Genomic DNA, 57,671 nt, shown 5'->3' with positions numbered 1-57,671 from the left:
CAGCTCGGCCAGCGTCTCGGCGCCCTCTCTGCGCAGGGTCTCGCGCTCGTGCCTGGCCATGGCGACCTGGAGGGCGGCCACGGTGGCGATGTGCTGGACGACGGCCAGCCCGGCGGGCCGCGCGCCCTCCCGCTCGAAGGCCACCAGGAACCCGGCGGGGCCGCCGGGCGCCGGCACCGGCAGCGCGAAGCCGCCCGGGATCGTGGGCGGCGCGTCGGGCTCGGCGGGCAGGACGTCGAGCGCCGGCACCGGCACGCCGGGCAGCAACGGCCGGCCCTGCGGGGTGCACAGATAGACGTCGTAGCCGGACAGGCGTTCCAGGCGCTTGAACAGGGTGACGGTGTCGAGGTCTTCGGCGGCCAGCCAGCGCAACGCGCCGAACACCTGGAGCTGGGCGCCCAGCCGGTGGCTGGCGTCCTCCTGGAGCGCCGCCGCGACCTCCTGCGAGACGGCGATGAACGGCACCGCGAGCGGCACCTCCAGCACCGGCATGCCGCGCTCCTCGGCGGCCTGGAAGAACGCCTGGTGCAGCGGCGGGACGTGCAACTGGGCCGACAGGGCCAGCGCCGAGACCCCCGCGTCGTCGAGGCGTTCGAGGTAGGCGCGCTGCCGGGCGGCCGAGCGCGGCAGGCCAAGACCGGTCGTCATGATGACCTCGGCGCCGAGCAGCCAGGGCGTCGGGTCGGCCAGCTCGCTGACGTGCGCCCACGAGACCGAGCGGGACAGCCCGGCCTCGCCGGCCAGCACGCGGAGCTGGAGGGCGGGGGAGCGGAGAAGGTCTTCGACCGTCAGCTTGTGGTCAGCCACAACACACACCGTATTACTTTGTGGGAGTAACAATTGCCGCAGGTCAGAAGCGTGACGAACACTGACGAGCATGCACATCGGTCCCGTCGACTCCTCTCGGGTCCCGCGTTTCGCCGGGCCCGCCACCTTCGCCCGGCTGCCCCGGCTCGACCAGGTCGAGCGGGCGGACGTGGCCGTCGTGGGCGTGCCCTTCGACGCGGGCGTGTCCTACCGTCCGGGCGCCCGGTTCGGCCCCGCCGCCGTACGGGAGGCCAGCCGGTTGCTGCGGCCCTACCATCCGGGGCTGGACGTCTCGCCGTTCGAGCGCGTCCAGGTCGCCGACGCCGGTGACATCGCGGCGAACCCGTTCGACATCGGCCAGGCCGTCGAGGCCATCGAGGCCGCGGCCGACGAGCTGGACGCCCGGCTGGTCACCATCGGCGGCGACCACACGATCGCGCTGCCGCTGCTGCGCTCGGCGGCCAGGAAGCACGGCCCGGTGGCGCTGCTGCACTTCGACGCGCACCTCGACACCTGGGACACCTACTTCGGCGCCGAGTACACCCACGGCACCCCCTTCCGCCGGGCGGTCGAGGAGGGCCTGCTCGACACCGAGGCGCTGAGCCACGTCGGCATCCGCGGCCCCCTGTACGGCAAAAAGGACCTGGAGGACGACCGGCGGCTCGGGTTCGGCATCCTGACCGCCGCCGACGTGCTCCGCCGCGGCCTGGACGAGGTCATCGACGTGCTGCGGCAGCGCGTCGGCGACCGCCCGCTCTACGTCTCCGTCGACATCGACGTGCTCGACCCCGCCCACGCCCCCGGCACCGGCACGCCGGAGGCCGGCGGGCTCACCAGCCGGGAGCTGCTGGAGATCCTCCGCGGTCTGGCCGGCTGCCGCCTGATCGGGGCCGACGTGGTCGAGGTGGCCCCCGCCTACGACCACGCCGAGATCACCTCGGTCGCCGCCTCCCACGTGGCCTACGACCTCGTCAGCCTGCTGGCGATGCAGGAGAAGACATGAGCATCACCGAGATCGAGGCCTACGGCGTCGAGCGCATCCCCGACGCCGACCGCACCGCCGGGCCGTTCGACCTGTTCCGGGTCGCCTTCGGGGGCGCGAACACGTTCGCCACCTGCGTGCTGGGCGCCTTCCCCATCCTGTTCGGCCTGTCATTCTGGCAGGGGCTGGCGGCCACCGTGCTCGGCCTGGTGGTCGGGGCGCTGATCCTGGCCCCGCTGTCGCTGTTCGGTCCGCTCAACGGCACCAACAACGCCGTCTCCTCCTCGGCCCACCTGGGCGTGCACGGCCGGGTCGTCGGCTCGTTCCTGTCGCTGCTGACCGCCATCGCGTTCTTCTCGATCTCGGTGTGGTCGTCGGGCGACGCGCTGGTGGGCGGCGCGCACCGGCTCGTCGGTCTGCCCGACACCGACCTGTCCTACGGGGTGGCCTACGCCGTCTTCGCCCTGCTCGTCCTCGTGGTCTGCGTGTACGGCTTCCGCTTCATGCTGTTCGTCAACAAGATCGCGGTCGCGGCGGCGTCGCTGCTGTTCGTGCTCGGGCTGTTCGCCTTCGCCGGGGACTTCGACCCGTCCTACCCCGGGACGCTGGCGGCCGACGACCCGCTGTTCTGGCCGTCGTTCATCGGCGCGGCGCTGATCGTGCTGTCGAACCCCGTGTCCTTCGGCGCCTTCCTGGGCGACTGGTCCCGCTACATCCCGGCCTCGACCCCGCGCTCCCGCGTGATGGCGGCGGCCTTCCTGTCGCAGCTCGCCACCATCCTGCCGTTCTTCTTCGGGCTGGCCACCGCCTCGATCATCGCCGCCAAGGCCGCCGAGTACGTCGACCCGGCCGCGCCCAACTACGTGGGCGGGCTGCTGGCGATCTCGCCGGCCTGGTACTTCGTACCGGTCTGCCTGATCGCGCTGATCGGCGGCATGTCCACCGGCACCACCTCCCTGTACGGGACCGGGCTCGACTTCTCCAGCGTGTTCCCGCGCTTCTCCCGGGTGCAGGCCACCGTCTTCATCGGCACCCTGTCGATCGTGTTCATCTTCGTCGGGCGCTTCGCGGCCAACCTGACGGCCAGCATCTCCACGTTCGCCACGCTGATCATCACCTGCACCGCCCCCTGGATGGTGATCATGATGCTCGGCTACGTGACCCGCAGGGGCTGGTACGACCCCGACGCCCTCCAGGTCTTCAACCGGCGCCAGCGCGGCGGCCGGTACTGGTTCACCCACGGCTGGAACTGGCGCGGCCTCACCGCGTGGCTGGTCGCGGCCGCCGTGGCGCTGACGTTCGTGAACCTGCCCGGCCAGTTCGTCGGGCCGCTGGGCGCCCTGGCCGGCGGCGTGGACGTCTCGCTGCCGCTGGGCCTCGCGGTCGCGGCCGTGCTCTACCTGGCGCTGCTCGCGCTCTTCCCCGAACCGCGCGAGGTGTACGGCCCGCAGGGCCCGCGCCTGGTCCGCTCGGCCGACACGCCGATCCTGCCCATCGTGGACGCGGCAGAATCGATGGCGTGATGGAACTCGTCGACCTGTCGGTGCCCGTCGAGACCGGGATGCCCGTCTATCCGGGCGATCCCGAGGTCTCGGCCGTCCCCGCGCTCACCGTCGCCCGCGACGGCGTCAACGTGCTGGGCCTGCACCTCGGCTCGCAGTCGGGCACCCACGTCGACGCCCCCTTCCACATCGACGACGCGCTGCCGCCGCTCGGCGACCTGCCGCTGTCCCGCTTCGCCGGGCCCGCCGTGGTGGCCGACGCCCGTGGCCTGGCGCCCCGGTCGCCGATCGGGGCCGGGCTGCTCGACGGCCTGGCCTGGCCGTCCGGCGGCGACGCGCCGATCGTGCTGGTCGCGACCGGCTGGTCGGCCCACTGGGGCGGCGAGTCCTACCAGGGCCACCCCTTCCTCACCGAGGAGGCCGCCACGCTGCTGGTCGGGCGCGGCGTGCGCACGGTCGGCATCGACGCGCTGAGCGTCGACCCGACGCCGGCCGACGACTTCCCGGCCCACCGCGTCCTGTGCGGGGCGCACGCCGTGATCGCCGAGAACCTCACCGGCCTCGACCGGCTGCTGGACGCCCAGGCCCGGGGGCGGCCGATCGAGGTCTGGATGATGCCGCTGCGGCTCGACGGCGCCGACGGCGCTCCCGTGCGGGCCGTGGCGCGGATCGGTTAGCGCGTGCCCCAGGAGTACGACTGCTTGCGCAGCTTCAGGTACACGAACGACTCCGTGGCCCGGACGGCGGGAATGGCGCGGATCTTGCTGAGGATCTCCAGCAGGTGCCCGTCGCCCTCGCAGACCACCTCGACGATCACATCGAAGGAGCCCGCCGTGAGCACCACGTAGTCGATCTCCTCGATGGCCGACAGCTCGTCGGCCACCGACTCCAGGTCGCCCTCGCAGTTGACCCCGATCATCGCCTGGCGGGGGAAGCCGAGGGTGAGGGGGTCGGTGACCGCGACGATCTGCATCACCCCGGCGTCCTGCAACCGCTGGACGCGCTGACGGACCGCGGCCTCGGAGAGCCCGACGGCCTTGCCGATCGCGGCGTAGGGCATGCGCCCGTCTGACTGGAGCTGCTCGATGATCTGCTTGGAGAGATCGTCGAGCACGACGGGCCCGGAACTGGCGTTGTTTCGTCGTACGCGGGGCGGCGTCGTCATGTCAGAGGAATCCTCCTAGCGGTCCGGCGTTACGGGGGCGTTCCCGCTCGATTGCCGTCCTGGTGCGACATGTTGTCAGTTCTTGGCGGTGTGTCAAGCGAATTCGTAGCAATTTGATATCTTCACCACGAAATCCCTTGTCCAGATGCATCTGCTCTGTAAGAGTCGCGGCATCTCAGCCACCTCAACGAGGAGGTCGTGCATTGACCACCCGTCTGCAGAACTTCATCAACGGTGAGTTCGTGGACGCCCAGAGCGGCCGGTTCTCCGACATCATCGACCCTTGCACGGGACAGGCCTACCTTCAGGCCCCGGTCTCCGGCGTCGAGGACGTCGACGCGGCCTACGCCGCGGCCGCCGCCGCGTTCGAGTCGTGGGGTCGGACCACCCCCGGTGAGCGGGCGAACCTGCTGCTCAAGGTCGCCGACGCGATCGACGCCCGGGCCGACGAGATCAACGAGGCCGAGTGCCTCAACACCGGCAAGCCGCGCGCCCGCATGGCCGAGGACGAGACGCCGGTCGCCTCCGACCACTTCCGCTTCTTCGCCGGCGCCGCGCGCACCCTGGAGGGCCCCACGGCCGGGGAGTTCCTGGCCGAGCACACCAGCGTCATCAGGCACGAGCCCATCGGCGTCGTCGGCCAGGTCACCCCCTGGAACTACCCGATGATGATGGCCGTGTGGAAGATCGCCCCGGCGCTGGCCGCCGGGAACACGATCGTCCTCAAGCCGTCGGACACCACCCCGGCCTCCACGCTCAAGCTGGCCGAGATCGTCGGCTCGGTGCTGCCGCCCGGCGTCTTCAACGTCGTCACCGGCGACCGCGAGACCGGCGCGCTGGTCGTGGGCCACCCGACCGCCGCCATGGTGGCGATCACCGGCTCCGTCGGCGCGGGCATGGCGGTCGCCAAGAGCGCCGCCGACGACCTCAAGCGGGTGCACCTGGAGCTCGGCGGCAAGGCGCCGGTCGTGGTCTTCGAGGACGTCAAGGACCTCGCCAAGGCCGCCGCCGACATCGCCGGCGCCGGTCTCTACAACGCCGGCCAGGACTGCACCGCGGCCTGCCGCGTGCTCGTCCAGGAGAGCGTGCACGACGAGTTCGTGGCCGCGCTGACCGAGGCCGCCGCCGCGACCGTGACCGGCGACCTGGACAACGAGGAAGCGCTCTACGGCCCGCTCAACAACGAGAACCAGCTCGCCAGGGTCCAGGGCTTCCTGGACCGGGTCCCCGGCCACGCCAAGGTGCTCACCGGCGGTCACCGCGTCGGCGACAAGGGCTATTTCTTCGCCCCGACCGTCGTGGACGGCCTGCGCCAGGACGACGAGATGGTGCAGAACGAGGTCTTCGGCCCCGTCATCACCGTCCAGACGTTCACCGACGAGGCCGACGCGCTGGCCAAGGCCAACGACGTCAAGTACGGCCTGTCCAGCTCGGTGTGGACCTCCGACCACGGCCGCGCCATGCGCATGTCGAACCGCCTCGACTTCGGCGTGGTCTGGGTCAACACGCACATCCCGTTCGTCTCGGAGATGCCGCACGGCGGCTTCAAGCACTCCGGGTACGGCAAGGACCTGTCGGTGTTCGGTCTGCACGACTACACCAGGGTCAAGCACGTCATGCACTACATCGGCGAGTAAGGACGAGCCCTGGACATGACCGAGCTATCCGCGATTCAGCTTGAGGACGTCGTCAAGGAGTACCTCTCGCACGGCGAGGTCGTCCAGGCGGTCAAAGGTGTGTCGCTGGACATCGCCGAGGGGGAGTTCTTCTCCCTCCTCGGCCCGTCCGGATGCGGCAAGACCACGACCATGAGGATGATCGCCGGCTTCGAGGAGCCCACCAAAGGGCTCGTGAGGCTGCACGGCAAGGACGTCACCGACGTCCCGCCGAACAAGCGCGACGTCAACATGGTCTTCCAGTCCTACGCCCTGTTCCCGCACATGAGCGTGTGGGACAACGTGGCGTTCGGCCTGAAGCAGCGCAAGACGCCGCAGGAGGAGATCCGGCGGCGGGTCGGCGAGATGCTGGAGATCGTCGACCTGACCGGCCGGGAGAAGCGCCGGCCGCGCGAGATGTCCGGCGGCCAGCAGCAGCGCGTGGCGCTGGCCCGCGCGCTGGTCAACCGGCCGCGGGCGCTGCTGCTCGACGAGCCCCTGGGCGCGCTCGACCTCAAGCTGCGCCAGGCCATGCAGATCGAGCTCAAGCGCATCCAGCGCGAGGTCGGCATCACGTTCGTGTACGTGACGCACGACCAGAACGAGGCTCTGACCATGAGCGACAGGATCGCCGTGATGAACGACGGGCTGGTCGAGCAGCTCGCGAGCCCGCGGGAGATCTACGAGCGACCGGCCACCGCGTTCGTCGCGGGGTTCATCGGCACCTCCAACCTGATCACCGGGACGGTGGCCGGCGGGGTGCTGGCGATCGGCGGCGGCCGGGTGCTGGTGCCGGACCACGAGGGCGACGTGACGGTGACCGTCCGCCCCGAGAAGATCACGATCTGCGCGGACGAGCCGGGACCCGGGCTGAGCGCCGTCCCCGGGACCGTCACGGAGATGGTCTACCTGGGCACCTCCAACAGCTACGCGGTGCAGCTCGCCGACGGGGCCGAGATGACCGTGTTCGAGCAGAACGCGCATGACGCGACGGCGACCGCGGAGCGGGGCGACTCCGTGTGGCTGTCGTGGGAGGCGCAGCACTCTTACGTGATTGGAAGTTGATAGCACCCCATGAACCCCCGCCAGATCACCCCCGCCCTCCTGAGGGGCATGACCCAGCCCCGCACCCGCCGCGACTTCTTCCGCGTCACCGGCCTGTCCGCCGCCGGCCTCGCGCTCGCCGCCTGCGGCGTCCAGGGCCAGAAGGCCGCCCCTCCGAAGGCCGACGCCGTCCAGGACTACTGGTCCAAGCAGAGCAAGCACGGCAAGCTCGTCTTCGCCAACTGGCCCGAGTACATGCCCGAGGACCAGGCCCCGCTGAAGAAGTTCACCCAGACGACCGGGATCTCCGTGGAGTACAAGGAGGTCATCCAGGAGAACGCGGAGTTCTTCGGCAAGGCCGACCCCGTGCTCCGCGCCGGCCAGTCGCTCGGCTACGACATCATCGTGATGACCAACGGCGTGCAGCTCCAGCACATGGTCGAGCTCGGCTACATCGTGCCGCTCGACCACAGCCGGATGCCGAACTTCCTGGCCAACGCCGGTGACAAGTACAAGGAACGCGCCTACGACCCGGGCAACCAGTACACGATGCCCTACTCCTCGGGCGTGACCGGCATCGCGTACAACACCAAGTACGTCAAGGACGACATCACCAGCATCGAGGCCCTGTTCGACCCCAAGTACAAGGGCCGGGTCGGGATGATGGCCGACGCGCAGGAGATCGGCAACTTCGGGATGTTCGCGCTGGGCGTCGACCCGGAGAAGTCGACCGAGGCCGACTGGAAGAAGGCCGGGGAGAAGCTCAAGCAGCAGCGCGACGCAGGAATCGTCCGGAAATATTACGACCAGAGCTACATCGACGCGGTCTCCAAGGGCGACGTCTGGCTGACCATGGCCTGGTCGGGCGACATCTTCCAGCGGCAGCTCGCCGGCGAGCCGGTCAAGTTCGTGGTGCCGGCGGAGGGCGGCACGATCTGGACCGACAACATGCTCATCCCCAAGGGCGCGGCCAACCCCGTGGACGCGCTCACCCTCATGGACTACCTGTACCAGCCCGCGGTGGCCGCCGAACTGGACGAGTTCATCCAGTTCGTCACCCCGGTCCCGGCCGTGCAGGACCTCATGCGGGAGAAGGCCAAGACGGCCAAGGGCGAGGACAAGAAGGCCCTGGAGGACATGGTGGACAGCCCGCTCATGTTCCCCTCGGAGGCCGACTACGCCAAGCTGCGCACCTACACCAAGCTGACCACCCAGCAGGAGCAGGTGTTCAACTCCATCTTCCAGTCGATCACCCAGGCCTAGCCATGAAACGGCTCACCCCCTACCTGCTCGCCCTGCCGAGCTGGCTGTGGCTGGCGATCTTCCTGGTCGTGCCCATGGTGGCGATGGCGTCGGTCTCGCTCCAGACGGGCAACGCCATCGACGGCTACGCGATGACGTTCAGCTTCTCCAACTACGCCGACGCGCTCGGCAGGTACAGCGACCAGCTGCTGCGCTCGCTCCTGTACGGCGGCCTGGCCACGGTGGCCATGCTGGTGATCGGGTACCCGGTGGCGTACTGGATCGCCTTCAAGGGCGGCAGCCGCAAGTCGGTGTACCTGTTCCTGCTGCTGCTGCCGTTCTTCGTCTCGTTCGTGCTGCGGACGATCTCGTGGAACTTCCTGCTGGCCGACAACGGCATCCTGTTCGGGACGCTGAAGGGCTGGGGGCTGCTGCCGGAGGGCTTCCACGTGCTGGCCACGACCGTGGCCGTGGTGGGCGGGCTCACGTACAACTTCCTGCCGTTCATGATCCTGCCGATCTACGTGGCCCTGGAGCGGGTGGACCCGCGGGTGGTGGAGGCGGCCCAGGACCTGTACGCCACCCGCGCCGGGGCCTTCCGCCGGGTGGTGCTGCCGCTGTCGCTGCCCGGCGTCTTCGCCGGGGTGCTGATGACGTTCGTGCCCGCGACGGCCGACCCGGTCAACGCGCAGATCCTCGGCGGCACGGCCAACACCATGATCGGCAACATCATCCAGACCGAGTACCTGACCAACCTCGACTACCCGACCGCCTCGGCGCTGTCGTTCACGCTGATGGCGATCCTGCTGATGGGCATCTTCGTCTACGCCCGCGCGCTCGGCACCGAGAACGTCCTTGAGGCGGCGGCGCGATGAGCGGCGAGCGAGCGATGAGCAGGGGCGCGCGGGGCAGGTTCGGCGACCGCCTGCTGCACGTCTACACCTGGCTGATCATCCTGTGGCTGTCGTCGCCGATCGCCGTCATGATCCTGTTCGGCTTCAACGACAAGAAGAGCAAGTCGAACACGAGCTGGCAGGGCTTCACCCTCAAGTGGTACGGCGAGCTCTTCGAGATCTCCGACCTGACCACGGCGCTGCGCAACTCCATCGTGATCGCCCTGGCCAGCACCGTGATCACGGTCGTCATCGGGACGATGCTGGGCCTGGCCGTCGGCCGCCACCGCTTCCGCGGCCTCGGCGCCACGAACTTCCTGGTCTTCGCCGCCATCTCCACGCCGGAGCTGGTGATGGGGGCCTCGCTGCTGTCGCTGTTCGTCTCGGGCAACGTGCCGCGCGACGGCACGACGATCATTGTCGCGCACGTGCTGTTCTCGCTGTCCTTCGTCGTGGTGACGGTCAGGGCGCGGGTCATCACGCTCGACCCGTCGCTGGAGGAGGCGGCCAAGGACCTCGGCGCGACCGCCTGGGGCACGTTCCGGCAGGTGACGCTGCCCTCGATCATGCCGGGCGTGCTGGCGGGCGCGATGCTCTCCTTCGCGCTGTCGATCGACGACTACGTGGTGACGAGCTTCGTCAACGGCTCGACCGTCACCTTCCCCCTGTGGATCGTGGGCGCGGTCAAGACCGGCATTCCACCGCAGGTCAACGTGATGGGTACGCTCATCTTCGGGATCGGTGTGCTGATCGCCGTGGCGAACGCGGTGGCCGCCAGACGCCGCGCCTAGGATCTGCTCCAACAGTCTTTCCCCCCGCGATCCGGCGGGGGGATTGGTGTATTCCGACCAAGAACAGGGAGGCGAGATCGGATTTCGGCGGGGGGAACCCGCGCGTGATCACATCATGCTTTTGGATCCCGCAATCAACAAAGAACAACTGAGACTTTCGTAGGGAAGTGGGATTTGTGGATCCGCTGAAGGCGCTGGCTGACGCGGAGCGCAAGCCGTACTGGCTGGACAGCCCGGCCAGACCCGAGCCGCGCGCGCGGCTCATCGGAAACACCGACGCCGACCTGGTCGTCGTCGGCGGAGGCTTCTCAGGGCTATGGACGGCCCTGATGGCCAAGGAACGAGACCCTTCGCTGGACGTGGTCCTGCTCGAAGGGCGCAGGATCGGCTGGGCGGCGACCGGCCGCAACGGCGGGTTCTGCATGGCGACCCTCACCCATGGCCTGGCCAACGGCCTGGAACGGTGGCCGGAGGACATCGGCCGCCTCGAACGCATGGGCGTGGACAACCTCGACGAGATCGAGCGCACGCTGGAGCGGCACGGCATCGACTGCTCCTTCGAGCGCACCGGAGAGCTGCACGTGGCCACCGAGCCGTGGCAGCTCGACTCGCTGGGCGAACACCTGGACCTGATCTCCGAACTCGGCCTCGACTACGTGCCGATGGACGAGCGGCAGGTGCGGGCCGAGGTCAACTCGCCGACCTACCTGGGCGGCCTGTGGGAACGCAGCGGCTGCGCCATGCTGGACCCGGCGCGGCTGGCCTGGGGGTTGCGCGAGGCGTGCCTGCGGCTCGGCGTACGGGTCTTCGAGCGCAGCCCGGTGCGTTCGCTGCGCGACGACGGCACGACGATCACCCTGCGCACCCCGTACGGTTCGGTGACGGGCCGCCGGGTGGCGCTGGGCACGGGGGTCTTCCCGCCCCTGCTGCGCAGGCTCAAGCACTTCGTCGTCCCGGTGTACGACTACGCCCTGATGACCGAGCCGCTGAGCGCGGCCCAGCTCGCCGAGGTGGGCTGGCACAACCGGCAGGGCGTCGGCGACTCGGGCAACCAGTTCCACTACTACCGGCTCACCGACGACAACCGCATCCTGTGGGGCGGCTACGACGCGGTCTACTACAACGGCGGCCTGGTCAAGCCGGAGTACGAGCAGCGCGACGAGACCTTCGTCAAGCTGGCCGAGCACTTCGCCACCACGTTCCCGCAGCTCTCCCAGGTGCGCTTCACGCACCGCTGGGGCGGCGTGATCGACACCTGCAGCCGCTTCAGCGCCTTCTACGGCACGGCGCACGGCGGCCGGCTGGCCTACGCCGTGGGCTACACCGGCATGGGCGTCGGGGCCACCAGGTTCGGCGCGAACGTGATGCTGGACCTGCTGTCGGGGGAGGCCACCGAGCGGACCGAGCTGCGGATGGTCAAGGAGAAGCCGGTCCCGTTCCCGCCCGAGCCGGTCCGGTCGGGGGTGATCCAGTTCACCCGATGGTCGATCGCCCAGGCCGACCAGCATCAGGGCAGGCGCAACCTGTGGCTGCGCACGCTCGACAAGATGGGCCTCGGGTTCGACTCCTGATCCGGTGATCCGAGGGGGCGCCGGGCCCGCCCGCCGCGGGCCTGGCGCACACTTGTCACCATGAAAGTCGAGTTCGCCGCCGACGGCGTGCGCCTGACCGGTGACCTGCGCACGCCCGAGGGCACGGGCCCCTGGCCGGGGCTGGTGCTCACCGGGCCGTTCACCGGGGTGCGCGACCAGGTCACCGGCCTCTACGCCGAGCGGCTGGCCCGGCGCGGCTACGTGACGCTGTCCTTCGACCACCGCAACTGGGGCGAGTCCGGCGGCGAGCCGCGCGGGCACGAGGATCCGCAGGGCAAGCTGGCCGACCTGCGGGCGGCGGTGTCGCTGCTGCGGTCGCGGCCCGAGGTGGACGGCGACCTGATCGGCGCGGTCGGCATCTGCCTGGGCGCTGGGTACGCGCTGAGGTTCGCCGCCTTCGACCCGCGCGTACGGGCGTTCGCGGGCATCGCCGGGGCCTACAACAACCCGTACACGATGCGGTCCGGCATGGACTACCAGGCGGCGCTGGCCGGGTTCACCGGCGTGCTGGAGCGGCAGGACCGGGGCGGCCCGGTCGAGTACCTGCCCGCCGTGGCCGAGGAGGGCGAGGCCGCGATGCCGGGCGACGAGCCGTTCGCCTACTACGGCACCGAGCGCGGCGCCGCCGCCTCCTGGCGGAACGCGGTGACCCGGGCCGGGCTGCGCGAGCTGATCACCATGGACAACATGATGGGCGCCGACTTCCTGTCGCCGAAGCCCGCCCTGATCGTGCACGGAGTGATCGACAGGTTCTGCCCGCCGGAGGGGGCCGAGGAGGCGTTCAAACGGCTCGACCAGCCCAAGAGGCTCGTCTGGGTGGACGCCAAGCAGCACATCGACCTCTACGACCGCGAGCCGTACGTGTCGCAGGCCGTGGCGGCCACCGCGGACTTCCTCGCCGAGCACCTCCGGCCGGGAGGCTCCCGAGCCTGACGTCTACGCTGGGGGGTATCGCACGGAATGGGGGATTCATGCGTGCCATCCAGTTCACCCGCTTCGGCGGCCCGGAGGTGCTCGAAGTGGCCGAGGTGCCCGATCCGGTGGTGGGGCCAGGCCAGGTGCTGGTCGACGTCGAGGCCGCCGGGCTGAACTTCGCCGACGTGCGGCAGATCTCCGGCCACTACTCCGCCCCCGACCGCCTGCCGCACATCCCCGGCAGCGAGGTCGTCGGGCTCGATCCCCGGGGGCGGCGGGTGATGGGCTTCACCGCCAACGGCTACGCCTCCAGGGCCGTCCTCGATGAGGGGGACGTCGTGGTGGTGCCCGGCTCGCTGCGGGCCGGGGAGGCGCTGGCACTGCTCGTCCAGGGGCTCACCGCCTGGCACCTGCTGCGCTCGTCGGCGCGGATCAGGGAGGGCGAGAGCGTGGTCGTCCACTCCGGCGCGGGCGGCGTCGGCAGCCTGGCCGTGCAGCTCGCCAAGGTGTTCGGGGCCGGACGCGTGATCGCCACCGCCTCCAGCGAGGACAAACGCTCGCTCGCCCTCGACCTGGGCGCGGACGCCGCCGTGGACGGCGCGGCCGACGGCTACGCCGAGCGCGTCATCGAGGCCAACGGCGACCGGCCGGTGGACGTCGTGCTGGACGCCGTGGGCGGCGCGGTCTTCGACGCGGCGCTGACCGTGCTGGCCCCCTTCGGGCGGCTGGTGAGCTACGGGTCGTCCTCGGGGGAGCAGGCCGGGCCGGTCGAGGTCGGGCGGCTCACCGCGGGCAACCTCGCCGTCCTCGGGTTCTGGCTGCATCCGCTGCGGGGGCGGCGGGAGATGGTCGGGCCCCCGCTGGGCGAGCTGCTCGCGCTGACCGCGGCCGGGCGGCTGAGGCCGCTGGTGGGCGGCGAGTACCCGCTGGCGGAGGCCGGCCGAGCCGTGGCCGACCTGGCCGGACGGCGAACTGTCGGAAAGGTGGTGCTCCTGCCCTGACGCGCAGGGTGTGACCAATGCCGCTACTGGGCAGAAAGTGATCAAAACCCCCGAGACGTGACGATCACGGGGGTTCTGCGCGTGTGGTGGAGATGGCCGGTCGTCGTGACGGTCTGGGGGCTCGCGGCCGGAGGTGTGGCCGGGTGCGCGGCCGGACGGCTGCCCGAGGCGCCCGGCGTGCGGAAGGCGCCGGTGACGGTCGGCCGATGCGTCCTGAAATTTCAGGACAAGAGGGCGGGGAGGGCGGCCCGCGACCGGCTTGCGCACGACATCGAGCAGTACCTGTCCAGACGCCCCGGACGGGTCGCCTACAGCATGCTGGAGCTCGACAGCGGCATCACCCTGGGCCGCGGCGAGCACCAGCACGACATGGTCACCGCCAGCGGCGTCAAGGTGGACATCCTGACGGCGCTCGTGCTGGGTCGCGGCGGCCTGGGCGAGGAGGAGCGCGACCTGGCCGAACGCATGATCACCGAGAGCGACAACGGCGCCGCCGACGCGTTGTGGGGCCGGGTCGGCGGCGCGATGGGCGAGTTCTACCGGCGCATGGGCCTGACCGAGACCGTCCCGGGGCCCGGCGTCTTCTGGGGCGGCACCAACACCAGCCCGGCCGACCGCATCCGCCTGCTCCAGGTGCTGGTGAAGGGCGGCGAGGGCCTGTCCGGCCGGGACCGCGACCTCGTGCTCGGCCTGATGGGACGCGTGGTCAAGGACCAGTCGTGGGGCGTCAGCGCGGCCGCCCGCCCGGGGGACCGGGTGGCGTTGAAGAACGGCTGGACGCCACGCCCGTTCATCCACAACACCTGGGCGGTGACCAGCTACGGCCGCGTCGTCGGGCCGGGGCGCGACCTGCTGCTGGCGGTGCAGACCGACGAGCAGCCGGGGGAGGGGGCGGGCATCGAGACCATCGAGGGGGTGGCCAGGATGATCGGCTCCCGCCTGGACGAGCTGTCGCCGACGATGATCCGCTCCTGCCCGCGAAACCCGGGCCCCTGACCCCACCCCTCCCGGCCTTTCCGCCCTCCCGGAGCTCGCCGGGATGAAGTAAGTCGCCCGTTTCCTGCAATAGGATCGGCTCTCGTCGCGTTTGACTGTTGTGAACTGATTGACCGCTCGGCGGCCGGCACCCGCCGGTATCTACCCCGGTCGAAGCCCACCTCCGACGGTGTGCTCCCCCGGCGGAGGACTCCGTCATGATCTGGACGGAGACCCTTGAAGTCCTACCTCGACGTGCTGGCCACCCCCGGCGCCTGGCGGTTCCTCGTGCCCGCGCTGCTGGCCCGCGTGCCGTTCGCGATGACCCAGATGGGCATCCTGCTGCTGGTCCAGTGGTCCACCGGCTCCTACGGCGCGGCCGGGATCACCTCCGCCGCCTCCGCCGTCTTCCAGGCCCTCATCGGCCCCCAGACGGGCCGCCTGGCCGACCGGTACGGCCAGGCCCGCGTGCTGCTCCCGCAGGTGGCCCTGCACGCCCTGGCCATGGGCGGCCTGCTGGCCCTGGCCGCCGCGCACGCCCACCTCGCGCTGCTGGTCGCCGTGGCCGCCCTCGTCGGCGCGTCGGGACCGCAGGTCGGCTCGATGGTCCGGGCCCGCTGGGCGCACCGGCTCGGCGGCACCGGCCGGCTGAACACGGCGTTCGCGGTCGAGTCGATCACCGACGAGCTGACGTTCACGCTGGCCCCGGTGCTGCTGGTGGGGCTGTCCACGGCGTACTCGCCGGTGGTCGCGCTGCTCGGCGGGCTCGTGCTGATCCTGGTGGGCACGGTGGTCTTCGCCGCCGTCCGGACGGGCCTGCCCGAGCCGGTGCCGGTCAGGATCGCCGCCTCCAAGGGGGTGCTGCGGCGGCGCGGCGTGGCGCTGCTGGCCGCCGCCTTCCTGGCCATGGGGTCGGTCTTCGGCAGCCTCCAGGTCGGCGTCACCTCGCTCACCACCGCCCTGCACGCGCCCGCCGCCGCCGGACCCGTCTACGGCGTCTTCTCCGGCGCCAGCATGCTCGGCGGCCTGCTGTACGGCGCGGTCCGCTGGCGGTCGTCCGCCCGCGCCCGGCTGGTCGCCGGGCTGGCCCTGCTCGCGGTCGCGACCAGCGCGTTCACGCTCGCCTGGGCCGTCCCCCACATGTACGTCGCCGCCGCCCTGGCCGGCCTGGTGATCGCCCCCGTGGTGATCACCGGCTACACCCTGGTGGAGGGCCTGGTCGCGGCGGAGGTCCGTACCGAGGCGTTCACCTGGCTGAACGGCGGCATCGCCCTCGGCATCGCGGCCGGGTCGTCGGTCGCCGGGCAGCTCGTGGACCACTTCGGCGCCTCCCTGGCGTTCGTCGTCGCCCCGGCGGCGACGGGCGTGGCCGCGCTGCTCGTGCTGGCCAGGGTCCGCAGCCTGCGCCCGCTGCCCCACAGGCCCGGGAGCCAGGCCCCCTCGCTCACCGAGGGACCGGCTGCTCTTCCTGGATGACCTTCGGCACCCCGCGCAGCCAGGCCAGCGCGAACACCGCGACCACGGTCAGCAGGACCGCCGTGACCAGCGTCGTCACCTGCATCCCCGACACGAACGCCGTCCGCGCCGCGCGCATCAGCTCCCCGGCCGCCTGCGGGGGCAGCTCCGCCGCCGTGGCGGTGGCCCCGGCGATCGACTCCCGCGCCGCCTCGCCGGGCACCCCGGCGGGCACCAGCAGGTTCGCGCGGTAGACGCTGTTGAGCACGGTGCCGAGCACCGCGATGCCCAGCGCCCCGCCGAGCTCGAACGCCGTCTCCGACACCGCGGCCGCCGCCCCCGCCCGTTCCTTGGGGGCGGTGGCCAGGATGTTGTCGTTGTTCACGGTGAAGGTGAGCCCGACCCCGAGCCCGCCGATCATCATCACCGGCAGCAGGGTGAGATAGTCCAGCTCGGTGCCGAGCATGGCGTACCGGACGAACGCGCCGGCGTTCAGCGCCAGGCCGAGCGCGACCACGCCGTTCCTGCCGAGCCGGCCGATGAGCCGGGCCGCGAGCACCCCGCCCACCGCGCCGCTGAGACCGCCGGGAAGCTGCGCCAGCCCGGCCTGGAGCGGGGTCCACCCCAGGACGAGCTGCAGGTACCAGGCGAACAGCAGGTTCATGGCCGACAACGCGAAGATCGCCAGCAGGTTCGTGCCCACGGACGCGCTGAAGGCCCGCCGCCGGAACAGCCGCACGTCGATCAGCGGCGTGGCCAGCACGCTCTGCCGCCGGACGAACAGCACCAGGCACACCGCGCCCACCACGGCCGCCCCCAGCACGTCGGCGTGCGCCAGGCCCTGGTGGGCGGCCTCCTTGACCGCGTAGACCGCCGTCACGACACCGGCGAAGGACAGCGCCACGCTGAGCCCGTCCACCCGCCCGGCGGCGGGGTTGCGCGACTCCGGCAGCACCAGGAACCCGCAGACCAGCACCAGCGCCATGATCGGCACGTTGATCAGGAACACCGACCCCCACCAGAAGTGGTCCAGCAGCACGCCGCCGACGACCGGCCCCAGCGCGAACCCGGCCGCGCTCATCCCGCTCCAGATCCCGATGGCCGCGGTCCGCTCGCGCGGATCGGCGAAGACGTTCCTGACGATCGAGAGCGTGGACGGCATGATCATCGCGCCGGCCACGCCCAGCAGCGTCCTGGCGGCGATCAGCAGCTCCGGGCTGGGGGCGTAGGCGGTCACCACCGAGGCGGCGCCGAAGCCGGCCGCGCCGATCAGCAGCAGCCGCCTGCGGCCCACGCGGTCCCCGAGGTTGCCCATGGTGACGAGGAGCCCGGCCAGGGCGAACCCGTACATGTCGCCGATCCAGAGCAGTTGCGTCGAGCTCGCCCCGAGGTCGGCGACCAGCCGGGGGAGCGCCAGGTGCAGCACGGTGAGATCGACCGAGAGCAGCAGCGTCGCCAGGCAGGCGATGGCCAGACAGGCCCATTTGCGCGTCATGCCCTTTACGGTGGCGAGAGCGGCTGACGGCCCGCCTACCGTTCGCTGACCGCCCGGCCGAGGGCCTCGTCGATGCGGTTGCGGATGTCCTCGGTGCTGTACCAGTCGTCGGGGCACTCCGCGCGGGCCTGGGCCAGCAGGGACAGCGCGGCGTCGCGCTCGCCGCCGATCAGCGCCACCTCGGCCATCCCGAGGTGCGCCCAGGCCAGCATGTCCATGGAACCGACGCGGCGGGCCAGTTCGGCGGCCTCCTCGTAGTCGGCCCGCCCGCCCAGCGGCTCGCCCATGCCGAGCAGCGCGTCGCCGCGCCGGCACAGCGCCTCGGCCATCTCCGCCCGCGCGTCGAGCTCGCGGGCCAGCGTCAGCGCCTCGTCCGACAGCGCGTACGAGGCCGCGTAGTCCCCCTCGCGGGAGGCCAGCTCGCCCAGGCCCGACAGCACCAGCACCGTCCCCCAGCGCTCGCCGATGGCCCGGAAGGCGGCCAGGGCGCGCCGGAAGGTGGCCAGCGACTCCTCGGCCCGTCCCAGGATCTGCAGCACGAACCCCGCGCCGCTGTACGACAACGCCCGCTGCCAGGGCGGCAGCCCCTCGATGTTGGCCAGCAGGTCGCGGTAGATCTTCTCGACGTCCCCCGGCGGCCCGGTGAACATCGACCGCATCATCATCAGGAACTCCACCCGCTCCGGCAGGTGGGCGATCGGCAGCAGCTCGCGCACCTCGGCCAGCCGCTCGCGCACGACGTCGTCGGCCACGCCCGTCCAGGCGGTGACGAGCAGGCACATGACGTACTCCTCCTCCATGCCCGCGGGACAGACGTCGCCGATCCTGGCCAGCAGCGCGGCGGCCAGCCCTGCGATGACGCCGCGGTGGCCGCGCATCCACCAGTAGCAGGCGCTGTGCGCCAGCAGCCGCAGGCCGGTCTCGGGTCGCCCGGACACGGTCGTCCAGCGCACGGCGGCTTCGAGGTCGTCGCTCTCCCGGTCGAGGCGGGCCAGCCAGGTGAGCTGATCGGCGGTCCGCAGCAGCGGGTCGACGGTCAGGACCAGGTCGAGGTAGTAGGCGGTGTGCGCGTCCCTGATCGCGGCGGTCTCGCCGGACTCGGCCAGGCGTTCTGCGCAGAACGCCCGGATCGTGTCGAGCATGCGGTACCGGCCGCCGACGTACTCCACCAGCGACTTCTCCGCCAGCGAGAACAGCACCTCCTCCGGCAGCCCGCACACCCGCTCGGCCGCCTCGGGCGTGGCGCCGCCGACGAACACGCTCAGGCGGGCGGCCAGGCGCTGCTCGGCGTCGTCCAGCAGGTCCCAGCTCCAGGCGACGACCGCGCGCAGCGTCTGGTGGCGGGGCAGCGCCGTACGGCTGCCGCGGGTCAGCAGCCGGAACCGGTCGTCCAGGCGGGCCGCCACGTCGGCGACCGGCAGCGTGCGGAGGCGGGCCGCGGCCAGCTCGATGGCCAGCGGCAGCCCGTCGAGCGCCCGGCAGATGCGCACCACGTCCGCGGCGTTGCCGGCGTCCACGGCGAACCCCGGACGCACGGCGGCGGCCCGGTCGGCGAACAGCCGGACGGCGGCGTACGCCAGCGGGTCGTCCGGCTCCGGCGGCGGCAGGCGCAGGGGGGACACCGGCAGGATCGACTCCCCGGTGATGCCCAGCGCCTCGCGGCTGGTGGTCAGCACCCGCAGCCCGGGGCAGGAGGCCAGCAGCGCGTCGGCGAGCTCGGCCACGGTAGCGACCAGATGCTCGCAGTTGTCCAGGACGAGCAGCAGGTCGCGTTCGGCCAGCGCGGTGAGCAGCCGGGTGACCGGGCCGACCGCGGCGCGCTGGGGCGCGGGCAGCAAGGCGTCGCGGATGTCGAGGGCGACCAGCACCGCGCCGGGCACCCCGGCGGCGCCCGCCACGTGGGCGAGCGGCACGAAGCACACGTCGCCCGGCTCCTGGGCGGCCGCCTCCTGCGCCAGCCTGGTCTTGCCCGCGCCGCCCGGGCCGATCAGCGTGACGAGCCTGCTGTCCCGCAGCCGCGCGCTCACCTGCGCCAGCTCCTCCGCCCGGCCCACGAAACTGGTCAGCTGCGCCCGCAACCCCTGCTTGAACCCGCCGCCCGGCGACGCGCCGGGCCCGCCGGGCTCGGGAAGGAAGGGGGGAACCGGCGGCTGGAAGGGCGCGGGACTCGGCGCGGTGGTCTGCGCGGTGAGGGACGGGTCGGCGCGCAGGACGGCGAGGTGCGCGGCGGCCAGTTCGGCGCCCGGCTCGACGCCCAGCTCCCGGTCGAGCAGCCGCCGCGCCTCCTCGTAGACGGCCAGCGCCTCGGCCTGCCGGCCGCTGCCGTACAGGGCGCGCATGAGCTGGGCGCGCAGGCGCTCGCGCATCGGGTGGGCGGCGGTGAGCCGGCGCAGCTCGGCGACCAGGTCGCGGTGCCGCCCGAGCGCCAGGTCGGCCTGGAGGCGGTCCTCGACGGCCGCCAGCCGCAGCTCCTCCAGCCCGGCCGCGGCCGACACCGCGTGCGGCGCGTCGGCGAGCGGCGCGCCCCGCCACAGCTCCAGCGCCTCGCCCAGCAGCGCAGCCGCCCGCCCGGCGTCCCCGGCGGCCAGCGCCCGGCGCCCGTCCAGGGCAAGGAGCTCGAAGCGGCGCGCGTCCACGTCGTGCGGGTCGGCGACCAGCCGGTAGCCCGCCGGGTGGAACTCGATCAGGTCCCGGCCGAGCGCCCGGCGCAGCCTGGACACCTGGGACTGCAGCGCGTTGGCGACGCCGTCCGGCGGGTGGGGGCCGTAGAGGTCGTCCACGAGCCGGTCGGCGCCGACGACGCGGCCGGCGTTCAGGGCCAGCAGGGTGAGCAGGGCGCGCACCCGCGGCCCGCCGAGCGCCACCGGCGCGCCGTCCTCGTCCAGCACGCTGGTGGGTCCGAGGATCTCGAAGCGCATGCCCCGATTATCGGGTCTGCGGGAGGAGTGCGGCGATTTCTCCGTACGTCGGCAGCGCCGGGGCGTCCTTGCCCTGCGCGCCCAGCGCGGCGGCCAGGGCGCCCTGGAGCGCGGCCCGGTAGAGCAGCGAGCCGGTGCTCACCCGGGCCACCCCCGCCTCGGCCAGCCGGTCCAGCGTGGGGCCGCCCGGCTGGTAGAGCACGTTGAGCGGCAGCCGCGTGCGCGCGACGACCTCGGCGATCTCCGCCGGGTCGGACAGCCCGGGGACGAAGATGCCGTCGGCGTGCTCGTAGGCGTCCACCCGTTCGCGCCAGTCGCCGGTGCCCAGCCAGTGGGTGTCGGTGCGGGCGTTGACGAACACGCCGTGGCCCGTGGCGGCCTCGATGATCCGCCGGTGCAGCTCGACCGGGCGCAGCGTGCCGTCGGGACGGCCGTCCTCCAGGTTCACCCCCGCCACCCCGAGCGCGGCCAGGCTCGCGACCAGGTCCGACACCTCCTGCGGGTCGTCGCTGAAGCCGCCCTCGATGTCCACCGTGACCAGCATGCCCAGGTCTTTGATCGTCTCGGCGAGCTCGATCGTCTCGGCCCTGGTCGCGCCGGCGGCGTCCGGCTTGCCGTGCACGGCGGACACGCCGAGGCTGGTGGTGCCGATCGCGGGGAAGCCGTGCGCGGCCAGGATCGCGGCCGAGCCGTAGTCCCACGCGTTGGGCAGCAGCAGCGGGTCGCCCGGCTTGTGCAGGTCGTGGAAGTTCATCGGCGGGTCCCTTCGAGGAGCGCGTCGAGCACGCCGGCGGCCAGCGCGAGGGCGTGGGCGGGAGCGGGGCACGGGCGCAGGCCGTCCCCGAACGTCAGGTGGGGGGCGGGGCCCCGGGAGGCGTCGAAGCGGTCGGGGTCGGCGAACACCTCGGGATCGCGGTTGGCCGCGACCAGGTCGATCGTGACCTCTTCGCCGGTGCGGGTGTCGAGCCGGCGGCTGGCCTTCAGCGGCGGGTCCTGCCTGAGCGTCTCGCGCAGCACCGCCTCGGGGTCGTCGCCCGGCACGGCGTGGGCGAGCGCGTTCTCGATGAGCGACTCGGTGGCTGCGTGGCCCTGGAGCAGCAGGGTGACGGCCGGCAGGTCGGTCAGGCCGAGCAGTTCGGCGACGGCGGCGTCGGCCTGCGGGCTCCCCTCGCCCGACAGGTAGCCGCTCGCGGCGGCGGGCACGGCCGAGGTGTCCGGCACGCCGAGCGCGGCCCCGAGCACGGCAGTGGGCACGCCGTGCCAGTCGCCGTCACGGTTTCCGATGCGGTCGCGTGTCGCGGCTCTGGCGGCCGTCCGCAGCTCGGCCGGGTCCAGGGCGGACAGGCGCTCGACGGCCAGGCGGCGGCGTTCGGCGTGCGTCTCGCCGGTGCTGAAGCGCGACACGTGGGCCCGCAGCCAGGCGAGCGTCCCCGGCTCGCCGTCCTGCGGGACGGGCGGCGGCACGTACCGGCTGTCCGACAGCACCGCCCTGGCTTCGGCGTGGTGGGTGATGAGCATGGGTCCACGCTAGGCCGCCGACCGTTCGGCGGCGGACGAAGTATGGTCGCGCATCCCGGTCAGGCCGCCAGCCGCTGCGGGCTCTCGGGCTGCGCGGGCGCCCCGGTGGCCCGCGTGCCCTGCGCCCGCACGGCGGCGCGGCCCGGTGCGCCGGCCAGCGCCATGGCGACGACGAGCACGATCTCGGCCAGCACCAGCCCCCGTTCGAGCAGCCCGTAGTAGGCCTGGCCGCCGATCAGCGAGGAGGTGACGGCGGCCGGGTGGGCCGCCAGGTATGCGACCAGCGTCAGCCCGGAGGTCAGGCTGAGGGCCTTGACCGCGCTCCAGCGCGCGGCCGCCGCCCGTCCTCTGGCCAGGGTCCAGCCGGCGACCGGCAGCGCGGTGAAGACCACGGCCGCCGACCAGCGGTGGATCTCCCCGCCGAGCGTACTGATGTCCGACATGCCGGGATCGGTGGGGAAGATGGCGCTGAGCATCAGCCCGGCCGCCCCCGCCAGCAGCAGCACGCGGGTCGCGGCGGTCCGCGCCGGCTCCCGGGCGGCCAGCCCGTACGCCAGCGACAGGCAGGCGGCGGCCAGCGCCAGCGTCCCGGCCAGCACCGGCAGCATGCCGCCGGGGACGAGCGCGTAGTCGCTGATCAGCGGCTGCTCGGGCAGGGCCGCCTGCGCGTAGCCGAGGGCGGCCACCGCGGTCACGGCCCCGGCCACGGGGGCCGGCACGGCACGCCAGGTCATCGGGTCACCTCGTCGTAGATCTGCTCGAAGCGGGCCAGCGACGCCTGGTCGTCGTGGGTGAGCGCCAGCGCCCGGCTGGCGTTGCCCAGGCGGGCGCGCAGGTCGTCGTCGGTGAGGACGGCGGTCAGGTGCCTGGCCAGCGCGACCACGTCGCCCGGCCGGTAGAGGTAGCCGTTGCCGTCCACCAGGTGCGGCAGGGCCATCGCGTCAGCGGCCACGACGGGCAGGCCGGACGCCATGGCCTCCAGCGTGGCGATGCTCTGCAGCTCGGCGACGCCCGGCATGGCGAACACGTCGGCGGCGGCGAACGCCTGCGGCATGCTCTCGTCGGGCACGAAACCGACGAAGAACACCCGGTCGCCCACCCCGATGCGCTTGGCCAGTCTCTCCAGCTCCATCCGCTGGTTGCCGCGGCCCACGAACGCCACCTGCGCGTCGGTCTCGTTGAGCACGAGGGGCAGCGCGCGGATCAGCTCGTCGAGGTGCTTCTCCTCGTCCAGGCGGCCCACGAACAGGGCGGTCGGCCGGTCGGGCAGCGCGAACCGGCGGCGCGCCCACGACTTGGGTTCGGCGTGCGGGTGGAACCTGGCCAGGTCGATGCCGCACGAGACGGCCTCGACGTCGCGGGAGAAGCCCTGGTCGGCCAGGAGCTTGGCGGCCAGCGGGGTCGGCGTGGTGATGTGGTCGGCGCGCTTGAAGATCCGGCTGAAGTCGCGCCAGGCCAGCCGGCCCGCCTTGGCCCGCAGGGCCTCGGGGACGTGCCCGAACTGGAAGAGGTTGTCGGGCATGAAGTGGTTGGTGGCCACGACCGGCACGCCGCGGCGCCGGGCGGCGGCGATGGCGGACCGGCCGACCACGAAGTGGCCCTGGGTGTGCAGGACGTCCGGGTCGATGTCGGCCACCAGCCGGTCGAGCCTGGTCGGCACGGTGACCCGCATGGTCGGGTGCACCAGCAGCGGGGCCGAGCGCAGCCGGTGGACGATCACGCCGTCCACCACGTCGGCGCTGGCCGGGCCGGCCTCCGACTGGCACACCACGTGCACCTCGTTGCCGCGCGCGGCCAGGCCGGTGGCCAGGCGGTGGGTGAAGTAGGCGGCGCCGTTCACGTCGGGGGGATAGGTGTCGGTCGAGATCAGGACGCGGCGGGGACGTTCGGGGGCGGGGGCGAGCTGGGCGTGGTCGGTGACGTTGCGCAGGGGCATGGCCATGACGGTGACTCCGCTTTCACAAGGGGGGACGGCTGGGGGAGGGCCGATGGACGAACAGGGGGTTTCGGTCAGGGGAGGTGATCAGGCGAGGTCGTTGCGCGCCTCCAGCGGGGACGTCCTGGCCAGGGCGAACGTGCCCGCCGCGGTGAGGGCGGCGGCCGCGATCGGCGCGAGGCCGGACGGCAGCGGCTCGCCGAGCAGCAGCGCCCCGAAGGCCACCGCCGTGAGCGGGTCGGCGATCTGCAGCGAGGCGAAGGAGACGCCGAAGTGCCCGACGGCGTAGGCGCGTTGCAGCATCATCAGCGCCAGCAGCAGCGGGACCGGCAGGGCCAGCAGGTACCACCAGTTCCAGCCGCCGTCCACGAGGACGCGCATGAGCGTGGCGGTCGCGCCGTACAGGACGCCGGAGCCGGTGGCCAGCAGCGCGGCCCGGCCGGCGGGGGAGGCCGCCTTCGAGCCCGCCCACAGCAGCACCGCCGCGACGCCGGCCACGGCGAGCAGGGTGAGCACGCCCGTGGGCGCCAGGTACGTCGGCCCGTCGGACTCGGGCACCAGCAGCACCAGGCCGATCAGCCCGGCCGCGACCACGCCCGCCGCGGCCAGCTCCTTGCGGGAGGGCCGGCGGCCGTGCAGCGCGGCGGCGATGGGCAGCGCGAACAGCAGGCTGGCCACCCCCATCGGCTGCACCACGGTCAGCGGGCCGAGCCCGAGGGCGACGATGTGCAGGCCGCCGCCCGTCACGATGGAGACGCCGCCGAGCAGCCAGCGCGGCCTGCGCAGCAGGGTCAGCAGCGCGGGCTTCGCCGAGCCCGCCGCCTCGAACTGCTGCAGCGCGGCCCCGAGCGCGAAGAACAGCGAACCGACCAGCGCGATCGCCGCGGCCAGCACACTCATGCGCACTCCTTTCAGACGGATGGTTGCCGGACAGGGTCAAACGGACGTGTCCACCGGAAGGCGTTCCGGGGAAGGCTGGGTGGCGCGCCGCTTCCTGGCCCACCGCACCAGCTCGACGAGCCCGGTGATCGACAGCGCGATGCCGAGGCCCAGCAGCAGGCCCTTGATCGGGTCGTTCTCGAAGGCCATGCCGCCGAAGAAGCCGATCAGCCCGGAGTACACCGCCCACGAGCTCGCCGCGATGGCGTCGAAGAAGGTGAACGAGCGCAGCGGATGCCCGACGGCGCCCATGGTCAGCGTCGTCGCGGTCCGTCCGCCGGGGATGTACCTGGCCACGATCAGCACCATTCCGCCCCGCTCGGCCAGCGCGCCGCGCGCCCAGACGAACGCCTTCCTGTCCCGCAGCCGCCTGGCCGACTTGTTGCCGATCAGGTACGACACGTGGTCGCCCACGAACGCGCCGAGCGCCGCGACCACGATCACCAGGGCCAGGTTGGTCTGGCCGGAGGCGGCGAACACCGCCGCGGTGATGACCGACGTCTCGGCGGGCACGACGGGGAAGAACCCGTCGAGCAGCGCCAGGGCGAACAGCGCCACGTACAGCCATGGCGATGACATCACCTGCTGGACGAGGTCGAGAATGGCGTGCGACATATGCGTGGACTCCGATCGTCAGGGCACTCACAAAGCCTGTCGGCGTGAGCGGACCGGGGACATCGGGGATGCCCCGGGTCGAACGCGGGCCCGTCCCCTAGGAGGGTCAGGGCCGCCTACCCCACGAAGGTAGAAATTCCGCAGGTCGTGGCACATCGGCCCATCGGCACGCGCCACCCCCTACTTTCGTCAGGGGCGGAGGTGCGACTTCCGTGTGACACCCACGATCAAACCGGTTGCGCGCCCCGGAAACAGGAGAGGAGGTATCCGCCTTTCAGGTGGGGTTAGCCCCACCGTGATCACTGCACCGGACCCCACCCTGACTTTCGTCAGGGGTGCCGCATGACCTTCGGGCGGGACCGGCCCCGCCGGACGGCGGATACCGTCGGTGCGTGAACCGTCTGCGTCGTGAGAGCCGCCGTCAGGTCGTCCTCGACCTGCTGCTGTGGGCCGTGCTGGGCGTCTTCGTGACCGCCATGGGCCCCGACCCGTTCGTCGACCCGGCCGGGTTCGCGACGGTGACGCTGCCCAGGGTGGGCCTGGCCGCGCTGGCGGTGCTCGTGGGCCGGCCCTGGCCGCTGGCGGCGCTGGTGCTGCTGCTGCCGCTCGGCCCGTGGCGCTTCACCGACGGCTTCGCGACGGTGGACCTGACGTGGCTGCTGCCCCGGCGCGACGTCAAGATCCTGCCGCTGCTCGCGACCTCGCCGTTCATCATCTGGTACGCCTACCTCACCGGCCGGCGCATGGCCCGGCTGTGGCCCGCGGGCGCCGTGTTCTGCCTGATCACGGCCATCGGCTGCGGGGTCGTGCTGCTCCAGGGCGGTGACCTGGCGCTGTGGGTGTCGATGGGCACCGGGCTCGTCGGCACGTACCTGGCGCCGTACCTGCTGGGGCTGCTCCGGCGGGGCGTGCTCCAGCAGCGGCGGCAGGCGCGGCTGTCGGTCGAGGCGCAGGCGCGGCTGCGCGAGCGGGCCAGGATCGCCCGCGAGATGCACGACTCGCTCGGCCACGACCTGGCGCTGATCGCGGTGCGCGCCGGCGGGCTCGAAGTCGCCCCCGGCCTCGGCCCGGCCCAGGTCAAGGCGGCCGGCGAGCTGCGCATGGCGGCGGCCGACGCGACCGAGCGGCTGCGCCAGATCATCGGCCTGCTGCGCGAGGACGCCGAGGAGGCCCCGCTGTCCCCGGTGGGCGAGGACGTCGCCGAGCTGGTCGGCCGGGCCAGGGACTCCGGCATGTCGATCACCCTGGAGCTGGCGCCGGGGGCGTCGTCGGAGCTGGCGCACGCCGTCGTCCAGGAAGGGCTGACGAACGCGGCCAAGCACGCGCCGGGCGCGGCGGTCGCCGTGTCGGTCGCGCCGCACCGGGTGGTCGTGCGCAACGGCCCGCCGAGCTCGCGTCCCAGCGCCCGGCGCGGCGGGCTGGGGCTGGCGGGGCTGCGCGAGCGCGTCCGGCTGGCCGGCGCCACGCTGACCGCGGGCCCCGACGGCGACGGCTTCCGCCTGGCCGTCGAGCTCCCCCGCGAGGGGGAGGCGGATCCCCGCCGCTCGGGAGGGGACCGGCCCGCCTGAGGCGCACGATCGGGGGCATGACGAAACAGCGAGCGGGCATCGGCCGGCTCACCGCCGCGATCGTGGCGGTCGCCGCCACGCTGCCCTACCTCACGATCAAGACGCTCTGGCTGACCGGCGACCCCGTCGGCGTCTCCGACCCGGCGCTCATGGACAACGGGCAGATGCTGGGGATGAACGCGCTGACCTTCGCCATGGAGGCCGCCGGGCTGCTGCTGGCGCTGGCCTTCACCATGCGCTGGGGCATGCGGCTGCCCGCCTGGCTGGTGCTGCTGCCGCTCTGGGCGGGCACCGGCCTGCTGTCGGTGCTGGCCGTCACGACCCCGCTGATCGTGCTCGTCGGCGGCCTGGCCATCTTCAGTGGCGGCCCGATCCAGACCTGGGTCTACCTGGTCGTCTACGGCGGGTTCATCACCCTCGGCGTCGCCCTCACGACGGCCTTCGCCCTCTACGCCCGCGACCGCTGGCCCGCCGTCTTCGCCACCCCTGTCAGGCTGGCCTTCCCGAGCGCGACCCGATCGTTTCAGGAGGTGGTGGCGTGGGGCGCGCTGCTGGTGGCGACCGCCGTCGGGGCGCTGCGGGTCGTCATGGCCTTCGACGGGACCGTCCAGGCCGTCCAGAACGGGCTGAAGGCTCTGCTCGCGGTGGGCGGGGCGGCCGCGCTGGTGGCCCTGGTCAGGCGGCGCGGGACCGGCCCGTTCTGGCGGCCGCTGGCCCTGGCCTGGCTGGGGTCGGGCTCGCTGTTCGGGTGGGGGCTGTTCTCGATGATCGTCAGGTCCACGGGCGGCCCCCTGGCCTACGGCGGCACGGGGGTGGCGGACTTCGCCGAGCTGTTCGGCATGCTGACCGGGCTGGTGATGGGGATGTGTGGAGCGTTCCTGCTGGCCGAACGGTCAGGCGTGGGCCACGTGCAGCCTGGCCAGGACGCGTTTGAACGCCAGGATCGAGAAGGTGATCGCCAGCCCGCTGATCACGGCCACCGCTGAGGTGCGCAGCACCATGAACGCGCCGAGCGAGCCCTCCAGCTTCTCGTAGACGGCCAGGAAGATGCTCAGCGTCGAGTTGGCCAGCAGCACGAACGCCCACAGCAGCGTGATCCTGGCGAAGAACCTGCGCACCCGCTCGTGCTTGAGCACGGCCGACGGCAGGTGGATGTAGTCGAGGGTGAGCTTCTGCACCAGCGGCCGGTTGAGCCGGACGGAGGCCAGGAAGACCATGCTGATGCAGATCGTGCCCAGCTCCGGCTGGATGAAGAACCACATCCAGGTGCCCGTCCAGAACGACACCAGGGCCCGCACCGTGACCGCGAACGCGGCCAGGAACATGGTGGCGGGCACCTTGATCCCCCTGATCAGCCGCCAGGCCACGCCGAGGTACACCCAGGAGACCGTGGCCACCAGGGCCCACTTGAAGCCCAGCACGACCATGGCGAGATAGAACACCAGCAGGGGGGCGACCACGCCTTCGAGCAGGCGGGGGGCCGCCTGACGGGCGAGCGCGGTCAGACGGGGGAGTGCGACCGGATGGTGGTTCAAGGCTGCTCCGCAGATAGGCCGACGATCAGCGTCTACCCGGGCTTCGGGGGTCCAGGCTTGCCGGATGGACCGGTCGTCGTCACCGCCGGGTGCGACTCCGCCCGGTGCGACTCCGAAGGCCGGTGGCCTACCGTACCGGAGCCCGGCGAGTAGGACTGCCGCTTTTGCCGCGTTCCATCTGTTCCATACGAAACCAGCTCACCCTTGAACCCGGCTTTCAGCCGAGTGACGCCGTGGCGAGCTTGGCGCCGAACCCGAGGAACAGCGCGCCGACGCCCGAGGTCAGGCCCGCGCTCAGCTTCCTGTGCCGGCGGAACTGGCCGGCCAGGAACGTGCCGGAGAAGATCAGCGTGGTGAGGTAGAGCACGCTGAAGATCTGGATCACCGCGCCCAGGATGAGGAACGACAACCAGGGGGCGCTGTACCCGGGGTCCACGAACGGGATGAAGAACGACAGGAAGAACAGGATCGCCTTCGGGTTCAGCAGGCTGATCGTCAGGGCCTTGCGGAACGGCCGGGCCTGCCGCACGGGGGCCGCCCCGGCGTCGTCGGCCGCCGCCGGGCGGGCCCGCCAGGCCCTTACCGCGCCGCGGATCATCTGGAAGCCCATCCAGGCCAGGTAGGCCGCGCCGGCGTACTTGACGACGGTGAACAGCACGGGCGTCGCGCGCAGCAGGGACGCGGCCCCGGCGGCGGCGAGCACCATCAGGACGGTGTCGCCGAGAAAAACGCCCGCCGCCGCCCGGTAGCCCTGCCGGACGCCGTGCTGGGCGGCGAAGCTGAGGACGTACAGGGAGTTCGGGCCGGGGAGCAGCACGATGAAGAAGGCGCCGACGACGTAGGTCCAGATGTCCGTGATACCGAAGAACACGCTTAACGGTATCGCGTGATATGTGCCGATTCAGTCAGTCGTGGGCTGTGCTTTGCGATGCTGATGCCTATTGACCCAGTAGGGATACTCGTGAATATCTGGAGTCATGGCTCTCTGGACCCCCGACCCCACGTTCTACCCCTCCCCGCGCGACGCCGTCGAGGCCCCCGTGGAGAAGCTGGCCTACGTCGCCGCCTTCGACCGGTCGGCGAACCGTCCGGACGCGCTGGCCGTGCTCGACACCGACCCCGCCTCCCCGGCCTACGGCACGGTCATCGGCTGGACCGACCTGCCCGGCACCGGTGACGAGCTGCACCACTTCGGCTGGAACGCCTGCAGCAGCGCCCTGTGCCCCAACGCGCCGCACCCGCACGTCGAGCGGCGCTACCTGGTCGTCCCCGGCCTGCGCTCCTCGCGCATCCACATCTACGACACCAAGGACCGGATCAGCCCCGAGCTGGTCAAGGTGATCGACGCCGAGTCGCTGGCCAGGCGGGCGGGCTACTCCCGCCCGCACACCGTCCACTGCGGCCCCGAGGGCCTGTACGTCTCGGCGCTCGGCGGCGCGGACGGCGCCGAGGGCCCCGGCGGCATCGCCGTGCTCGACCACACCTCCTTCGAGGTGCTCGGCCGGTGGGAGCTGGACCGCGGGCCGCAGTACCTGGCCTACGACTTCTGGTGGCACATCAACCACGACGTGCTGATCACCTCGGAGTGGGGCACGCCGTCCATGATCGAGGACGGCGTGGTCGGCGAGCTGCTGCTCGGCCGCAAGTACGGCCACAAGCTGCACTTCTGGGACCTGCGCAAGCGCCGGCACGTCCAGGAGGTGGACCTGGGCGACCAGCACCAGATGCCGCTGGAGCTGCGCCCCGCCCACGACCCCACCCGCCTGTACGGCTTCGTCGGCGTGGTCACCAGCGTCGAGGACCTGTCGGCCTCCGTCTGGCTGTGGTTCCACGAGGACGGCCGCTGGCAGGCGCGGAAGGTCATCACCATCCCCGCCGAACCGGCCGACCCCGCCCTGCTGCCGCCCGTGCTGCAACCGTTCGCCGCCGTGCCGCCGCTGGTCACCGACATCGCCCTCTCCGTGGACGACCAGCGCCTGTACGTCTCGTGCTGGGGCACCGGGGAGCTGAAGCAGTACGACGTGTCGGACCCGTACAAGCCGGTCGAGCTGGGATCGCTGCGGATCGGCGGCATCACCCGGCGCACCCCGCACCCCGCCGAGCCCGGCCTCCCGCTTCGCGGCGGCCCCCAGATGGTCGAGGTGAGCCGCGACGGCCGCCGCGTCTACCTCACCAACTCCCTGTACGGCTCCTGGGACGACCAGTTCTACCCCGAGGGCGTCGGAGCCTGGCTCGCCAAGGTCGACGCCGGCTCCTTCACCTTCGACACCGCCTTCTTCCCCCACGGCGACGCCTTCCGCGGCCTGCGCCCCCACCAGGTGCGCCTCCAGGGCGGCGACGCCTCCTCCGACTCCTACTGCTACCCGTGACCATGCCCGCCATGAGCACCGCGACGGTCCTGCTGCTCGGGGCCTTCCACGGCCTGAACCCGGCCATGGGCTGGCTCTTCGCGGTGGCCCGCGGCCTGCAGGAGCGCAGCCGCGACCTGCTGCTCCAGTCGATCCCCGTGATCGCCCTGGGCCACCTGGCGTCGGTGGCCCTGGTCGCCCTGATCGTGGCCGTCACCGGCTCCCTGGTGACGGGCGCGGCGCTGCCGGTGGCGGGCGGGCTGGTGCTGGTGGCGTTCGGGCTGTGGCGGCTGCTGTCCACCCGCCACTTCCGGTGGGTGGGCATGCGCCTGTCGCTCGCCCAGCTCGCCGGGTGGTCGTTCCTGATGTCGTCGGCCCACGGCGCCGGGCTCATGCTGCTGCCCGTGCTCACCGGGCTGCGCGCTGAAGGCCATCCCGGGCACGCCGTCTCAGGAGGACTGGCGGTGGCCGCCCTGCACACGCTGGCCATGTTCGTGGTGGCCGGCGTGGTGGCCCTGATGGTCTACGAGGTGCTCGGCCTGACGATCCTGCGCCGCGCCTGGTTCAACGTGGACCGCATGTGGGCCGCGGCCCTGATCGCCGCCGGCCTCCTCACCGTCCTCCAGGCCTGACCCGAACACCTCGCAGAGCCGGTCGGCGTGAACGGCCCTGTCGATCCAGGGTTCGAGGACGGCGATGTCCGTGCAGGCGGTGACACCCTCCCGCACGGCATCGGGCACCTCCACGCCTCGCCCGTCCAGCAGCCGCAAGAGCCCCCCGGCCATGGCCTCCGCCTTGCCTTCGGCGCGGAACAGCTGGGCGTACTCGGACTGGTAGCGGTAGGTCTTGGTCGCCATCCTCGGTCGGGGACGGGAACAGGATGTCGAGCACCTTGAAGACGAACCGGACGGCGTGCGCGTGACGGTGGAAAGAGTTCATCCCCGGGAGGAAACGGGCGGGGGAAAGATCTCTGCCGGAGCATGTGCGCAGGCAGGGCAGGATGTGGTGCGTGCGGATATCCATCCTGGGGCCGTTGGAGGTCGAGGGCGACGGGGGGCCGGTCGTGGTCGGCGGTCTCCGGCTGCGGGCGCTGCTGGCCGTGCTGGTGCTCGAAGCGGGCCGTACGGTCACGGCGGAGCGGCTGATCGACGTGCTCTGGCCGCAGGAGCCGCCCGCCAACGCGGCCAACGCGCTGCAGACGCTGGTCAGACGGCTGCGGGCGGCGCTCAGGCCGGACGAGGTGATCGACAGCCGTCCCGGCGGGTACGCCCTCGCTCTCCCCGCCGAGCAGGTGGACGCGCTGGCGTTCCGGCGGCTGGCGGGCGAGGACGCCGGCCGGGCGCTGGCGTTGTGGCGCGGGGCGGCGCTGGCGGATCTCACGTCGGTCCCGTACCTGGCGGACGCGGCGACCGCGCTGGAGCAGGAGCGGCTGGCGGCGGTCGAGGCCAGGGCCGAGCGCCTGCTGGCGGCCGGACGGCCGGTCGAGCTCGCCGCCGAGGTGACGGCCCACCCGTTGCGCGAGCGGCTGGTCGGGCTGGCCATGCGCGGGCTGGCCGCGTCCGGACGGCAGGCCGAGGCGCTGGAGCTGTTCGAACGCACCCGCCACCGGCTGGCCGACGAGCTGGGCGTCGATCCCGGCGCCGAACTGCGGGCCGCGCACCTGGCCGTGTTGTCGGCGGAGCCGCCTCCGGCCGCGTGGCCGAGGAGCCGGCCGAAGGGCAACGTACGCAGGCCGCGCACCAGCTTCATCGGCCGGGAGAGCGAGCTCGCGCAGCTCACCGCCCTGCTCCGCCACGACCGGCTGGTCACCCTCGTGGGGCCCGGCGGCGCCGGCAAGACCAGACTGGCGACCGAAGCGGCCCTCCACCTGGCCACCGAACCCGGCACTGCCGCCGAACCCGGCACCGAGGCGGCCCTCCGGCTGGCCACCGAAACCGCCACACCCCGGACGGCCGCGGTGACCGGGCGTGGCGCCGCAGGCCGGTCCGGTGACCGGCGGGCGGTCGTGGCGTGGATGGTGGAGCTGGCCTCCGTCAGCGACCCGGCCGGCGTGCCCGGAGCCGTGCTCGACGCGCTCGGCCTGCGCGACGACGGCCCCGGCTACCGCCCGCCCGAGGCGGCCAAGGACGTGGTCGAGCAGGTCGCCGAGGCGCTGGGCGAGCGGCCCGCGCTGGTCGTCCTGGACAACTGCGAGCACGTGGTGGCGGCCGCGGCCGTACTGGTCGAGCGCCTGCTCGACGAGTGCCCCGAGCTGCGGGTGCTGGCCACCAGCAGAGAGCCGCTCAACGTGCCGGGCGAGCGCTTGCTGCCCCTCCCGCCGCTCGAACCGCCGCCGGCGGGGGCCGGGCCCGCCGAGGCGGCGGCGTACCCGTCGGTGCGGCTGCTGGTCGACCGGGCGGCGGCGGCCCGGCCGTCGTTCGCCGTGGACGAGGGCAACGCGGCGGCCGTGGTCGCGCTCTGCCGCAGGCTCGACGGCATGCCGCTGGCCATCGAACTGGCCGCCGCCCGGCTGCGCACGATGACTCCGCGCCAGCTCGCCGACCGCCTGGACGACAGGTTCAGGCTGCTCGACGGCGGCAGCCGTACCGCGCTGCCGCGCCAGCAGACGCTGCGGGCGGTCGTGGAGTGGAGCTGGGACCTGCTCGACGAGCGGGAACGCGTGCTGGCCAGGCGGCTCGGCGTGTTCGCCGGCGGCGCGACCCTGGAGGCCGTCGAGGAGGTGTGCGGCGGCACGGCCGACGTCCTCGGCGCGCTGGCCGACAAGTCCCTGGTGCGCCTGTCGCCCGAAGGCCGCTACTCGATGCTGGAGACCATCCGCGCCTACGCCCTGGACCGCCTGGCCGAGGCCGGCGAGACCGCCGAGTACCGCGACCGGCACGCCCACCACCTGCTCGACCTGGCCGAACGCGCGGTGCCCGAGCTGCGCACCGCCACGCAGGTGGAGTGGATCGAACGCCTGGCGGCCGAACGCGACGACTTCGCGGCGGCCCTGCGCTGGCTGATCGACCGCCGGGACGCCGGGCCCGCGCTGCGGCTGTGCGGGGCGCTCAACTGGTACTGGTGGATGTGCGGCTACCGCCGCGAGAGCGCGGCCTGGGCCAGGCAGGCACTCGACCTGGCCGGGGACACGCCGCCGCCGGGGCTCGCGGAGGCGTACACGTCGTGCATGTTCGCCTACGGCGTCGACGTGTTCGGGACGATCAGCAACGACCGCGCGGCCATGCTGGACCTGTCGGCCCGGATGGAGGAGCTGGTGGAGCGGGCGGCCCAGGAGGGGCCGGTGCATCCGCTGCTGCTGATCAGCAGGGTCGTCATGGCCGCGGCGGCCGGGCAGGACGAGCGGGCGGCCGAGCTGATCGGCGACTACGCCGGCAGCGACGACCTGTGGTTGTCGTCCGCCGCCCTGATGATCGGCGGCCGGTTGCGATCGGGGGCGGATCGGGAGCGGGAGCTGGAACGGGCGGTCGAGGGGTTCAGGCGGCTCGGCGACCGCTGGGGGCTGAGCGAGGCGCTGCTGGGCCTGGCCGACCTGCGGGCCGAGCGCGGCGCAGGCACCGACGACCTGATCGCCGAGACCAGGTCGCTGACCAGCGAGTGGATCAGCGACGACGAGTCGATCTCCACCCTGATCCGGCTCGCCCAGCTCCGGCTGCGGGTCGACGACCTGGACGGCGCGGGCGCCGACCTCGCCACGGCCAGGTCCCGGGTGGGCGAGGAGACGTCGCCGTGGACGCTGGCGCTGCTCGGCCTGGGCGAGGCCGCGTACCGGGAGCGGCGCGGCGACCTGGCCGGCAGCCTGGCGATCTACCGGGACATGGACGGCGTCGTGGCCGCGGCCCCCCGGGTGCCGCAGATCACCGCGGTGTACCTGATCTCCTACGGCCGGGCGCTGGCCCGCGCCGGCGACCTGGACGCCGCGCTGGCCCGGCACCGCCAGGCGCTCGACGTCCTCGGCGACGTCAGCCCGGACCGGCCGCTGCTGTCGATGACGCTGGCCGGGTTCGCGCTGGCGGCGCAGGCCGCGGGCGACCAGGAACGGGCGGCGGTGCTGTTCGGCGGGGCGTCGGCGGTCGTCCCCGAGGACACCTCGCCCGACACCACGCAAGGACGCGCGGCGGCCAGGAAGGCGCTCGGCGACGAGCTCTTCGAACGCCGTTTCGCCGAGGGCGCCGCCCTGCCGCCGGCCGAGCTCTACGCGATGGCCGCCGGCGTCACGTAGCGGCGCGGTGATCGCACTTCACGGTTGCACGCTGCGGCGCGGTGATCGCACTTCACGGTTGCACGCTGCGGCGCGGTGATCGCACTTCACGGTTGCACGCAGCGGCGCGGTCATCGCACTTTGCGGTTGTAGGCACGAAGGGCGAAGGGGGCGAAGAGGGCGAGCAGCGCGGCGGCCCAGCCGAGCGTGATCCACACGTCGGACGCCGCCAGCCCGCCCACCAGGAGACCGCGCAGCGCGCCGGCCAGGTGCGAGACCGGGTTGACGCCCATCCACCAGGTCAGCCAGCCCGGCAGGCCGGTGGCGGGGATGAAGGCGCTGCTGCCGAACGTGAGCGGCAGCAGCACGGCGGTGGCGATGCCCTGCATCGAGGCGACCGACCTGGCCACCAGCCCGATCCAGGCCGACCCCCAGCTCAGCGCCGTCACCATGAGCAGCACCAGGCCGATCCCGGCCAGCGCGCTCAGCGGATCGGTCCGCACGCGGAAGCCGACGGCGTACCCCACGGCCAGCGACATGGCGATGGTGATCAGCAGGGTCAGCAGGTCGGCCATGATGCGCCCGGCCAGCGGCGCCGACCTGGCGATCGGCATGGTCCTGAACCGGTCGAAGACGCCGTTGCCGATGTCGGTGGCCAGGTTCATGCCCGTCGTGATCGTCGCCATCAGCGCGACCTGGACGAGCACGCCGGGCAGCATGTACGACACCGCGCCCGCCCGGTCGCCCCCGGCAGCCCCGCCGAACAGGTAGACGAAGATGACGATCATGAAGACGGGCTGGAGCAGCAGCCCGGCGAGCTGGCCGGGGTTGTTCTTCAGCGGGATCAGGCTGCGCCAGGCGAGGGTCAGCCCTTGGGAGAGCGCGGTGGTCATGAGCTTGCTCCGGTGAGTGTGCGGAAGACGTCGTCGAGTGAGGGCAGGCGCAGGGCGTGCTCGGCCAGCACGATCCCGGCGTCGTCCAGCCGCCTGAGCAGGTCGGGCGGGGCGGCCAGGTCGTGCACGGGCACGCTGAGCAGCCCGTCCACGGCCGTGGCGCCGAGGATCGAGCCGGCCTTCTCCAGGTCGGCGGGGTGCAGCGGCCGGACGTCCAGCCGGTGGCCGCCGGCCAGCGACTTGAGCTCGGCCGGCGTGCCGCTCGCCGCCACCCGGCCGCGGTCGATGACCAGCAGGTCGTCGGCGAGCTGGTCGGCCTCCTCCAGGTACTGGGTGGTCAGCAGGACCGTCACCCCGTCCGCGACCAGCTCCCTGACCACGTCCCACAGGTCGCCGCGGGCCCGCGGGTCGAGGCCGGTCGTCGGCTCGTCGAGGAACAGGATCCGGGGCCGGCTGACCAGGCTGACCGCCAGGTCCAGCCGGCGGCGCATGCCGCCCGAGTAACCGGCCGCCGGCCGGCCAGCCGCCTCCTCCAGGCCGAACCTGGCCAGCAGCTCGGCGGCCCTGGCCCTGGCGGCCGTCCTGGACAGGCCGAGCAGGCGGCCGACGAGCAGGAGGTTCTGGGTGCCGGTCAGCTTCTCGTCGACCGAGGCGTACTGGCCGGTCAGGCCGATCAGCTCGCGGACCCGGCGGGCCTGGGTGACGACGTCGTGCCCGCCGACCGTGGCGTGGCCGGCGTCGGGGGCGGCGAGGGTGGCCAGGATGCGGACGGCGGTGGTCTTGCCCGCGCCGTTGGGGCCGAGCACGCCGAGCACGGTGCCGGTCCTGACCCGCAGGCCGACGCCGTCCAGCGCGGTCTTGTCGCCGTACCGCTTGACGAGCCCTTCCGCTTCGATCGCGTATGTCATGCCCTCACGGTCGCGGAGGGGGCTGGCAGCTGCCTGGCACCTGCCTGTCAGCCGCCGCCAGCGGCAGGACCCGGTGCCCCACGACGGTCGACAGCGCGATGACGGTGGTGCTCCGGCGCACCCCGGGGATCGTCAGCATCCGGTCGATCACCCGCTGGACGTGCTCGTTGTCGCGGCCCGCCACGCGGCACCAGACGTCGCCGGGACCGGTCACGATGCAGGCTTCGAGCAGCTCGGGGATGGAGGCCAGGGTCCTGGAGATGTGCTCGCGGGCGGCCTGCTCGACCTCCAGGGTGGTGAACGCCTGCACCGGGTAGCCGAGGGCGGCGGGGGACAGGTTGGGGCCGTAGTCGGTGATCACGCCGTCCGCGGCCATCCGGTCCAGCCTGGCCTGTACGGTCCCCCGCGCCACCCCGAGCAGCCGGGCGATCTCCAGCAGCCCGCTGCGCGGCCGGTCGGCGACCAGGCGCAGGACGCGCAGGTCCAGATCGTCGAGCCCGCGGCGACGTGCCGGCATATTCGCCTCCCAAAAGCCGATTCGGCTGTCAGATCGGCAGCATACGGCGAGCGGTGTTGTCAGACCGGCCGGTCGTGCCGAGACTGCGGATCTTATGGAGCACCAGTTTCCGTTCGTCCCCTACCGGCCCGAACGTTACGAGGCCGACGAGATGATCAAGCGCGGGGAGGAGTTCTGCGCGCTGGCCGACCGGCGGCGCAGCGTGCGGTTCTTCAGCGACGAGCCGGTGCCGTACCGGTGCGTCGAGCTGGCCGTGCGGGCGGCCAACACCGCGCCGTCGGGCGCGCACCAGCAGCCGTGGAAGTTCGTGGCGATCGGCGACCCGGCGACCAAGCGGCGCATCCGCGAGGCGGCCGAGGAGGAGGAGCGCCGCAACTACGAGGGCGGCAGGCTCCCGCAGGAGTGGCGCGAGGCGCTGGCCCCGCTGGAGACGACCTCCGACAAGGGCTACCTGGAGGTCGTGCCGTGGCTGGTGGTGTGCTTCGCCGAGAAGTACGCCGTGCGCCCCGGCGGCGGCAAGGTCAAGCACTACTACGTCAACGAGAGCGTGGGCATCGCCTGCGGCCTGTTCATCACCGCCCTGCACGCCATGGGACTGTCCACGCTCACCCACACCCCCAACCCGATGGCCTTCCTCAGCGAGATCTGCGAACGCCCGGCCAACGAGCGGCCCTACATCCTGTTCCCCGTCGGGTACGCCGCCCCCGACGCCGAGGTGCCCGATCTCGCCAGGAAACCGCTGGCAGAGGCGTTGATCCGGTTCGACGGAAAATTGGGCCTTTCCTAGGGCACCCAACGTCTTCACTCTCAGTTCAGGCGCGGGTCAAACCCCCCAGTCCCGCGCGGGCGAGGAGGACGAGGTGAAACGCCGATTACTCATCCTGCTGGCGGTCCTGGGCATGGTCAGCCTGACCGGCATGACCGGCGCCGGGGCCGGCGCGGAACCACCGGCGAACAAGCAGTACCGGGTCTCCGGCCCGGCCGACGCCCGGCAGCGCAGCGCCGTCGCGGCGACGGGCGCCGCCATCGAGGACGTGCAGGCGGACTCGGTGCTGGTCACCGCCACGGAGGCGGAGATCGCGGCCATCAGGCGGCTCGGCTACCGGGTGGCGGCGGCCCCGCGCCCGGCGCCGCCGGACGCCGTCGGGACGTTCGACTTCCCGCCGTCGGACTCCGGTTACCACAACTACGCGGAGATGACGGCCGAGATCAACACCCTGGTCGCGGCCCATCCGGGGATCATGAGCCAGAGCACGTTCGGCACCTCGTACGAGGGACGGGCGATGCGCCTGGTCAAGATCAGCGACAACGTGGGCACGGACGAGGCCGAGCCCGAGGTGCTGTTCACCGCCCACCAGCACGCCCGCGAGCACCTCACGGTCGAGATGGCGCTGTACATCATGCACCTGCTGGCCGACAACTACGGCACCGACGCCAGGATCACGAACCTGGTCAACACCCGTGAGATCTGGATCATGCCGGACCTCAACCCGGACGGCGGCGAGTACGACATCGCCAGCGGCACCTACCGTTCCTGGCGCAAGAACCGGCAGCCGAACTCCGGCTCCTCGGCCGTCGGCACCGACCTCAACCGCAACTGGGCCTACCAGTGGGGCTGCTGCGGCGGCTCCTCGGGATCGACCTCCAGCGAGACCTACCGCGGCGCGAGCGCCGAGTCGGCCCCCGAGGTCAAGGCGGCGGCCGACTGGGTGCGCAGCCGGGTCGTCGGCGGCGTGCAGCAGATCAGGACGAACCTCGACTGGCACACCTACAGCGAGCTGGTCCTGTGGCCCTACGGCTACACCTACAACGACACCGCCCCCGGCCTGACCCAGGACGACCGGGACGCCCACGCCACCCTCGGCCAGAACATGGCCGGCACCAACGGCTACACCCCCGAGCAGTCCAGCGACCTCTACATCACCGACGGGACGATCGACGACTGGATGTGGGGCCAGTACAAGATCTTCAGCTTCACGTTCGAGATGTACCCGGTCGGCGCGAGCCCCGGCTTCTACCCGCCGGACGAGCAGATCGTCCCGCAGACCACCCGCAACAAGGAGGCCGTGCTGCGCTTCCTGGAGTACTCCGACTGCGTCTACCGGATCATCGGCAAGGAGTCCCAGTACTGCGGCACCGGCACGCCGCCGGTGACGGTCTGGTCCGACACGTTCGAGACGGCGACCGGCTGGACGGCGAACCCGTCCGGCACCGACACCGCCACCACGGGCGCGTGGGAGCGCGGCGACCCCGAGGCGACCACCTCCTCGGGCGCCAAGCAGCTCGGCACCACGGTCAGCGGCACGAACGACCTGGTGACCGGCCGTCTGGCGGGTGCCGCGGCCGGTGACTACGACCTCGACGGCGGCGTCAGCTCGATCCAGTCACCGCCGATCACGCTGCCCTCGACGGGCACGCTGAGCCTGTCGCTGTCGTGGTACCTCGCGCACGGCTCTAACGCCTCCAGCGCGGACTACTTCCGGGTCCGCGTGGTCGGCGGCACCACGACCACCGTGTTCCAGCAGGCCGGCGCGGCCACGAACCGCAACGGCGCCTGGGCCGTGGCGTCGGCCGACCTGACCCCCTACGCGGGCCAGACGGTCCGCATCCTCATCGACGCGGCCGACGCCTCCGGGGCCTCCCTGGTGGAGGCGGGCGTGGACGACGTCAAGATCACCCAGCAGCCCTGACCGGACTGTCGCGCCCCCACGTCCGGACCCGGTCCGGGCGAGGGGGCGCCGCCGTTGCCGCCGCGTTTCGGCACGTCGCGGGCCATCACGTGATTGGGTCTTGTAAGCACAGGGTGTCAAGGCTACGATCGCGACAACTCTTAGGAAACTTTCCTAAAAGAAATCATGGATCGGATGGCCCATGACTCGCTCGCCGCCCGCATGACTCGCTGCTGAGCTGCGGAGACATCCGCCCGAACGACCCCTTCTCCCACGCCCCCGGCGCTGCGGGCGTGCACACCCCCCACCTCTTCCCAGCCGCTGGAGCGGTCACGCGGCCCGGCCGGACGCATCGGCCCTGACTGCCGCTGCAAGCTCCGCGCGCGCCTCGCGTCTCCCCGGCCTGCGCCGACACCCCCCGAAAAGGCCCGTGTCTCACCTCCACGGGCCCGTGCCGTACGGCTTGCGCTCTCACCCCCCGGTGCAAGCCGTACGGCACGCCAGAAGAACGGAAATCGACAGTGAGATTTCGCGCGATCCTCTTAGCGCTCGCGACCCTCGCACTGAGTCTCCTGGCCCTGCCCGCCCAGGCCGCCGCCGCCACCGCGACCTTCGTCAAGGTCGCCGACTGGGGGTCCGGCTTCGAGGGCAAGGTCACCGTCGTCAACGGCGCCACCGCCCCCCTGGCCTGGAACGTGCAGTTCGACGTGCCGGCCGGGTTCTCCATCCCGTCCGCCTGGGACGCGGTCATGACCAGGAGCGGCCAGCACTACACGTTCACCGCGCCGAGCTGGGCGGGACCGCTGGCGGCCGGGGCGAGCACGAGCTTCGGCTTCAACGGCGCCCCGGGCAACTTCCCCGGCATCACCGGCTGCACGCTGAACGGCTCCTCCTGCGGCGGCACGACCGTCGAGGTCCCCGGCAAGCCCGGCACGGCCACCGCGACCAGCACGGACACCAGCATCGCCCTGTCCTGGGGCGCCTCCTCCGGCACGGTGACCGGCTACCGCGTCTACGAAGGCGGCGCCGTCAAGGCCACCGTCACCGGCACCACGGCGACGATCTCCGGCCTCGGGACCTGCCAGAGCCACACCTACACCGTCAAGGCGTACAACTCGGCGGGCGAGTCGGCCGCCGGCGACGCCGTGACCGCGACCACCACGGGCTGCGGCACCGGCGTGCCCGGCAAGGCCGGCCCGATCACCGTGACCGGCACGTCCCAGACGGGCGCCACGCTCGGCTGGCCGGCGGTCAACGGCGCCACCGGCTACCAGGTCCGCCTCAACGGCTCCCAGGTCGCCACGGTGACCGGCACCTCCCACACCCTCACCGGCCTGACCGCCTGCACCTCGTACTCGGTCACGGTCACCGCCTCCAACGCGGCCGGCGACGGCCCGCCCAGCGACGCCGCGACCTTCACCACCCCCGGCTGCACCAGCGACCCGCTGCCCAAGCACTTCCTCACCGGCTACTGGCACAACTTCGTCAACGCCGCGACCGAGCTCAAGCTGTCGGCCGTGCCCAACGAGTACGACGTCGTCGCCGTCGCCTTCGGCGAGGCCACCTCCACCGCGGGCGAGGTCGTCTTCTCGGTCGACCCGGGCCTTTCCACCGCGCTCGGCGGCTACACCGACGCCCAGTTCAAGGCCGACGTGCAGGCGCTGCACCAGCGCGGCAAGAAGGTCATCCTGTCGGTCGGCGGCGAGGCCGGCCGCGTGCAGGTCGCCAGCGGCGCGGCCGCCACCAAGTTCGCCGACACGGTGTACGCGCTGATGCAGAGCTACGGCTTCGACGGCGTGGACATCGACCTGGAGAACGGCCTCAACGCCACCTACATGGGCCAGGCCCTGCGCGCGCTGCGCGCGAAGGCGGGCAGCGGCCTGATCATCATGATGGCCCCGCAGACCATCGACATGCAGTCGACCGGGATGGAGTACTTCAAGCTCGCCCTGAACATCAAGGACATCCTCACCGTCGTCAACATGCAGTACTACAACTCGGGCTCCATGCTCGGCTGCGACCAGTCCGCGGCGTACTCGCAGGGGACGGTCAACTTCATGACCGCCCTGGCCTGCATCCAGCTGGAGAACGGCCTGCGCCCCGACCAGGTGGCACTGGGCCTGCCGGCCGGGCCCGGCGCCGCGGGCGGCGGCGTCGTCTCGCCCTCCCTCGTCAACCAGGCGCTCGACTGCCTGGCCAAGCGCACCAGTTGCGGTTCCTTCGTGCCGCCGCGCGCCTACCCGGACATCCGGGGCGCGATGACCTGGTCCATCAACTGGGACGCCAGCAACAACTGGTCCTTCTCCAAGACCGTCAAGCCGCACCTTCAGGGAATGCCATGAGATTACGTAGCAGACTGATCAGCTCGGTGGCCGGCCTGGCCATCGCCCTCACCGGGGCCGGCCTGGCCACGGGCGTCCCCACCGCCTACGGCGCCGCCGCCCAGCAGCAGCTGGCCGCCGCCTGGGCGCCGTGGACCGCCTACGCCACCGGCGCCGCCGTCACCTACAACGGCGTGGACTACGTGGCCCTCCAGGGTCACACCTCCCAGCCCGGCTGGGAGCCGCCGAACGTCCCCGCGCTGTGGAAGCAGGGCAGCGGCGGAGGCGACACCACCCCGCCGTCGGTGCCCGGCAACCTGCGCTCGACCAGCGTCACCGCCACCAGCGCCGGCCTGGCCTGGGACGCCTCCACCGACAACGTCGGCGTGACCGGCTACAACGTCTACCGCGGCGGCACCCAGGTCGGCACCGCGACCGGCACGACGTACACCGACAACGGGCTGACGGCCTCGACCACCTACAGCTACACCGTGCGGGCCCGCGACGCCGCGGGGAACCTGTCCGGCCCCGGCAACGCGCTCAGCGTCACCACCCCCGGCGGCACCGGCACGCCCGGCCAGCCCGGCACGGTCACCACGACCGTGACCGACACCAGCATCGCGCTGTCGTGGGGCGCCTCCTCCGGCACGGTGACCGGGTACCGCGTCTACGAGGGCGCGACCCAGAAGGCCGAGGTCACCGGGACCAGCACGACGATCTCCGGGCTGAGCGCCTGCCAGAGCCACACCTACACCGTCAAGGCGTACAACTCGGTCGGCGAGTCGGCCGGACGTGACGTCTCGGCGACCACGACCGGCTGCCCGACCGGCGGCAAGATGCCCGGCGCGCCCTACCTCTACACCGGCTGGGGCGACCCGCCCTCGCCCACCACGGTCATGAACGCGACCGGCATCAAGTCGTTCACGATGGCCTTCATCCTGGCCAGCAACGGCTGCAACCCGGCCTGGGACGGGCAGCGCCCGCTGACCGGCGGCCAGGACGCGCAGGCCATCTCGGCCATCAAGGCGGCCGGCGGCAGCGTGCAGGTGTCCTTCGGCGGCTGGCAGGGCAACAAGCTCGGCCCCAACTGCTCCACGCCCGAACTGTTCGCCGGCGCGGTGCAGAAGGTCATCAACGCCGTCGGCCCGGCCGTGGTGGACTTCGACATCGAGAACACCGACGAGTTCGAGAACCTGACCGTCCAGGACCGCATCCTGAACGCCCTCAAGATCGTCAAGTCGAGCAACCCCAACGTCAAGATCGCCGTGACCTTCGGCACCGCGACCACCGGCCCGACCTACTACGGCACCCGGCTGATCAACCGCGCCAAGGAACTGGCGGTGCCGATCGACAACTACACGATCATGCCGTTCGACTTCGGCGGCGGCGCCAACATGTACCAGAACACCGTCAACGCGGCCGAAGGGCTCAAGAACGCCCTGAAGACCGCCCAGGGCTGGACCGACGCCCAGGCGTACGCCCACATGGGCATCTCCGGCATGAACGGCCTGTCCGACCAGCAGGAGCTCACCAACCAGAGCACCTGGACCCAGATCCGCGACTACGCCAGCTCCCACGGCCTGACCAGGCTCGCGTTCTGGTCGGTCAACCGCGACCGCCCCTGCCCCGGCGGCGGCGTCGCGGAGAACTGCAGCGGCATCGCCCAGGACAACTGGGAGTTCACCAAGATCACCGCTGGTTTCTGACCCGCTGAGGCGGCCCGCCACCCCCGGTGGCGGGCCGCACCGGCGCGCGGTCCGCACCCCCCGAAAGGACCCGCATGAGACCCCGCACGAGACTGCGCGGACTCGCGGCCACGGCCCTGGCCGCACTGGGACTCACCGTCCTGCACGCCACCCCGGCCGCCGCCGCGAACATCCTGTCCAACCCCGGCTTCGAATCCGGCCTGAGCGGCTGGACCTGCCCGGCCGGCGCGCAGGCCGTCACCACCCCGGCGCACGGCGGCACGCAGGCCCTCCAGGCCACCCCGCAGGGCTCCGACCTCGCCCGCTGCCAGCAGACCGTCACCGTCAAGCCCGGCACCGCCTACCAGCTCTCCGCCTGGGCCCAGGGCTCCTACGTCTTCCTCGGCGCGACCGGCGCCGGCGTCAACGCCAGCACGTGGGGCGCCCCCGGCAACCAGTGGGGCCAGCTCAGGACCTCCTTCACCACCGGCGCCACCACCACCTCCGTGACCGTGTACGTCAACGGCTGGTACGGCCAGAGCGCCTACACCGCCGACGACGTCGTCCTCGACGGCCCCGGCGGCCCGCCCGACACGCAGGCGCCGGCCGTCCCCGGCGGCGTGGCCGTCGGCGGCCCGACCGGCACCAGCCTGACCGTGACCTGGTCGCCCGCCACCGACGACTCCGGCTCGGTGGCCCGCTACGAGGTCTCCAGGGACGAGGCCGCCCCCGTCGTCGTTCCCACGACCAGCTACACCGCGACCGGCCTGACCCCCGACACCTCCTACGCCTTCCGCGTGCGGGCCTGCGACGCCGCTGGCAACTGCTCGGCCTGGTCGGCGCCGGTCAGCGGCCGCACCTCCAAGGACACCGTCCCGCCCGCCGGCGACATCAGGTACGCCCCCTACATCGACATCACGATGACCAGCCCGTCCCTGGTGGGCGCGGCGAACGCGACCGGCGTGAAGAACTACACGCTGGCGTTCGTCCTCGGCGACAGCAGCGGCTGCAACCCGGCCTGGGGCGGCACGATCCCGCTGGCCGACCCCCGGATCGTCAACGACGTCAAGGCCCTCCAGGCCCAGGGCGGCCAGGTCGTCGTGGCCAGCGGCGGCGCGGTCGGACCCTACCTGGAGCACGCCTGCGGCACCCCGGCGGCGCTGCTGGCCGCCTACAAGAAGGTGCTCGACACCGTCGGCACCAACCACCTGGACGTCGACGTCGAGGCGAGCATCGACGCCAACAAGGTCAACACCGCGCTCAAGCAGCTCCAGTCCGAGCGCGGCACGGTGATCAGCTACACGCTGCGCGTGCAGGGCCAGGACTACGGCGTGGACCCGTTCTCGCTGCAGATCCTCCAGGACGCCGCCGCCAAGGGCCTCGACGTGATCGTCAACCCGATGCTGATGAACTTCGGCCACACCGGCGACTGGGGCGAGGCGATGACCGCCGCCGCCCAGGCCACGCTCGGCCAGATGAAGGGCGTATGGCCGGCCAGGAGCGACGCCCAGCTCAGACGCGCGCTCGGCGTCACCCCCATGATCGGCAAGAACGACACCGGCATGACCACCACCCAGGCCGACGCCCGCAAGCTCCTGACCTGGGCCAACAGCAACCACATCGGATTCGTCGGCTTCTGGTCGGCCGCCCGCGACAACGGCGGCTGCCCCAACGGCCAGGTCTCCCCGACCTGCAGCGGCATCTCCCAGTCCAGCTACGAGTTCACGAACATCTTCAAGGGGTTCACCGGATGAGCGGCATCTTCAGGTGGCGCACCGCCGTCGCGGCGGTCGCGCTCGCCCTCGGCACGGCGGGCCTGACCGCCACCCCCGCCCTGGCGGCCAACATCGCCGTCAACCCCGGCTTCGAGGACGGGCTGACCGGCTGGACCTGCAGCGCCGCCGCCGGCGCCGCCGCCGTCACCTCGCCCGTCCACGGCGGGACGAAGGCGCTCAAGGCCACCCCGGCGGGGGCCGACCTGGCCCGCTGCCAGCAGCAGGTCAGGGTGCAGCCGTCGTCGTCGTACACGCTGTCGGCCTGGGTGCAGGGCGGCTACGTCTTCCTCGGCGCGACCGGCACCGGCGGCACCGACCCCCAGACGTGGGGCTCGCCCGGCCAGGCGTGGACGCAGCTGCGCACCACGTTCACCACCGGCGCCACCACCACGTCCGTGACCATCTACCTCAACTCCTGGTACGGCCAGAGCGCCTACGTGGCCGACGACGTCGTCCTGGACGGCGCGCCCGGCGGCGGAGGCGGCGGCGACACCCAGGCCCCCACCGTCCCCGGCAACCTGACCGTGGGCGGCGCGACGAGCAGCTCGCTCACCGCCACCTGGTCGGCCGCCACCGACAACGTCGGCGTGGACCGGTACGAGGTCTCCCGCGACGGCGGCTCCCCGGTCGCCGTGACCGCCACCAGCCATACCGCCACCGGCCTGGCCGCCTCCACCTCCTACCGCTTCAAGGTCCGCGCCTGCGACGCCGCCGGCAACTGCTCGCCCTACACCGCCGAGGCCACCGGCACCACGACCGCGGGCGGCGGCGGGGGAGGGGGACTGCCCAAGCGCGTCCTGGTCGGCTACCTGCACGCCTCCTTCGCCAACGGCTCCGGCTACATCCGCATGGCCGACGTGCCCGCCGAATGGGACGTCATCAACCTCGCCTTCGGCGAGCCCACCTCGGTGACCTCCGGCGACATCCGCTTCCGCCAGTGCCCGGCCGCCGAGTGCCCGAACGTCGAGCCCGAGGCGGACTTCGTCGCCGCCATCAGGGCCAAGCAGGCCCAGGGCAAGAAGGTGCTCATCTCCATCGGCGGCCAGAACGGCCAGGTGCAGCTCACCACCACGGCCGCCAGGGACAAGTTCGTCGAGTCGGTCGCGGCCATCATCGACAGGTACGGCCTGGACGGCCTCGACGTGGACTTCGAGGGCCACTCCCTCTACCTCAACCAGGGCGACACGAACCTGGCCAACCCCACCACGCCCGTCGTCGTCAACCTGATCTCCGCGCTGCGCGCGCTCAAGAGCCGCTACGGCGCCAAGTTCGTGCTCACCATGGCGCCCGAGACGTTCTTCGTGCAGCTCGGCTACCAGTTCTACGGCCCCGGCCCGAACGGCTCGGCCGACAGCAGGGCCGCCTCCTACCTGCCGGTCATCCACGCCCTGCGCGACGACCTGACCCTGCTGCACGTGCAGGACTACAACTCCGGCCCGATCACCGGCCTGGACAACCAGTACCACACGATGGGCGGCCACGACTTCCACGTCGCCATGACGGACATGCTGCTGGCCGGCTTCCCCATCATGGGCAACCCGAACAACGTGTTCCCGCCGCTGCGCCAGGACCAGGTGGCCATCGGACTGCCCGCCTCGCCCAACGCGGGCAACGGCTTCACCACCGTCGCCGAGGTCCAGAAGGCGTTCGACTGCCTGGCCAAGGGCAGCAACTGCGGCAGCTACAGGCCACGCGGCGTCTACCCGAACCTGCGCGGCCTGATGACCTGGTCGATCAACTGGGACAAGTACAACGCCTTCGAGTTCTCAAGGAGCCACCGGGCCTACCTCAACGGCCTGTGAACGGCCGGACGAGCTGGGTGGGCTTGAGCGGCACCCCCAGCCCCGGCGGACGGTAGGTCGGCAGCGCCTCGCCGTACTCGTGCATCCAGGCGTGGTCGACCATCAGGCGCATGCGCCCGTCCGCCGGGGTGCCGTCCGGGTCCGCCCGGGACGTCCGCCCGGCCAGCCGGGCCACCGCCTCGGCCACCAGGCCCGCGTCCGGCGGCGCCAGGTCGCACTGCTCGTCGGGACCGATGAGCAGGTCGACCTCCGGCGGCAGCGGGTAGATCGGCCGGGGGATGGCCAGCACGCGCGGCGAGGGAGCCATCGGCCACCCGTCGCGCACCGCCTCCAGCAGCACCGACCGCGACGTGCGGCGCGCGAACAGGCCCTCGCACAGGGCCCAGCTCAGCGCGCCCACGTCGGCGCGGTCCTCGCCGCAGGCGTGCAGGCACAGGTACGGCACCAGCGGGATCCCCGCGCCGCCCGCCGGCTGCGCCCACCCGCTGCCGCACCCGGTCAGCACCAGCAGCGCCAGCATCGCCCGGTAGGCGGTGTCGGCGTGCGGCGTCTCCAGCCGGCCCGGCACGATCATGCACCGCCCGCCGGTCTTCTCCGCCGTCACGCCCAGCTCCCGCGCCGTCTTCACGGTCCGCGAGGCGGCCACCCCGGTGTAGATCTCCTGCCAGCCCGGCGTGTACGGCTCCCGGTCCCCGTACCCCTGCGGCCACACCCCGGGCAGCCCGTCCCGTGCCACGCCGTAGGCGGCCAGCAGCAGGTCGAAGACCGTGGTCACCAGCTCGCCGCCGTCCCGGACGACCGGCACGCCGCGGCGCAGCACGCCCGGCCCGAAGTCGAAGCGCGGCAGCAGCACCTGCACCGCCTCGCCGCCGTACACGCTGAGCCGGTCGCAGGCCCGGCCGAGCAGCCCGCCCGGCACGTACGCGTCCTCGCGCTCGCGCAGCCGCACCAGGAACGGCAGGTCCGTCCGCTCCATCGCGTGCGCGGCGAACGGCGGCCGGTCCAGGAAGAACTCCTTCAGCAGCACGTGCCCCATCGCCATCGCCAGCGCGCCGTCCGTGCCCGGCCGCACGACCAGCGTCTCGTCCGACAACCGGGTCGGATGGGTGCCGATCGCCACCACCTTCTGGCCCTTGTACCGCCCGGCGATCACCCAGGGCGTGTCCGCCGTACGGGCCAGCCGGTTGTTCTCCCCCCACAGCAGCACGTACGCCGCCCGCGCCCAGTCCTCGGCCCCCGGCCCCGTGAACCGCGGCCCGAGCACCTGCTCCGACGCGCACGGATGCTCGGTCAGCAGCGCGCCGCCCAGCCCGCCCACCACGCCCGCCAGCGGCGACGTCGCCAGCGCCGCCACCCGGTCCGCGCCGTGCTCCGAGGCCGTGTGCACGATCGCCGCCGCCGCCAGCTCGGCCGCCGTGGCGTCGTCCAGCGGGACCCGCCGCTCCCCGCGCCGCGCCTGGTAGACCTGAGAGTTGCCTGTGAGTTTCGCCCAGGCCGCGACCGGGTCACGGACCCCGTCCCTCACCTCGAAATAGAGCCTGACCAGTGCCTGGTTGACCTGCGATCCCCCCATGGAAAAAGTTCAACACAGACAGTCATGTTCTATCGCGTTACGTGTCCGCATGTCGGGGATAAGAATTGGAAGCCCAGGTGGCGGCACTCAGATTGTTACGGCAGGCTAGGGGCCGCCATGGATTACGCAGTTCTCACGGGGGTCGTCCTCGTCACCGGTGTCGTGCTCGCCCTCGTCGCGCAGTGGCGAGACTGGCGGCCGCCCCTCTACGTCGCCGTGCTCGTCGGCATCGCCGTCCGCGTGCTGATCATGTACACCTCCGCGATCGACTCATGGCAACCCGTCGACTTCATGGAGAGCTTCAAGCCCGCCGGCGAGGCGGTGCTGCAGGGCAAGGACCCGGTGCTGGCCAGCGAGGGCGGCTGGCACTTCCTGCCGACCATCCCCTACGTCTACGGCATCCTGCTGTGGCTCGGCATCCCGTGGGAGTACGCCGGCCGCCTGGTCACCGTCGTCGCCGACATCGTGCTGATCCCGCTGGTCGGCAAGCTGGCCGGCGGCCCCAAGGCGTCCCTGCGCGCCCTCCAGTACGCCTTCAACCCGCTGGCCCTGCTCATCGCCAGCGTCCACGGCCAGGTCGAGCCGGTCGCGCTGGTGTTCGGCGTGGCCGCGTTCGTGGTCGCCCGCGGGCCCGGCGCGCCCGACCGTCCCGGCGTCACCATCGACGCCGCCGGCCTGCGGGAGGCGGCGCGCCGCCCGGTCGCGATGCTGCGCCGCGCCCTCATGCCCGGCTCCGGCGACCGGGCCGACCTGCGGCGCGGCATGCTGGCCGGGCTGCTCATGGGCCTCGCGCTGTGCGCCAAGAGCTGGCCGATCTGGCTGATCCCCGGCATGCTGCTGCTCCTGCCCCACCTGCGCGCCAGGATCGCCGCCCTCGTCGTGACCGGCGTCGTCCCGGTGTTCTTCCTGGTCACCTCGCCGATCTTCGCGGGCACCACGCTCGACGAGATCCCCGCCGTCATCCGTACCATCCAGGACATCCGCCCGATCGTCGGCGAATGGGGCTACACACCGTGGTTCACCGGCGGCGACTGGGCCCTGATGCCGGAGCTGGCCTCGTTCGGCACGAAGCTCATCTACCTCAGCGTCGTCGCCGTCCTGCTGCTGTGGCGGCGCGCCGACCCGATCGACCTGACCACGGCCATCCTGCTCGTCTTCATGGTCATGACGCCCCGCCTCGGCGCCCAGTACCTGCTGTGGTTCATGCCGTTCCTGGTGGCCAGGCCGACCAGGTGGGCCTGGCCGGCCATCATCGGCGCCTCCTTCTGGGCCGCCTACGGCTACCTGTACATGACGCAGTTCAGCGTGAACGACTGGTGGTACCTCCACCGCGACTGGTCACGCGCCTCCATCGTGCTGCTGCCGGTGCTGCTGCTGGCCATGCCCTGGGCCCGCCGCGTGTCCACGGCCCGGGGCCGGGTCGCCGCCGTCCCGGCGAAGGTCACCTCAACGGCGCTCTAGCCGTCGCCACAGGCTGACCCACTGGTCCGGGTGCACGTGGCCCACGACGGCGTCGCGGGCCACGCCCGCCGCGCCGAGCGCCGCGTCCACCCCCCGGTAGTGCGGGCGCAGCGAGGCGCGCACCGAGCCGCCGACCCCGCCGAAGCCCAGCTCCACCAGCTCCAGGTAGCCCGCGCGATCGCTCACCAGCGGCTCGGGCCGCCGTCGCACGCGCAGGATCGCCGAGTCCACCGACGGCACGGGACGGAAGCTCTCCCTGCCGATCGTGTCGCCGAGCCGCCAGTCGAACCACGGCCACGACGACACCGTGACCAGGCTCCACCGGCCGTAGTCGCCGGTGCGCTTGCGGGCGTACTCCCGCTGGGTGAGCAGCGTCGCCGAGGTCAGCTCCCGCGCCCGCAGGCACCACTCGACGATCCTCGACGTGACCGAGTACGGGATGTTGCCCACGACCGCGAACGGCTCACGCGGCGCCCGCGCGGCCGTGAAGTCACCCCTGACCACCTCGATCCGCGGATCGTCGCGCGTCCGCGAGGCCAGCCGCCCGGCGAGCCGGGGATCGAGCTCGTAGCCGATCACGTGCGCCCCGGCCTCGGCCAGCGCCAGCGTGAGCGCGCCCGGCCCGGAGCCGGGTTCGAGCACCAGCCCCTCCGGCGCCGCCGCCTTGATCATCAGCTCCACGGCATGCCGGTCGGCCAGGAAGTTCTGCGAGAGCTGCCGCCTGAGCCGGTCGGCGGGCGTACGACCGCCGCCGCCGTTCCTGACGTTCTTCTGGGTGTGTGAATAGTTTCCGTGCGCGAAATTCTGCGCCACAGCACTGCCCTTTCGGGTCCTCGAGATGAACAGGTCTCGAAGGGCCCCGGGCGCGCCGGCGGACGCGCGGTGTCAGCCGTCCGCTAGCGGGCCAGAGCCCGGCCGCGGCGGATGCGGATGAACACGGTGCAGAACATGGAACACATGCCGCCGACAGTAGGCCGGACGGCTCCACCAGGGCAAACGATTAAATGTGATGCGCGGGCACGCCCGGTTCGTCACCCTTGGACGCATGCAGGCAACGGTCACCGTCACCCCGGCGCAGCTTCCGGAGGTGCTGCTGCACGTCGCCGTGGTCCGCCCGGTCTTCCTGTGGGGCGCGCCCGGCATCGGCAAGAGCTCGCTGGTACGCGAGTTCGCCGGCTCGCTCGGCCTCGACTGCGTCACCCTGCTCGGCACCCAGCTCGCCCCCGAGGACCTGATCGGCGTGCCCGAGCTGGTCGGCGGGCGCAGCCGGTTCGCGCCGCCGGAGTCCATCGCCCGCGACGAGCCCTACTGCCTGTTCCTCGACGAGCTCAACGCCTCCGCGCCCGAGGTGCAGAAGGCGTTCTACTCGCTGATCCTCGACCGCCGCATCGGCACGTACGAGCTGCCCGCCGGCTCGGTCGTGATCGGCGCCGGCAACCGGGCCACCGACAACGCGCTGGCCCGCCCCATGGCCTCGGCCCTGATCAACCGCCTGGTCCACGTGCACCTGCGCGCCTCGGCCGACGACTGGCTGAAGTGGGCGGCCGCCGCCGGCATCCACCCCTGGATCGTCGACTACCTCGTCCAGCGCCCCGACCACCTGTGGAGCCCGCCGCCCAAGACCGAGGAGCCGTTCTCCTCGCCGCGCGCCTGGCACATGCTCTCCGACGTCCTCACCTCCTACGGCGACGACGTCGGCGACGAGACCCTCGCGATGCTCGCCTTCGGCACCCTCACCACCGCCCACGCCTCCGCCTTCCGCGCCTACGTCAGGACCGTCCGGCACGCCTACGACCTCGACGCCGTGCTCAAGGGCGAGGCGCCCTGGCCGCGCCGCCCCGAGGAGCGCGACCTGCTCTACTTCCTGGCCGAGACCTTCCGCGCCCGCCTGATCAAGGAGCTGCCCGCCGACAAGCGCGGCGCCTCGGCCCGCGGCCGCGACCTCGGCTTCCGCGCCAAGACACTGCTCGTCGAGCTGGCCGAGATCTCCCTCGAATGCGCCCAGCTCGTCATCGCCAACGACGCCGACGGCGCGCCCGCGCTGCCCACCTGGTTCCTCGTCGAGATCGGCAGGGACGTGCCCCGGCTCATGGCGGCCCGCTCGTGAGCCGCCGCAAGCCCAAGGCAGACCCCTGGCGGGCCGAGGTCATGAACGGCTGGGCCGCCGTCAACCGCCACCCGCTGTTCGCCGGCCTGCACGGCACCCTGCTGGAGGCGGCCGACGGCCGGCTGCCGCCCGAGACGTGGGCCGTCGTCAGCCAGGACGGCGACGTCACCTTCCACCCCAAGCGCCGCGCCCCCGCCGCGGAGTGGGCATGGGTCTTCGCCCACCTGCTGCTCCACCTGGGCTTCGGCCACGCCGACCCGCGCGCCTGCGCCCCCAAGGACGTCGACGGCGACCTGCCCGACCCCGCCTACCACGCCGCCTGCTGCCTGGCGGTCGACCGCTTCCTGCGCACGGTCAAGATCGGGCACTGCCCCGCGCCGCTGCCCGCCGAGCTGCCCGAGGAGGACGAGGTGACGCTCTCCGAACGCTGGCGCAGGGTCGGCGTCCCGCCCGGGTTCCAGCCGCTCGGCCCGGCCGACTTCCACATCGGCACCGAGGAGGACGCCGAGCACTTCGACTTCCAGCGCGGCTTCGCGATCGGCGTCGCCTGGTCGGCCACGTCCGCGCTCGACCGGGCCGGCGCGCCGCGCACCCCTGTCGAAGGCCACGTCAAAGGCCCCTGGGACGGCGCGCTGCGCTGGTTCATGTCGTCGTACCCGCTGCTCGGCGCGCTGGCCGCGGGCATGAAGATCGTCGCGGACGCCGAGCTGGCCAGGGCCTGGGACATCTCGATCGCCGCCGTCAGCGCCGAGGCGGCCGAGATCTACGTCAACCCGCTGGCCACGCACACCGAGCACGAATGGCGGTTCGTGCTCGCCCACGAGATGCTGCACGCCGCCCTGCGGCACGGCGAGCGGGCCGGCATGCGCGACCCGTACCTGTGGAACGTCGCCTGCGACTACGTGATCAACGGCTGGCTGGTCGAGATGGGCGTCGGCGAGATGCCCGAAGGGCTGCTGTTCGACCAGTCGCTCGGCACGATGTCCGCCGAGGCCGTCTACGACCAGATCGCCGGCGACCTGCGGCGCATGCGCAAGCTGGCCACCCTGCGCGGCCGGGGCACGGGCGACGTGCTAGACCGCCCGGCCCGCCAGGCCCGCGGCTACGTCGACCTGGACGACTACTACCGCAACGCCCTGTGCACCGGCCTGGCCTACCACCACTCCAGCGGACGCGGCCTGCTGCCCGCCGGGCTCGAACAGGAGATCCGCGCCCTCGAACAGCCGCCCCTGCCCTGGGACGCCCAGCTCGCCCGCTGGTTCGACGAGCACTTCCAGCCCGAGGAGCCGCGCCGCTCGTACGCCCGCGCCTCCCGCCGCCAGGCCGCCAGCCCCGGCATCCCGCGCCCCGGCCGGGTACGGCCCGAGGAGGTCGTCCGCAGGAAGACCTTCGGCGTCGTCCTCGACACCTCCGGCTCCATGGACGTGAAGCTGCTCGGCAAGGCACTCGGAGCCATCGCCTCCTACGCCACCGCCCGCGACGTGCCCCGGGCCAGGGTCGTCTTCTGCGACGCCACCGCCTACGACGCCGGCTACCTGCCGGTCGAGGAGATCGCCGGCCGGGTCAGGGTGCGCGGCCGGGGCGGCACGATCCTCCAGCCCGGCGTCAGGCTGCTCGAACGCGCCGACGACTTCCCGCCCGACGGCCCGATCCTGCTGATCACCGACGGGCAGTGCGACGTGCTGCGCATCCGCCGCGAGCACGCCTTCCTGGTGCCCCAGGGCGCGCCGTTGCCCTTCCGGCCGCGCGGCCCGGTCTTCTTCATGAAGTGACGCGTCCGATTCCGACAAGAGCCGTCCGCGCCGCCGGCGGTAGCGTCACCGGGTATGGCTCTCTCGACGGAAGCGGACATGGACACACTCGACCGGGCGGCACAGTTCCTGCGGCTCCACGGCAGGCTCATCGACAGGCTGAGGTTCGAGGCCCTGTTCGCGAACGGCTCCCGCACCCGCGTCCTCGACGCCCTGCGCTGCTACCAGAACGCCGACGGCGGCTTCGGCAACGCCCTGGAGCCCGACCTGCGCGGCGCCGCCAGCCAGCCGCAACCGGTCGAGGTCGCCTTCTGGATCCTCGACGAGCTCGACGCCTTCGACTCGCCGATGGTCGCCGCCGCCTGCGACTACCTGGCGGGCATCACGGCCCCCGGGGGCGGGGTGCCGTTCGTGCTGCCGTCCGTCCGCGACACGCCGCACGCGCCCTGGTGGCAGACCCCCGACGACCCGCCCGGCGACCTCAACCCCACCGCCGTGCTGGCCGGGCTGCTGCACAAGCACGGCGTCACCCACCCCTGGCTCGGGCCCGCCACCGACTTCTGCTGGTCGCGCGTCGCCGGGCTCACGCGGACCACTCCGTACGAGGCCCGCGCCCTGCTCGTGTTCCTCGAACACGTCCCCGACCGGGAGCGTGCCCTCGCCGAGTTCGCCCGGCTGCGCGAGGCCGTCCTGGCCACGGTCACCTTCGACCCGCACGCCGAAGGCGCGGTCCACCACCCCCTCGACTTCGCGCCCGCGCCGTCGGCCCTGCCGCTCTTCGACGCCGCCACCCTCGACGCCCACCTGGACGCCATGGCCGCCGCCCAGTCCCCGGAAGGCGGCTGGCAGCCGAACTGGAACACCTGGACCCCGCTGGTGGCCCACGAATGGGCGGGCCACCTGACCCTGGCACGCCTGCAGACCCTGCGCGCGTACGGCCGCCTGCCCGCCTGAACCGATTCTGTCGGCGCGGTCGCGTACGTTGGAGGCATGTACGCGGAACGGCACCCGGGCGAGGCTCTCTCCGGCCGTGTCGCCTGCGTGTGGCACCAGGTCAGCGAGGGCGACAGCACCCAGCTCGTGGTGCCCGACGCCTGCGTCGACCTCGTCTGGGGGCCCGGCGGCCTCTTCGTGGCCGGCCCCGACACCGGCCCGGTGCCGACCCCGATGACGGCGGGCGACGCCTACGTCGGCCTCCGCTTCAAGCCCGGCGCGGTGGGTGCCGTGTTCGGCGTCCCGATCCACGAGCTGCGCGACCGTCGCGTCCCGCTGGCCGCCCTGCCCGCCCTCACCGTCCCGTCCTCCCCGCTGGCCGACGCGGGCGACCCGGCCCTCGCGCCCGACCCGGCGGCTCGGCTCGCGGCCATGCGCGCCGCCGTCCTGACCCGCCTGCGCGAGACCCCCGCCCCCGATCCGGCCGCGGCCGCCATCGCCGGGGCGCTGCGCATGGGCCGCAGCGTGCGCGACGTCGCCTGGGCCATCGGCCTCAGCGAACGCCAGCTCCACCGCCGCAGCGTCGCCTCCTTCGGCTACTCGCCCAAGACCCTCCAGCGCGTCGTCCGCTTCCAGCGCGCGCTCACCCTGACCCGCGCGGGCGTGCCACCGGCGGAGGCGGCGGTCCGGGCCGGCTACGCCGACCAGGCCCACCTGTCCCACGACGTGAAGCGGCTGAGCGGCGTCCCGCTGGGCCGCCTGCTCTCACCCGTCCGGCATCTTCCCTGACACCAGCGCCTGCGCCCACTTCGCGCTCGGGTCGCTGTCGATCAGCACCGCCCGCGCCAGCAGGCTGAGCGGGATCGCCAGGATCGCGCCGAGCGGCCCCAGCATGAACGTCCACACGATCAACGACAGGAACGTCATCGTGGTCGACAGCCCCACCGCGTCCCCCAGGAACTTCGGCATGATGAACGACTGCGTGACCACGTTGATGACGATGTAGGCCACGACGACCAGCACCATCGTCTTGACGCCGCCGTGCAGCAGCGCCAGCAGGGCGGGCGGCAGCAGCCCGATGACGAACCCGATGTTCGGGATGTAGTTGGCGATCAGCGCCAGCACCCCCCACAACAGCGGCAACGGCACGTCCAGCAACGACAGCACGATGACGTCGAGAATCGCGTCGATCAGCCCGAAGACGGTCGAGACGATGAGATACCGCCGCGTCTTGTGCGCGAACGTCGCCAGCGCCGTCACCAGCTGCGGCCGGTTCCCCTCGCCGGTGGTGAGGATCCGCGCCGTCACCGGCGCGTCGAGGCACATCGCCAGCAACAGCACCACGATCAGGAACAGGCTCGACAGCACGCCGATCAGGCTCCCGAGCAGGCTCTGCGCCAGCCCCAGCATCCGGCCGGGATCGAACGCCTGCACCGCCTTGGCCAGCACGTCGTTGCCCAGACCGTGGGTGCTGGCCCAGTGCTGCGACTCCGCCAGCAGCTCCTCGAACTGCTTGGCGTACGTCGGCAGCAGCGAGGCGAGCTGGGTGACGGAGATCGTCAGGATCCCCACCATGCCGAGCAGCACCAGCACCACGATCAGGAACGGCACGGCCACCTGCACCCAGATGGGCGCCCGCCGCGCCGACAGCCAGCTCCGCACCGGCGCCACAGCGATGACCAGCACGAGCGCCAGGACGACGGGCCCGACGATCGAATTGACCTCGCGCAGCCCGAACAGGGCGATCACCGCGCCGGCGATGCCCACCAGGAGGATGAGTGCTCTCGGGACGGATTGATCTCGCACGCCGGAATACCTACCCAGCATGTCCTGCCGACGTGTGACGGGCCGCCGATTTGACGGTTCTGGGGACCGTACATAGAGTTCACCAGTCCCACGAGGAAGGCGTTGATCGCCGACCTCACTCGGGGGCCACCTCCAGACACTGCCACTCCGGCGGACGTTCGCGTCCAACGGAAGGTCGATTCGACAAGAGTCGGGCTTGGGAGTAAGTTAGAGGGGTTGTCCCGGAAGCGGGGCGCGACTTAATTCCAGCAGGTCGAGCAAGTCCGGTCAATTTGACAGAGACTTAAACGGCTGAAAGAATTAAGACACAACGAAAGAACGCAAGACGAAATGAACGCCTCTGAACGAGGATCCGGGAACGGGTTCTGGTGAGGAAGTACG

Annotated in this window: 47 protein-coding genes (1 of these 47 running past the window's edge); 29 read left to right on the top strand and 18 right to left on the bottom strand. The window is 72.3% G+C overall.

Features of this window, described 5'->3' with window-relative positions:
- Positions 1–807, bottom strand: partial view of a PucR family transcriptional regulator gene (locus ACIBST_RS47715; RefSeq protein WP_397180091.1) — the 5' portion only. 648 nt of this gene lie to the left of the window's left edge; only the first 807 of its 1,455 coding nucleotides appear in the window; it begins with the start codon at positions 805–807; its stop codon lies off the left edge, out of view.
- A 70-nt stretch (positions 808–877) separates the two neighbouring features.
- Here ACIBST_RS47715 and speB point away from each other — a divergent pair, with 70 nt between their 5' ends.
- Genes speB through ACIBST_RS47700 form a run of 3 tightly spaced genes read left to right on the top strand, consistent with a single transcriptional unit; the run spans position 878 to position 3,968 of the window.
- Positions 878–1,810: an agmatinase gene (gene speB, locus ACIBST_RS47710; RefSeq protein WP_397180090.1), complete on the top strand. Its 933-nt coding sequence runs from the start codon at positions 878–880 to the stop codon at positions 1,808–1,810.
- A complete protein-coding gene (locus ACIBST_RS47705; protein ID WP_397180089.1) occupies positions 1,807–3,312 on the top strand; it encodes a purine-cytosine permease family protein in 1,506 nt (501 codons plus the stop codon). Before speB ends, ACIBST_RS47705 begins: the two co-directional genes overlap by 4 nt.
- Positions 3,312–3,968: a cyclase family protein gene (locus tag ACIBST_RS47700; RefSeq protein ID WP_397180118.1), complete on the top strand. Its 657-nt coding sequence runs from the start codon at positions 3,312–3,314 to the stop codon at positions 3,966–3,968. The genes ACIBST_RS47705 and ACIBST_RS47700 overlap by 1 nt, the downstream gene beginning before the upstream one ends.
- Here the strand turns inward: ACIBST_RS47700 and ACIBST_RS47695 are convergent.
- Positions 3,965–4,456, bottom strand: coding sequence for an Lrp/AsnC family transcriptional regulator (locus ACIBST_RS47695; protein WP_352322709.1), 492 nt, complete (start codon positions 4,454–4,456; stop codon positions 3,965–3,967). The genes ACIBST_RS47700 and ACIBST_RS47695 overlap by 4 nt on opposite strands.
- 203 nt (positions 4,457–4,659) lie before the next feature.
- Between ACIBST_RS47695 and ACIBST_RS47690 the strand changes: the two genes are divergently transcribed.
- From ACIBST_RS47690 to ACIBST_RS47645, 10 genes are all read left to right on the top strand, one after another.
- A complete protein-coding gene (locus ACIBST_RS47690; protein ID WP_397180088.1) occupies positions 4,660–6,093 on the top strand; it encodes a gamma-aminobutyraldehyde dehydrogenase in 1,434 nt (477 codons plus the stop codon).
- Between the two features lie 15 nt (positions 6,094–6,108).
- Entirely contained in the window at positions 6,109–7,176 is a 1,068-nt protein-coding gene (locus tag ACIBST_RS47685) for an ABC transporter ATP-binding protein (RefSeq protein ID WP_397180087.1), read from the top strand.
- A 48-nt stretch (positions 7,177–7,224) separates the two neighbouring features.
- Complete coding sequence (locus ACIBST_RS47680; protein WP_397180086.1) at positions 7,225–8,418, top strand: spermidine/putrescine ABC transporter substrate-binding protein; 1,194 nt, start codon at positions 7,225–7,227, stop codon at positions 8,416–8,418.
- Between the two features lie 2 nt (positions 8,419–8,420).
- Positions 8,421–9,272: an ABC transporter permease gene (locus ACIBST_RS47675; protein WP_397180085.1), complete on the top strand. Its 852-nt coding sequence runs from the start codon at positions 8,421–8,423 to the stop codon at positions 9,270–9,272.
- A complete protein-coding gene (locus ACIBST_RS47670; RefSeq protein WP_397180084.1) occupies positions 9,269–10,081 on the top strand; it encodes an ABC transporter permease in 813 nt (270 codons plus the stop codon). Before ACIBST_RS47675 ends, ACIBST_RS47670 begins: the two co-directional genes overlap by 4 nt.
- 176 nt (positions 10,082–10,257) lie before the next feature.
- Positions 10,258–11,652, top strand: a complete 1,395-nt coding sequence (locus ACIBST_RS47665) for an NAD(P)/FAD-dependent oxidoreductase (protein WP_397180083.1) — start codon at positions 10,258–10,260, stop codon at positions 11,650–11,652.
- 60 nt (positions 11,653–11,712) lie between these two features.
- Positions 11,713–12,606 (top strand): alpha/beta hydrolase, encoded by an 894-nt coding sequence (locus tag ACIBST_RS47660; protein WP_397180082.1) that lies wholly within the window; start codon positions 11,713–11,715, stop codon positions 12,604–12,606.
- 38 nt (positions 12,607–12,644) lie between these two features.
- Complete coding sequence (locus tag ACIBST_RS47655) at positions 12,645–13,589, top strand: zinc-binding alcohol dehydrogenase family protein (RefSeq protein WP_397180081.1); 945 nt, start codon at positions 12,645–12,647, stop codon at positions 13,587–13,589.
- 57 nt (positions 13,590–13,646) lie between these two features.
- The gene (locus ACIBST_RS47650) at positions 13,647–14,585 is read left to right on the top strand and encodes a serine hydrolase (RefSeq protein WP_397180080.1); all 939 of its coding nucleotides are present in this window, start codon (positions 13,647–13,649) and stop codon (positions 14,583–14,585) included.
- Positions 14,586–14,801: 216 nt separating this feature from the next.
- A complete protein-coding gene (locus tag ACIBST_RS47645) occupies positions 14,802–16,040 on the top strand; it encodes an MFS transporter (RefSeq protein ID WP_397180079.1) in 1,239 nt (412 codons plus the stop codon).
- Here the strand turns inward: ACIBST_RS47645 and ACIBST_RS47640 are convergent.
- The 8 genes from ACIBST_RS47640 to ACIBST_RS47605 all read right to left on the bottom strand — a co-directional run bounded on the left by ACIBST_RS47640 (position 16,009) and on the right by ACIBST_RS47605 (position 25,440).
- Positions 16,009–17,514, bottom strand: coding sequence for a DHA2 family efflux MFS transporter permease subunit (locus ACIBST_RS47640; protein ID WP_397180078.1), 1,506 nt, complete (start codon positions 17,512–17,514; stop codon positions 16,009–16,011). The genes ACIBST_RS47645 and ACIBST_RS47640 overlap by 32 nt on opposite strands.
- 35 nt (positions 17,515–17,549) lie before the next feature.
- Complete coding sequence (locus ACIBST_RS47635) at positions 17,550–20,432, bottom strand: AfsR/SARP family transcriptional regulator (protein WP_397180077.1); 2,883 nt, start codon at positions 20,430–20,432, stop codon at positions 17,550–17,552.
- 7 nt (positions 20,433–20,439) lie between these two features.
- Complete coding sequence (locus ACIBST_RS47630) at positions 20,440–21,186, bottom strand: isocitrate lyase/phosphoenolpyruvate mutase family protein (protein WP_397180076.1); 747 nt, start codon at positions 21,184–21,186, stop codon at positions 20,440–20,442.
- The gene (locus tag ACIBST_RS47625; protein WP_397180075.1) at positions 21,183–21,950 is read right to left on the bottom strand and encodes a cytochrome P450; all 768 of its coding nucleotides are present in this window, start codon (positions 21,948–21,950) and stop codon (positions 21,183–21,185) included. Before ACIBST_RS47625 ends, ACIBST_RS47630 begins: the two co-directional genes overlap by 4 nt.
- A 59-nt stretch (positions 21,951–22,009) precedes the next feature.
- A complete protein-coding gene (locus ACIBST_RS47620; protein ID WP_397180074.1) occupies positions 22,010–22,684 on the bottom strand; it encodes a DUF998 domain-containing protein in 675 nt (224 codons plus the stop codon).
- Positions 22,681–23,892 (bottom strand): glycosyltransferase, encoded by a 1,212-nt coding sequence (locus tag ACIBST_RS47615; RefSeq protein ID WP_397180073.1) that lies wholly within the window; start codon positions 23,890–23,892, stop codon positions 22,681–22,683. The genes ACIBST_RS47620 and ACIBST_RS47615 overlap by 4 nt, the downstream gene beginning before the upstream one ends.
- Positions 23,893–23,973: 81 nt before the next feature.
- Entirely contained in the window at positions 23,974–24,786 is an 813-nt protein-coding gene (locus tag ACIBST_RS47610) for a DMT family transporter (RefSeq protein ID WP_397180072.1), read from the bottom strand.
- Between the two features lie 36 nt (positions 24,787–24,822).
- Entirely contained in the window at positions 24,823–25,440 is a 618-nt protein-coding gene (locus ACIBST_RS47605; protein ID WP_397180071.1) for a DedA family protein, read from the bottom strand.
- A 392-nt stretch (positions 25,441–25,832) separates the two neighbouring features.
- On the opposite strand from ACIBST_RS47605, the gene ACIBST_RS47600 reads away from it, so the two are divergent.
- Together ACIBST_RS47600 and ACIBST_RS47595 are read left to right on the top strand one after the other, a co-directional pair.
- Positions 25,833–27,008 (top strand): sensor histidine kinase, encoded by a 1,176-nt coding sequence (locus ACIBST_RS47600; protein WP_397180070.1) that lies wholly within the window; start codon positions 25,833–25,835, stop codon positions 27,006–27,008.
- Between the two features lie 17 nt (positions 27,009–27,025).
- Positions 27,026–27,994, top strand: coding sequence for a hypothetical protein (locus tag ACIBST_RS47595; RefSeq protein WP_397180069.1), 969 nt, complete (start codon positions 27,026–27,028; stop codon positions 27,992–27,994).
- Here the strand turns inward: ACIBST_RS47595 and ACIBST_RS47590 are convergent.
- Together ACIBST_RS47590 and leuE are read right to left on the bottom strand one after the other, a co-directional pair.
- Positions 27,902–28,543, bottom strand: coding sequence for a VC0807 family protein (locus tag ACIBST_RS47590; protein WP_358283851.1), 642 nt, complete (start codon positions 28,541–28,543; stop codon positions 27,902–27,904). The two genes, ACIBST_RS47595 and ACIBST_RS47590, sit on opposite strands and share 93 nt — an antisense overlap.
- 217 nt (positions 28,544–28,760) lie before the next feature.
- A complete protein-coding gene (gene leuE / locus ACIBST_RS47585) occupies positions 28,761–29,414 on the bottom strand; it encodes a leucine efflux protein LeuE (protein ID WP_397180068.1) in 654 nt (217 codons plus the stop codon).
- Positions 29,415–29,520: 106 nt separating this feature from the next.
- Between leuE and ACIBST_RS47580 the strand changes: the two genes are divergently transcribed.
- From ACIBST_RS47580 to ACIBST_RS47570, 3 genes are all read left to right on the top strand, one after another.
- A complete protein-coding gene (locus tag ACIBST_RS47580) occupies positions 29,521–30,912 on the top strand; it encodes a selenium-binding protein SBP56-related protein (protein ID WP_397180067.1) in 1,392 nt (463 codons plus the stop codon).
- A gap of 11 nt (positions 30,913–30,923) precedes the next feature.
- A complete protein-coding gene (locus ACIBST_RS47575; RefSeq protein ID WP_397180066.1) occupies positions 30,924–31,523 on the top strand; it encodes a hypothetical protein in 600 nt (199 codons plus the stop codon).
- Between the two features lie 377 nt (positions 31,524–31,900).
- Positions 31,901–35,110: a BTAD domain-containing putative transcriptional regulator gene (locus ACIBST_RS47570; protein ID WP_397180065.1), complete on the top strand. Its 3,210-nt coding sequence runs from the start codon at positions 31,901–31,903 to the stop codon at positions 35,108–35,110.
- A 110-nt stretch (positions 35,111–35,220) separates the two neighbouring features.
- Here the strand turns inward: ACIBST_RS47570 and ACIBST_RS47565 are convergent, their stop codons facing one another.
- From ACIBST_RS47565 to ACIBST_RS47555, 3 genes are read right to left on the bottom strand one after another with little or no spacing between them, the layout of a single operon-like run.
- Positions 35,221–35,982 carry an ABC transporter permease gene (locus ACIBST_RS47565; protein ID WP_397180064.1) on the bottom strand — a complete coding sequence of 254 codons (762 nt, stop codon included), beginning with the start codon at positions 35,980–35,982 and terminating at the stop codon, positions 35,221–35,223.
- A complete protein-coding gene (locus ACIBST_RS47560) occupies positions 35,979–36,890 on the bottom strand; it encodes an ATP-binding cassette domain-containing protein (RefSeq protein WP_397180063.1) in 912 nt (303 codons plus the stop codon). The genes ACIBST_RS47565 and ACIBST_RS47560 overlap by 4 nt, the downstream gene beginning before the upstream one ends.
- Before the next feature lie 4 nt (positions 36,891–36,894).
- Complete coding sequence (locus ACIBST_RS47555; RefSeq protein ID WP_397180062.1) at positions 36,895–37,407, bottom strand: Lrp/AsnC family transcriptional regulator; 513 nt, start codon at positions 37,405–37,407, stop codon at positions 36,895–36,897.
- 94 nt (positions 37,408–37,501) lie between these two features.
- On the opposite strand from ACIBST_RS47555, the gene ACIBST_RS47550 reads away from it, so the two are divergent.
- The 6 genes from ACIBST_RS47550 (at position 37,502) to ACIBST_RS47525 (ending at position 47,659) form a co-directional block, all read left to right on the top strand.
- Positions 37,502–38,194, top strand: a complete 693-nt coding sequence (locus ACIBST_RS47550) for a nitroreductase family protein (RefSeq protein ID WP_397180060.1) — start codon at positions 37,502–37,504, stop codon at positions 38,192–38,194.
- Between the two features lie 73 nt (positions 38,195–38,267).
- A complete protein-coding gene (locus ACIBST_RS47545) occupies positions 38,268–40,097 on the top strand; it encodes a M14 family zinc carboxypeptidase (RefSeq protein ID WP_397180059.1) in 1,830 nt (609 codons plus the stop codon).
- Between the two features lie 500 nt (positions 40,098–40,597).
- Positions 40,598–42,418, top strand: a complete 1,821-nt coding sequence (locus tag ACIBST_RS47540; RefSeq protein ID WP_397180058.1) for a cellulose binding domain-containing protein — start codon at positions 40,598–40,600, stop codon at positions 42,416–42,418.
- On the top strand, positions 42,415–44,103 hold the full coding sequence (locus ACIBST_RS47535) for a fibronectin type III domain-containing protein (RefSeq protein WP_397180057.1): 1,689 nt from the start codon (positions 42,415–42,417) through the stop codon (positions 44,101–44,103). The genes ACIBST_RS47540 and ACIBST_RS47535 overlap by 4 nt, the downstream gene beginning before the upstream one ends.
- Positions 44,104–44,177: 74 nt before the next feature.
- Positions 44,178–45,836, top strand: coding sequence for a carbohydrate binding domain-containing protein (locus tag ACIBST_RS47530; RefSeq protein ID WP_397180056.1), 1,659 nt, complete (start codon positions 44,178–44,180; stop codon positions 45,834–45,836).
- Positions 45,833–47,659, top strand: a complete 1,827-nt coding sequence (locus ACIBST_RS47525) for a chitinase (RefSeq protein ID WP_397180055.1) — start codon at positions 45,833–45,835, stop codon at positions 47,657–47,659. The genes ACIBST_RS47530 and ACIBST_RS47525 overlap by 4 nt, the downstream gene beginning before the upstream one ends.
- Here the strand turns inward: ACIBST_RS47525 and ACIBST_RS47520 are convergent.
- Positions 47,646–49,232 carry a molybdopterin-dependent oxidoreductase gene (locus ACIBST_RS47520; RefSeq protein WP_397180054.1) on the bottom strand — a complete coding sequence of 529 codons (1,587 nt, stop codon included), beginning with the start codon at positions 49,230–49,232 and terminating at the stop codon, positions 47,646–47,648. The two genes, ACIBST_RS47525 and ACIBST_RS47520, sit on opposite strands and share 14 nt — an antisense overlap.
- Before the next feature lie 117 nt (positions 49,233–49,349).
- On the opposite strand from ACIBST_RS47520, the gene ACIBST_RS47515 reads away from it, so the two are divergent.
- Positions 49,350–50,693, top strand: a complete 1,344-nt coding sequence (locus ACIBST_RS47515; protein WP_397180053.1) for a hypothetical protein — start codon at positions 49,350–49,352, stop codon at positions 50,691–50,693.
- Here the strand turns inward: ACIBST_RS47515 and erm are convergent.
- On the bottom strand, positions 50,679–51,506 hold the full coding sequence (gene erm, locus ACIBST_RS47510) for an ErmE/ErmH/ErmO/ErmR family 23S rRNA (adenine(2058)-N(6))-methyltransferase (RefSeq protein ID WP_397180052.1): 828 nt from the start codon (positions 51,504–51,506) through the stop codon (positions 50,679–50,681). The genes ACIBST_RS47515 and erm overlap by 15 nt on opposite strands.
- 232 nt (positions 51,507–51,738) lie before the next feature.
- On the opposite strand from erm, the gene ACIBST_RS47505 reads away from it, so the two are divergent.
- The 4 genes from ACIBST_RS47505 to ACIBST_RS47490 all read left to right on the top strand — a co-directional run bounded on the left by ACIBST_RS47505 (position 51,739) and on the right by ACIBST_RS47490 (position 56,273).
- Entirely contained in the window at positions 51,739–52,800 is a 1,062-nt protein-coding gene (locus ACIBST_RS47505) for an ATP-binding protein (protein WP_397180050.1), read from the top strand.
- Positions 52,797–54,572 carry a hypothetical protein gene (locus ACIBST_RS47500; RefSeq protein ID WP_397180049.1) on the top strand — a complete coding sequence of 592 codons (1,776 nt, stop codon included), beginning with the start codon at positions 52,797–52,799 and terminating at the stop codon, positions 54,570–54,572. The genes ACIBST_RS47505 and ACIBST_RS47500 overlap by 4 nt, the downstream gene beginning before the upstream one ends.
- Positions 54,573–54,650: 78 nt before the next feature.
- Positions 54,651–55,505 (top strand): hypothetical protein, encoded by an 855-nt coding sequence (locus ACIBST_RS47495; protein ID WP_397180047.1) that lies wholly within the window; start codon positions 54,651–54,653, stop codon positions 55,503–55,505.
- A 36-nt stretch (positions 55,506–55,541) separates the two neighbouring features.
- A complete protein-coding gene (locus tag ACIBST_RS47490; protein ID WP_397180046.1) occupies positions 55,542–56,273 on the top strand; it encodes a DUF6597 domain-containing transcriptional factor in 732 nt (243 codons plus the stop codon).
- On the opposite strand, the gene ACIBST_RS47485 is transcribed toward ACIBST_RS47490, so the two are convergent.
- Positions 56,250–57,290 (bottom strand): AI-2E family transporter, encoded by a 1,041-nt coding sequence (locus ACIBST_RS47485; protein WP_397180045.1) that lies wholly within the window; start codon positions 57,288–57,290, stop codon positions 56,250–56,252. The genes ACIBST_RS47490 and ACIBST_RS47485 overlap by 24 nt on opposite strands.
- Positions 57,291–57,671: the final 381 nt, after the last annotated feature.

This window comes from Nonomuraea sp. NPDC049684 (assembly GCF_044465345.1).
Taxonomy (GTDB): Bacteria; Actinomycetota; Actinomycetes; order Streptosporangiales; family Streptosporangiaceae; genus Nonomuraea.
This window is presented reverse-complemented; position numbering and strand designations above follow the sequence as displayed.

Excerpts from the sequence above, each read along its gene's own strand:
- speB (WP_397180090.1), top strand. The coding sequence starts at position 878 with ATGCACATCGGTCCCGTCGACTCCTCTCGGGTCCCGCGTTTCGCCGGG.
- ACIBST_RS47705 (WP_397180089.1), top strand. The coding sequence starts at position 1,807 with ATGAGCATCACCGAGATCGAGGCCTACGGCGTCGAGCGCATCCCCGAC.
- ACIBST_RS47700 (WP_397180118.1), top strand. The coding sequence starts at position 3,312 with ATGGAACTCGTCGACCTGTCGGTGCCCGTCGAGACCGGGATGCCCGTC.
- ACIBST_RS47695 (WP_352322709.1), bottom strand. The coding sequence starts at position 4,456 with ATGACGACGCCGCCCCGCGTACGACGAAACAACGCCAGTTCCGGGCCC.
- ACIBST_RS47685 (WP_397180087.1), top strand. The coding sequence starts at position 6,109 with ATGACCGAGCTATCCGCGATTCAGCTTGAGGACGTCGTCAAGGAGTAC.
- ACIBST_RS47680 (WP_397180086.1), top strand. The coding sequence starts at position 7,225 with ATGACCCAGCCCCGCACCCGCCGCGACTTCTTCCGCGTCACCGGCCTG.
- ACIBST_RS47675 (WP_397180085.1), top strand. The coding sequence starts at position 8,421 with ATGAAACGGCTCACCCCCTACCTGCTCGCCCTGCCGAGCTGGCTGTGG.
- ACIBST_RS47670 (WP_397180084.1), top strand. The coding sequence starts at position 9,269 with ATGAGCGGCGAGCGAGCGATGAGCAGGGGCGCGCGGGGCAGGTTCGGC.
- ACIBST_RS47660 (WP_397180082.1), top strand. The coding sequence starts at position 11,713 with ATGAAAGTCGAGTTCGCCGCCGACGGCGTGCGCCTGACCGGTGACCTG.
- ACIBST_RS47655 (WP_397180081.1), top strand. The coding sequence starts at position 12,645 with ATGCGTGCCATCCAGTTCACCCGCTTCGGCGGCCCGGAGGTGCTCGAA.
- ACIBST_RS47640 (WP_397180078.1), bottom strand. The coding sequence starts at position 17,514 with ATGACGCGCAAATGGGCCTGTCTGGCCATCGCCTGCCTGGCGACGCTG.
- ACIBST_RS47635 (WP_397180077.1), bottom strand. The coding sequence starts at position 20,432 with ATGCGCTTCGAGATCCTCGGACCCACCAGCGTGCTGGACGAGGACGGC.
- ACIBST_RS47630 (WP_397180076.1), bottom strand. The coding sequence starts at position 21,186 with ATGAACTTCCACGACCTGCACAAGCCGGGCGACCCGCTGCTGCTGCCC.
- ACIBST_RS47625 (WP_397180075.1), bottom strand. The coding sequence starts at position 21,950 with ATGCTCATCACCCACCACGCCGAAGCCAGGGCGGTGCTGTCGGACAGC.
- ACIBST_RS47620 (WP_397180074.1), bottom strand. The coding sequence starts at position 22,684 with ATGACCTGGCGTGCCGTGCCGGCCCCCGTGGCCGGGGCCGTGACCGCG.
- ACIBST_RS47615 (WP_397180073.1), bottom strand. The coding sequence starts at position 23,892 with ATGGCCATGCCCCTGCGCAACGTCACCGACCACGCCCAGCTCGCCCCC.
- ACIBST_RS47610 (WP_397180072.1), bottom strand. The coding sequence starts at position 24,786 with ATGAGTGTGCTGGCCGCGGCGATCGCGCTGGTCGGTTCGCTGTTCTTC.
- ACIBST_RS47605 (WP_397180071.1), bottom strand. The coding sequence starts at position 25,440 with ATGTCGCACGCCATTCTCGACCTCGTCCAGCAGGTGATGTCATCGCCA.
- ACIBST_RS47595 (WP_397180069.1), top strand. The coding sequence starts at position 27,026 with ATGACGAAACAGCGAGCGGGCATCGGCCGGCTCACCGCCGCGATCGTG.
- ACIBST_RS47580 (WP_397180067.1), top strand. The coding sequence starts at position 29,521 with ATGGCTCTCTGGACCCCCGACCCCACGTTCTACCCCTCCCCGCGCGAC.
- ACIBST_RS47575 (WP_397180066.1), top strand. The coding sequence starts at position 30,924 with ATGAGCACCGCGACGGTCCTGCTGCTCGGGGCCTTCCACGGCCTGAAC.
- ACIBST_RS47565 (WP_397180064.1), bottom strand. The coding sequence starts at position 35,982 with ATGACCACCGCGCTCTCCCAAGGGCTGACCCTCGCCTGGCGCAGCCTG.
- ACIBST_RS47560 (WP_397180063.1), bottom strand. The coding sequence starts at position 36,890 with ATGACATACGCGATCGAAGCGGAAGGGCTCGTCAAGCGGTACGGCGAC.
- ACIBST_RS47555 (WP_397180062.1), bottom strand. The coding sequence starts at position 37,407 with ATGCCGGCACGTCGCCGCGGGCTCGACGATCTGGACCTGCGCGTCCTG.
- ACIBST_RS47550 (WP_397180060.1), top strand. The coding sequence starts at position 37,502 with ATGGAGCACCAGTTTCCGTTCGTCCCCTACCGGCCCGAACGTTACGAG.
- ACIBST_RS47535 (WP_397180057.1), top strand. The coding sequence starts at position 42,415 with ATGAGATTACGTAGCAGACTGATCAGCTCGGTGGCCGGCCTGGCCATC.
- ACIBST_RS47530 (WP_397180056.1), top strand. The coding sequence starts at position 44,178 with ATGAGACCCCGCACGAGACTGCGCGGACTCGCGGCCACGGCCCTGGCC.
- ACIBST_RS47525 (WP_397180055.1), top strand. The coding sequence starts at position 45,833 with ATGAGCGGCATCTTCAGGTGGCGCACCGCCGTCGCGGCGGTCGCGCTC.
- ACIBST_RS47520 (WP_397180054.1), bottom strand. The coding sequence starts at position 49,232 with ATGGGGGGATCGCAGGTCAACCAGGCACTGGTCAGGCTCTATTTCGAG.
- ACIBST_RS47515 (WP_397180053.1), top strand. The coding sequence starts at position 49,350 with ATGGATTACGCAGTTCTCACGGGGGTCGTCCTCGTCACCGGTGTCGTG.
- ACIBST_RS47505 (WP_397180050.1), top strand. The coding sequence starts at position 51,739 with ATGCAGGCAACGGTCACCGTCACCCCGGCGCAGCTTCCGGAGGTGCTG.
- ACIBST_RS47495 (WP_397180047.1), top strand. The coding sequence starts at position 54,651 with ATGGACACACTCGACCGGGCGGCACAGTTCCTGCGGCTCCACGGCAGG.
- ACIBST_RS47490 (WP_397180046.1), top strand. The coding sequence starts at position 55,542 with ATGTACGCGGAACGGCACCCGGGCGAGGCTCTCTCCGGCCGTGTCGCC.